This is a genomic window from Pseudomonas sp. 9AZ (assembly GCF_902506525.1).
In the GTDB taxonomy this organism is placed as follows: Bacteria; Pseudomonadota; Gammaproteobacteria; order Pseudomonadales; family Pseudomonadaceae; genus Aquipseudomonas; species Aquipseudomonas peli.
In genome coordinates this window covers 3,163,609-3,219,387 of record NZ_LR733840.1, presented here as the reverse complement: position 1 = coordinate 3,219,387, position 55,779 = coordinate 3,163,609, and the positions used below count along the sequence as shown (strand labels likewise).

Annotated in this window: 52 protein-coding genes and 1 pseudogene (2 of these 53 cut by a window edge); 27 read left to right on the top strand and 26 right to left on the bottom strand. The window is 61.6% G+C overall.

The window, feature by feature from the left end; translation table 11 throughout:
* The 5 genes and pseudogenes from ALTER154_RS15115 to ALTER154_RS15095 form a co-directional block, all read left to right on the top strand.
* Nucleotides 1-776: the 3' portion of a LysR family transcriptional regulator gene (locus ALTER154_RS15115; RefSeq protein ID WP_160088247.1), read on the top strand. Its footprint begins 127 nt before the window's first position; 776 of the gene's 903 nt are visible here — the last part of the coding sequence; the start codon falls outside the window, past its left edge; it ends in the stop codon at nt 774-776.
* 181 nt (nt 777-957) lie between these two features.
* Nucleotides 958-1,587 carry a glutathione S-transferase gene (locus tag ALTER154_RS15110; protein ID WP_160088245.1) on the top strand — a complete coding sequence of 210 codons (630 nt, stop codon included), beginning with the start codon at nt 958-960 and terminating at the stop codon, nt 1,585-1,587.
* 51 nt (nt 1,588-1,638) lie between these two features.
* Nucleotides 1,639-3,699 (top strand): annotated as a pseudogene (locus tag ALTER154_RS15105) (pyridoxamine 5'-phosphate oxidase family protein).
* 14 nt (nt 3,700-3,713) lie between these two features.
* A complete protein-coding gene (locus tag ALTER154_RS15100; protein WP_160088243.1) occupies nt 3,714-3,959 on the top strand; it encodes a hypothetical protein in 246 nt (81 codons plus the stop codon).
* Complete coding sequence (locus ALTER154_RS15095) at nt 3,946-4,422, top strand: nuclear transport factor 2 family protein (protein ID WP_160088241.1); 477 nt, start codon at nt 3,946-3,948, stop codon at nt 4,420-4,422. Before ALTER154_RS15100 ends, ALTER154_RS15095 begins: the two co-directional genes overlap by 14 nt.
* A gap of 181 nt (nt 4,423-4,603) precedes the next feature.
* Here ALTER154_RS15095 and ALTER154_RS15090 read toward each other — a convergent pair whose 3' ends face one another.
* Nucleotides 4,604-5,347 (bottom strand): SDR family oxidoreductase, encoded by a 744-nt coding sequence (locus ALTER154_RS15090; RefSeq protein ID WP_160088239.1) that lies wholly within the window; start codon nt 5,345-5,347, stop codon nt 4,604-4,606.
* A 141-nt stretch (nt 5,348-5,488) separates the two neighbouring features.
* Between ALTER154_RS15090 and ALTER154_RS15085 the strand changes: the two genes are divergently transcribed.
* Nucleotides 5,489-6,394, top strand: a complete 906-nt coding sequence (locus tag ALTER154_RS15085) for a LysR family transcriptional regulator (RefSeq protein WP_160088237.1) — start codon at nt 5,489-5,491, stop codon at nt 6,392-6,394.
* 143 nt (nt 6,395-6,537) lie between these two features.
* On the opposite strand, the gene ALTER154_RS15080 is transcribed toward ALTER154_RS15085, so the two are convergent.
* Nucleotides 6,538-8,247, bottom strand: a complete 1,710-nt coding sequence (locus ALTER154_RS15080) for an amidase (RefSeq protein WP_160088235.1) — start codon at nt 8,245-8,247, stop codon at nt 6,538-6,540.
* An 89-nt stretch (nt 8,248-8,336) separates the two neighbouring features.
* Entirely contained in the window at nt 8,337-9,041 is a 705-nt protein-coding gene (locus ALTER154_RS15075) for a glutathione S-transferase N-terminal domain-containing protein (RefSeq protein WP_160088233.1), read from the bottom strand.
* A 135-nt stretch (nt 9,042-9,176) separates the two neighbouring features.
* On the opposite strand from ALTER154_RS15075, the gene ALTER154_RS15070 reads away from it, so the two are divergent.
* From ALTER154_RS15070 to ALTER154_RS15055, 4 genes are all read left to right on the top strand, one after another.
* A complete protein-coding gene (locus ALTER154_RS15070; protein ID WP_160088231.1) occupies nt 9,177-9,614 on the top strand; it encodes an HIT family protein in 438 nt (145 codons plus the stop codon).
* 118 nt (nt 9,615-9,732) lie between these two features.
* Nucleotides 9,733-10,158 carry a 3-isopropylmalate dehydratase gene (locus ALTER154_RS15065; RefSeq protein WP_160088229.1) on the top strand — a complete coding sequence of 142 codons (426 nt, stop codon included), beginning with the start codon at nt 9,733-9,735 and terminating at the stop codon, nt 10,156-10,158.
* 189 nt (nt 10,159-10,347) lie between these two features.
* Complete coding sequence (locus tag ALTER154_RS15060; RefSeq protein ID WP_160088227.1) at nt 10,348-11,682, top strand: NAD(P)/FAD-dependent oxidoreductase; 1,335 nt, start codon at nt 10,348-10,350, stop codon at nt 11,680-11,682.
* A 77-nt stretch (nt 11,683-11,759) separates the two neighbouring features.
* Nucleotides 11,760-14,102 (top strand): M48 family metallopeptidase, encoded by a 2,343-nt coding sequence (locus tag ALTER154_RS15055; protein ID WP_160088225.1) that lies wholly within the window; start codon nt 11,760-11,762, stop codon nt 14,100-14,102.
* A 139-nt stretch (nt 14,103-14,241) separates the two neighbouring features.
* Here ALTER154_RS15055 and ALTER154_RS15050 read toward each other — a convergent pair whose 3' ends face one another.
* The 5 genes from ALTER154_RS15050 to ALTER154_RS15030 all read right to left on the bottom strand — a co-directional run bounded on the left by ALTER154_RS15050 (nt 14,242) and on the right by ALTER154_RS15030 (nt 18,704).
* Complete coding sequence (locus ALTER154_RS15050; RefSeq protein WP_160088223.1) at nt 14,242-15,573, bottom strand: MATE family efflux transporter; 1,332 nt, start codon at nt 15,571-15,573, stop codon at nt 14,242-14,244.
* 34 nt (nt 15,574-15,607) lie between these two features.
* Nucleotides 15,608-16,033, bottom strand: coding sequence for a MarR family winged helix-turn-helix transcriptional regulator (locus ALTER154_RS15045; RefSeq protein ID WP_169852838.1), 426 nt, complete (start codon nt 16,031-16,033; stop codon nt 15,608-15,610).
* Nucleotides 16,034-16,124: 91 nt separating this feature from the next.
* On the bottom strand, nt 16,125-16,853 hold the full coding sequence (locus ALTER154_RS15040) for an ABC transporter substrate-binding protein (protein ID WP_256665645.1): 729 nt from the start codon (nt 16,851-16,853) through the stop codon (nt 16,125-16,127).
* 29 nt (nt 16,854-16,882) lie between these two features.
* Entirely contained in the window at nt 16,883-17,494 is a 612-nt protein-coding gene (locus ALTER154_RS15035; RefSeq protein WP_090251605.1) for a LysE family translocator, read from the bottom strand.
* Nucleotides 17,495-17,630: 136 nt separating this feature from the next.
* Complete coding sequence (locus ALTER154_RS15030) at nt 17,631-18,704, bottom strand: hypothetical protein (RefSeq protein WP_160088221.1); 1,074 nt, start codon at nt 18,702-18,704, stop codon at nt 17,631-17,633.
* Nucleotides 18,705-19,054: 350 nt separating this feature from the next.
* On the opposite strand from ALTER154_RS15030, the gene ALTER154_RS15025 reads away from it, so the two are divergent.
* From ALTER154_RS15025 to ALTER154_RS15015, 3 genes are read left to right on the top strand one after another with little or no spacing between them, the layout of a single operon-like run.
* Nucleotides 19,055-20,176: a beta-ketoacyl-ACP synthase III gene (locus ALTER154_RS15025; protein WP_160090154.1), complete on the top strand. Its 1,122-nt coding sequence runs from the start codon at nt 19,055-19,057 to the stop codon at nt 20,174-20,176.
* The gene (locus ALTER154_RS15020) at nt 20,176-20,787 is read left to right on the top strand and encodes an RNA polymerase sigma factor (RefSeq protein WP_160088219.1); all 612 of its coding nucleotides are present in this window, start codon (nt 20,176-20,178) and stop codon (nt 20,785-20,787) included. The genes ALTER154_RS15025 and ALTER154_RS15020 overlap by 1 nt, the downstream gene beginning before the upstream one ends.
* Nucleotides 20,781-21,014: an anti-sigma factor gene (locus ALTER154_RS15015; RefSeq protein ID WP_090251613.1), complete on the top strand. Its 234-nt coding sequence runs from the start codon at nt 20,781-20,783 to the stop codon at nt 21,012-21,014. The genes ALTER154_RS15020 and ALTER154_RS15015 overlap by 7 nt, the downstream gene beginning before the upstream one ends.
* 32 nt (nt 21,015-21,046) lie before the next feature.
* Here ALTER154_RS15015 and ALTER154_RS15010 read toward each other — a convergent pair whose 3' ends face one another.
* The gene (locus ALTER154_RS15010; protein ID WP_160088217.1) at nt 21,047-21,580 is read right to left on the bottom strand and encodes a hypothetical protein; all 534 of its coding nucleotides are present in this window, start codon (nt 21,578-21,580) and stop codon (nt 21,047-21,049) included.
* Between the two features lie 249 nt (nt 21,581-21,829).
* Here ALTER154_RS15010 and ALTER154_RS15005 point away from each other — a divergent pair, with 249 nt between their 5' ends.
* Nucleotides 21,830-22,534, top strand: a complete 705-nt coding sequence (locus tag ALTER154_RS15005; RefSeq protein WP_160088215.1) for a Crp/Fnr family transcriptional regulator — start codon at nt 21,830-21,832, stop codon at nt 22,532-22,534.
* A 175-nt stretch (nt 22,535-22,709) separates the two neighbouring features.
* The gene (locus ALTER154_RS15000) at nt 22,710-23,414 is read left to right on the top strand and encodes a Crp/Fnr family transcriptional regulator (RefSeq protein WP_160088213.1); all 705 of its coding nucleotides are present in this window, start codon (nt 22,710-22,712) and stop codon (nt 23,412-23,414) included.
* Here ALTER154_RS15000 and ALTER154_RS14995 read toward each other — a convergent pair.
* Together ALTER154_RS14995 and ALTER154_RS14990 are read right to left on the bottom strand one after the other, a co-directional pair.
* Nucleotides 23,411-25,537, bottom strand: a complete 2,127-nt coding sequence (locus ALTER154_RS14995) for a bifunctional diguanylate cyclase/phosphodiesterase (protein WP_160088211.1) — start codon at nt 25,535-25,537, stop codon at nt 23,411-23,413. The genes ALTER154_RS15000 and ALTER154_RS14995 overlap by 4 nt on opposite strands.
* A 101-nt stretch (nt 25,538-25,638) precedes the next feature.
* Nucleotides 25,639-25,938, bottom strand: coding sequence for a hypothetical protein (locus ALTER154_RS14990; RefSeq protein WP_160088209.1), 300 nt, complete (start codon nt 25,936-25,938; stop codon nt 25,639-25,641).
* A 392-nt stretch (nt 25,939-26,330) separates the two neighbouring features.
* Between ALTER154_RS14990 and pgm the strand changes: the two genes are divergently transcribed.
* From pgm to ALTER154_RS14975, 3 genes are all read left to right on the top strand, one after another.
* Complete coding sequence (pgm, locus tag ALTER154_RS14985; protein ID WP_160088207.1) at nt 26,331-27,983, top strand: phosphoglucomutase (alpha-D-glucose-1,6-bisphosphate-dependent); 1,653 nt, start codon at nt 26,331-26,333, stop codon at nt 27,981-27,983.
* Between the two features lie 125 nt (nt 27,984-28,108).
* Nucleotides 28,109-28,267: a DUF3309 family protein gene (locus ALTER154_RS14980; protein ID WP_090251631.1), complete on the top strand. Its 159-nt coding sequence runs from the start codon at nt 28,109-28,111 to the stop codon at nt 28,265-28,267.
* A 108-nt stretch (nt 28,268-28,375) separates the two neighbouring features.
* The gene (locus ALTER154_RS14975) at nt 28,376-28,741 is read left to right on the top strand and encodes a winged helix-turn-helix domain-containing protein (protein ID WP_090251633.1); all 366 of its coding nucleotides are present in this window, start codon (nt 28,376-28,378) and stop codon (nt 28,739-28,741) included.
* Here the strand turns inward: ALTER154_RS14975 and ALTER154_RS14970 are convergent.
* The 3 genes from ALTER154_RS14970 to dksA all read right to left on the bottom strand — a co-directional run bounded on the left by ALTER154_RS14970 (nt 28,736) and on the right by dksA (nt 38,936).
* On the bottom strand, nt 28,736-37,240 hold the full coding sequence (locus ALTER154_RS14970) for a GH36-type glycosyl hydrolase domain-containing protein (RefSeq protein ID WP_160088205.1): 8,505 nt from the start codon (nt 37,238-37,240) through the stop codon (nt 28,736-28,738). The two genes, ALTER154_RS14975 and ALTER154_RS14970, sit on opposite strands and share 6 nt — an antisense overlap.
* Nucleotides 37,241-37,544: 304 nt before the next feature.
* Nucleotides 37,545-38,432, bottom strand: coding sequence for a tRNA glutamyl-Q(34) synthetase GluQRS (gluQRS, locus tag ALTER154_RS14965; RefSeq protein WP_160088203.1), 888 nt, complete (start codon nt 38,430-38,432; stop codon nt 37,545-37,547).
* A gap of 60 nt (nt 38,433-38,492) precedes the next feature.
* Nucleotides 38,493-38,936 (bottom strand): RNA polymerase-binding protein DksA, encoded by a 444-nt coding sequence (gene dksA / locus ALTER154_RS14960; RefSeq protein WP_090251641.1) that lies wholly within the window; start codon nt 38,934-38,936, stop codon nt 38,493-38,495.
* Between the two features lie 196 nt (nt 38,937-39,132).
* On the opposite strand from dksA, the gene ALTER154_RS14955 reads away from it, so the two are divergent.
* Together ALTER154_RS14955 and sfsA are read left to right on the top strand one after the other, a co-directional pair.
* Entirely contained in the window at nt 39,133-40,314 is a 1,182-nt protein-coding gene (locus tag ALTER154_RS14955) for a pyridoxal phosphate-dependent aminotransferase (protein ID WP_160088201.1), read from the top strand.
* Nucleotides 40,304-41,011, top strand: coding sequence for a DNA/RNA nuclease SfsA (gene sfsA, locus ALTER154_RS14950; RefSeq protein ID WP_160088199.1), 708 nt, complete (start codon nt 40,304-40,306; stop codon nt 41,009-41,011). Before ALTER154_RS14955 ends, sfsA begins: the two co-directional genes overlap by 11 nt.
* Before the next feature lie 22 nt (nt 41,012-41,033).
* Here sfsA and ALTER154_RS14945 read toward each other — a convergent pair whose 3' ends face one another.
* Both ALTER154_RS14945 and ALTER154_RS14940 read right to left on the bottom strand, forming a co-directional pair.
* On the bottom strand, nt 41,034-42,212 hold the full coding sequence (locus tag ALTER154_RS14945) for a glycosyltransferase family 1 protein (protein WP_178126344.1): 1,179 nt from the start codon (nt 42,210-42,212) through the stop codon (nt 41,034-41,036).
* A gap of 58 nt (nt 42,213-42,270) precedes the next feature.
* A complete protein-coding gene (locus ALTER154_RS14940; protein ID WP_160088197.1) occupies nt 42,271-43,173 on the bottom strand; it encodes a LysR family transcriptional regulator in 903 nt (300 codons plus the stop codon).
* Nucleotides 43,174-43,255: 82 nt separating this feature from the next.
* Here ALTER154_RS14940 and ALTER154_RS14935 point away from each other — a divergent pair, with 82 nt between their 5' ends.
* Complete coding sequence (locus ALTER154_RS14935; protein ID WP_160088195.1) at nt 43,256-44,377, top strand: SRPBCC family protein; 1,122 nt, start codon at nt 43,256-43,258, stop codon at nt 44,375-44,377.
* A gap of 4 nt (nt 44,378-44,381) precedes the next feature.
* On the opposite strand, the gene cysZ is transcribed toward ALTER154_RS14935, so the two are convergent.
* Nucleotides 44,382-45,134, bottom strand: coding sequence for a sulfate transporter CysZ (gene cysZ, locus ALTER154_RS14930; protein WP_090251656.1), 753 nt, complete (start codon nt 45,132-45,134; stop codon nt 44,382-44,384).
* A 268-nt stretch (nt 45,135-45,402) separates the two neighbouring features.
* Here cysZ and trxB point away from each other — a divergent pair, with 268 nt between their 5' ends.
* Entirely contained in the window at nt 45,403-46,350 is a 948-nt protein-coding gene (trxB, locus tag ALTER154_RS14925) for a thioredoxin-disulfide reductase (RefSeq protein WP_160088193.1), read from the top strand.
* A gap of 57 nt (nt 46,351-46,407) precedes the next feature.
* On the opposite strand, the gene ALTER154_RS14920 is transcribed toward trxB, so the two are convergent.
* From ALTER154_RS14920 to folM, 6 genes are all read right to left on the bottom strand, one after another.
* Complete coding sequence (locus tag ALTER154_RS14920) at nt 46,408-46,995, bottom strand: putative glycolipid-binding domain-containing protein (protein ID WP_160088191.1); 588 nt, start codon at nt 46,993-46,995, stop codon at nt 46,408-46,410.
* Between the two features lie 184 nt (nt 46,996-47,179).
* Complete coding sequence (locus ALTER154_RS14915) at nt 47,180-47,524, bottom strand: HopJ type III effector protein (protein ID WP_160088189.1); 345 nt, start codon at nt 47,522-47,524, stop codon at nt 47,180-47,182.
* Entirely contained in the window at nt 47,524-47,814 is a 291-nt protein-coding gene (locus ALTER154_RS14910; protein ID WP_090251667.1) for a DUF1244 domain-containing protein, read from the bottom strand. Before ALTER154_RS14910 ends, ALTER154_RS14915 begins: the two co-directional genes overlap by 1 nt.
* Before the next feature lie 123 nt (nt 47,815-47,937).
* A complete protein-coding gene (gene folX, locus ALTER154_RS14905) occupies nt 47,938-48,309 on the bottom strand; it encodes a dihydroneopterin triphosphate 2'-epimerase (RefSeq protein WP_090251669.1) in 372 nt (123 codons plus the stop codon).
* Entirely contained in the window at nt 48,309-48,869 is a 561-nt protein-coding gene (folE, locus tag ALTER154_RS14900; protein WP_090251672.1) for a GTP cyclohydrolase I FolE, read from the bottom strand. The genes folX and folE overlap by 1 nt, the downstream gene beginning before the upstream one ends.
* 22 nt (nt 48,870-48,891) lie before the next feature.
* Nucleotides 48,892-49,602 carry a dihydromonapterin reductase gene (folM, locus tag ALTER154_RS14895; RefSeq protein WP_160088187.1) on the bottom strand — a complete coding sequence of 237 codons (711 nt, stop codon included), beginning with the start codon at nt 49,600-49,602 and terminating at the stop codon, nt 48,892-48,894.
* Nucleotides 49,603-49,866: 264 nt separating this feature from the next.
* Between folM and ALTER154_RS14890 the strand changes: the two genes are divergently transcribed.
* Entirely contained in the window at nt 49,867-50,163 is a 297-nt protein-coding gene (locus tag ALTER154_RS14890; RefSeq protein ID WP_256665644.1) for a hypothetical protein, read from the top strand.
* A 4-nt stretch (nt 50,164-50,167) separates the two neighbouring features.
* Here ALTER154_RS14890 and ALTER154_RS14885 read toward each other — a convergent pair whose 3' ends face one another.
* The gene (locus ALTER154_RS14885; RefSeq protein WP_090251679.1) at nt 50,168-50,593 is read right to left on the bottom strand and encodes a thiol-disulfide oxidoreductase DCC family protein; all 426 of its coding nucleotides are present in this window, start codon (nt 50,591-50,593) and stop codon (nt 50,168-50,170) included.
* A gap of 91 nt (nt 50,594-50,684) precedes the next feature.
* On the opposite strand from ALTER154_RS14885, the gene ALTER154_RS14880 reads away from it, so the two are divergent.
* Nucleotides 50,685-51,638, top strand: coding sequence for a MerR family transcriptional regulator (locus tag ALTER154_RS14880; RefSeq protein WP_160088183.1), 954 nt, complete (start codon nt 50,685-50,687; stop codon nt 51,636-51,638).
* 207 nt (nt 51,639-51,845) lie between these two features.
* Nucleotides 51,846-53,624, top strand: coding sequence for an acyl-CoA dehydrogenase C-terminal domain-containing protein (locus ALTER154_RS14875; protein ID WP_160088181.1), 1,779 nt, complete (start codon nt 51,846-51,848; stop codon nt 53,622-53,624).
* Between the two features lie 140 nt (nt 53,625-53,764).
* Here ALTER154_RS14875 and ALTER154_RS14870 read toward each other — a convergent pair whose 3' ends face one another.
* Nucleotides 53,765-54,376, bottom strand: coding sequence for a hypothetical protein (locus ALTER154_RS14870; protein WP_160088179.1), 612 nt, complete (start codon nt 54,374-54,376; stop codon nt 53,765-53,767).
* A 51-nt stretch (nt 54,377-54,427) separates the two neighbouring features.
* Nucleotides 54,428-54,889, bottom strand: a complete 462-nt coding sequence (locus tag ALTER154_RS14865; protein WP_090251690.1) for a PAS domain-containing protein — start codon at nt 54,887-54,889, stop codon at nt 54,428-54,430.
* 112 nt (nt 54,890-55,001) lie between these two features.
* On the opposite strand from ALTER154_RS14865, the gene ALTER154_RS14860 reads away from it, so the two are divergent.
* Nucleotides 55,002-55,454 carry a flavodoxin gene (locus ALTER154_RS14860; protein WP_160088178.1) on the top strand — a complete coding sequence of 151 codons (453 nt, stop codon included), beginning with the start codon at nt 55,002-55,004 and terminating at the stop codon, nt 55,452-55,454.
* A protein-coding gene (locus tag ALTER154_RS14855; RefSeq protein WP_160088176.1) for a cupin domain-containing protein crosses the window boundary here: on the top strand, nt 55,454-55,779 show its 5' portion. The gene runs 142 nt beyond the window's last position; 326 of the gene's 468 nt are visible here — the first part of the coding sequence; it begins with the start codon at nt 55,454-55,456; the stop codon falls past the right edge of the window. Before ALTER154_RS14860 ends, ALTER154_RS14855 begins: the two co-directional genes overlap by 1 nt.

The following is a 55,779-nucleotide window of genomic DNA, read 5'->3' as shown; positions in this document are numbered from 1 at the left end:
GCCTGAACAATAGGCTGTTGCTACGCGGGCCGCGCGGCGTCGAGCTAAGCCCGGCAGGCGAGCAGTTTGCCGTCAGCTGTCGGCAGATTCTCGAACACACCGCTGTTGCCGAGCGCTCTGCTTCCGGCGTGCATGCGTGCCCCGCTGGTCGGTTGACCTTGTCGTTACCGCTGCTGATGGATCAGCAGGTACTGATGCCAATTGCCCTCGATTATCTGACGGCGTTCCCTGAGGTGCAGTTGGTCACCCAGGCCTGCGAAGGTGTGCCCAAACTGCTTGAGGAGAACATTGATGTTGCCCTGGTGGTGGGCCATCTGCCGAACTCGTCCGGGTTTGCCATGCCGGTGGGCAGGGTGCGGCCGATTGTTTGCGGTTCTCCCGCCTACCTGGCCAAGTGGGGACGCCCGCAAACGCCTGAGGACCTCAAAGCGCACCGTACGGTATTGACCACCGCCAGCGGCCAGCAAAGCGAATGGCGTTTTCATGGTGAGCGCTCCACACGCTTGGTGAAACCCTTGCCGGTACTGACGTGCACCACTCAGCGCGCCGCCATCCATGCCGCGACCCTGGGGCTGGGGTTGATTCGCTGCATGAGCTACGAAGCGCACCATGAATTGCAGAGCGGGTTGCTTGAGCCGGTATTGAACGACTTTGCCAGCCAGGCCTTGCCCGCACAGTTGATCTACCGCGACGGCCGCCGGGCCGAGGCGCGTGTGCGCACCTTTATCGACTTCGCCACGCCAAGGCTGCGGGCTCATCCGGCATTTCTAGACTGACAGGGCGTCGCGACCGTGGCTGTGTGCGATCGTATTCTTTTATAAAACGGAATTATGCATTGCTCTGCATGGCGATTCTGCTTAGCCGCGAGTAGGCGCAGCATAAACCTACCAGCGCAAAAAACGCCCAGCTTGGGTGACGCAGCGCTGATTCATCTGACCCTCTACAAGGAGCCGCACCATGTCTCAGCCAGCCATCAAACTCTATCGCCACCCACTGTCCGGCCACGCGCATCGCGTTGAGCTACTGCTCTCACTGTTAAAGCTGCCCACCGAACTGGTGTTTGTCGACCTGGCCAACGGGGCGCACAAAAAACCTGAATTCCTCGCCATCAACGCCTTTGGCCAAGTGCCGGTGATTGATGACAACGGCACCCTCCTCAGCGACTCCAACGCCATTCTGGTTTATCTGGCGAAAACTTATGGCAAGGGTGCCTGGCTGCCGGAAGAGCCCCTCGCGGCAGCAAGCATTCAGCGTTGGCTGTCGGTGGCAGCGGGCCAGCTGGCTTACGGCCCGGCTTCGGCTCGGCTAATCACCGTGTTCGGTGCACCCTTGAATGCCGAGGATGTGATCGCCCGTTCCCATGCCCTGCTCAAGGTGATGGACGGCGAGCTGGCCAACAGCCTGTTCCTGGCAGGCGCAACCGCCAGCATCGCCGATGTCGCCAACTACACCTATATCGCCCATGCCCCGGAAGGCAATGTCTCGTTGCAGGCCTACCCGAATGTGCGCGCCTGGCTGGAGCGGGTAGAGGCTCTTCCCGGGTTCGTGCCGATGCAGCGTACCGCCGCAGGTCTGCACGCCAACTGAGTCCGTCATAGGCTGCCGGGTACCCGGCAGCTCTCTTGAGGAGCGCATTGCATGGATCATCTGCCCAAACACCGCCGCTCACCCTGGCATGCCGGGGAAAAAACGCTTCAGGACATCTACAGCGTCGCCGAACGCATGGAGGTGATTGGGCAGAAGGTCATTCGCGATTACATGCCCGACCAGCACCGCGAGTTCTACCAGCAACTGCCGTTTATGGTTGTCGGTGCAGTCGATGCACAACAGCGGCCCTGGGCGACCCTGCTGGAGGGGCCGGAAGGTTTTGTCGCATCTCCTGATCCGCGGCAGTTACTCCTGGCCGTACAGCCTGATGCGCAGGACCCCGCTGCCAGCGGCCTGCAAGCGGGGCAGGCGATTGGCTTGCTCGGCATCGAGCTGCACACGCGTCGGCGCAACCGCATCAATGGGGTGATTCAGCAAGTGTCTGCCAGTGGCCTGGCCGTAGCGGTCGAGCATTCCTACGGCAACTGCCCCAAGTACATCCAGGCGCGCTCTTATACCCACTCATCGGGGCCGTTGCAGCAGCGCGCTGAGCGCGAGAACTTCACCGAACTGAATGACCGCACCACCGCGATGATCCGTGCGGCGGACACCTTTTTTATCGCCAGCTACTTCGACCATGACGCGCACAATCGCTCGGTGGACGTGTCGCACCGTGGTGGCCGCGCTGGCTTTGTCAAAGTCGAAGGCAACCGGCTGACCATCCCCGATTACGCCGGCAACCTGTTTTTCAATACCTTGGGTAACCTGCAAGCCAATCCTGTCGCCGGCTTGCTGTTTATCGATTTCGCCACGGGCGACATCCTGCAACTCACTGGCCGCACCGAGCTGATTCTCGACAGCCCGATGATCCACGCCTTCGAAAGTGCCGAGCGCCTGTGGACCTTCGAGGTTGAGCAGGCCGTACTGCGCCCGGCGACAACCTCGCTGCGCTGGACCTTTCATGACTATGCACCGACCAGCCTGGCCACCGGAAACTGGGCGGATGCCGACGCGAAGCTTCGTCAGAGCGAGCAACGCCGACAGTGGCAGCAGTGGCGCGTGACCCAGGTGCATCAGGAAAGTCAGGACATTCGCTCGTTTTATATTCAGCCGCTGGATGGCGCGGCGGTAGCGTTTACTTCGGGCCAGCACGTGCCGGTGCGTCTGCACATTCCAAGTGTTGAGGTGCCACTGATCCGCACGTACAGCGTTTCCAGTGCACCGTCTGACGGTCAGGTGCGCATCAGCGTCAAAGCCCAGGGGCCGGCTTCGCACCACCTGCATAGCCAGGTGCAGGTGGGCGATGTGCTGGAAGTTCGCCCGCCCATGGGTAGCTTTACCCTGATCGAAAAAACCGAGCGTCCGGTGGTATTGATCGCTGCCGGGGTGGGCATTACGCCCTTGCTCTCGATGTTTCGCGAGCTGGCTGCGCAAAATAGTCAGCACCCGCGGCAACGCCCTGTGTATCTGTTTCAGAGCGCCCGAACCCTGGCGGGCCTGCCATTCCAGGCCGAACTCAAGGCGCTGCAACAGTGCGATAGCGAGCACCTGCATATCCATCGTGCACTCAGTAGCCCAGGCACTGAGGCGGTTGTGGGGCGTGATTTTGAAATAACCGGTCGCCTCGACTTCGCCCAGGTCAAGGCGCGGCTGCCGCTGGATGACTACGACTTTTACCTGTGCGGCCCCGGCGGTTTTCTGCAGAGCATGTACGACGGGCTGCGGGCGCTGAATATCCCGGATGAGCGCATCCATGCCGAGGCATTCGGCCCTTCGACACTGCAACGTTTAGCGGTTGAACAGCCTGCTGCACCGGTTTAGTTACCTGCCGCCAGCGCCCCAGTACCGGTCTACTTCTCTTCATCAGTTAAGGAGGCGCGCTGGACGCCAGGCAGTGGCAGCCTGCTGGAGCTGGCCGAGAGCCGTGGTCTGAGCCCTGACTTCAGCTGCCGGGGTGGTTCGTGCGGCACCTGCAAAACGCGCCTGGTCAGCGGCCACGTGCATTACCCCAATCCACCGGCACAACTGCCAGAGGGCGACAGCGTATTGATCTGCTGCGCCGTACCGGCAGCGCTGGACGGCGCTATCCAACCCCTGGTGCTTGATCTCTAGCGAGGTACTGCAATATGAACCGCGAAACAGTGGACCGTTACGACGCGCCCGACGCATCAAGTGAAACGCCAGGGCACTGGGAGGTGAATTATTTACTGCCGCAGTTGCTGTCTGGCACGGAGTACCCGGGCTACGGCGTAAATGCTGCGCTGATGCGCGTGTTGAAGCGGCTGTTTGCCGCCTTACGGGCGCCCGGCGTCGTGCCATCTGTAACTCCATCCCTCACCACGTGCAGGAGCCAGCGCCATGTCTACCGCTGAAATTCGTCAACCGGTTCCGCCCTTTACCCGGGAGTCGGCCATCTTGAAAGTCCGTCTTGCCGAAGATGGCTGGAACAGCCGCGATGCGGCCAAAGTGGCCATGGCCTATACCCTGGACACCCAATGGCGCAACCGCGCCGAATTCGTCACCAGCCGTGCCGAGGCGCAGGCGTTTTTAGAACGTAAGTGGCGCAAGGAGCTGGAGTACCGTTTGATCAAGGAGCTGTGGGCGTTTACCGATAACCGCATCGCCGTGCGTTATGCCTACGAATGGCACGACGACTCGGGCAACTGGTTTCGCTCCTACGGCAACGAGAACTGGGAGTTCACCGAAAACGGTCTGATGGCGCATCGCTTTGCCTGCATCAATGACCTGCCCATTGAAGAGTCCGAACGCAAATTCCGTTGGCCATTGGGGCGGCGCCCTGATGACCATCCGAGGCTTTCGCAATTGGGGCTATAAGTCCAACCGACTCAGAAGGGCTGAGCGCTGCATGGAAGGGGCCGTCATCGAGTACCTACCTGAATAGCCGTCGCAACGTGGTGCCCTTTGCAGATGCTGGTGAACATCCGTTTGCTCACCAGCGCGTGTTCCTGCGCTTGCTGGTTTTCCAGCAGAGGCGCCCACAGGCGCCTTGCTTGGTTTAGAAGTCCTGCACGGTTGGGCGCAGTACGATTTCGTTGATGTCGACATCGGCAGGCTGCTCGATGGCGAAGGCGATGGCGCGTGCCACTGATTCGGCGGGAATGGCCTGCTGGTAGAAGTCGACCACGAAATCACGGCTGGCCTGGTGGGAGCTGCCGAACTTGAGTTCAGAGTCGACGGCGCCCGGCTCGATGGTGGTGGTCCGAATACGACCACCCACTTCATGGCGCAGCCCCTCGGAAATGGCGCGGACCGCAAACTTGGTACCGCTATAAACCGTACCACCCGGGCTGAATACCTTCAGGCCCGCGACCGAGGCGATATTGATAAAATGCCCACTATTCTGCTGTTGGAACACTGGCAGCGCGGCTGCCACCCCGTACAGCAAGCCCTTGATATTGATGTCGATCATGCGGTCCCACTCGTCCACCCGCCCTTCGCTCAGCGGGGCGATGGCCATTAGACCTGCGTTGTTGACCAGCACGTCGAGGCGGCCGAAGGTGTCTATTGCGCCCTGGATCAGCGCCTTGACGTCATCCTGGGAGGTGACATCGGTCTGGTAGGCCACCGCTTGGCTGCCAGCGTTTACCAGCTCTGCAACCAGCGCATCCAGTTTGTCCTTGCGGCGTGCCGCCAGGACTACACGCGCACCTTTTTCTGCCAGATGGCGGGCCGTGGCCTCGCCCAAACCGCTGCTGGCGCCAGTGATGATGACTACTTTTCCGGAAATATTGTTGCTCATGCTCTGAACCTCATTGTGACAGGTTGAACGACGCCGGGAGATGTCCCTGGCTTGCGAGCACAGTAGAGCCACTGCGAATCTCAATAAATGGAAATGTTTGGATTAAGCTATTCCTTATTTTGGAATAAAGGCGGGTAACACATGCTCAATCGCATGGAGATGGTCAGGATCTTCTGCGCCGCTGCCGAGTCCGGCAGCTTCCGTGCAGCCGCAAGCCGCTTGGGTATTTCACCGCAGAGCGTGACGCGCGCCGTTCAGGCGCTGGAAGCCGAGCTGGGTGAGCCGCTCTTCCACCGCAATACCCGTCAGGTGCATATCACCGCCTTTGGCCAAGGCTATGCACAGGAGGCCCGCTCGGCCCTCGAGCACTTCGATGCACTGTTTCGCTCGCATCGCAGTGAACCTGAGCTTTCAGGCCGTATCGGGATTACCGCGCCGCAAACTATTGGCCGGCACTACCTGATTCCGTTTCTGCAGCCGCTGATGGCGGCTCATCCACACTTGCAGTTCCACTTGCGGCTGGAAGACCAGATGACGGACTCGGTGGAGGCGCAGATCGACATTGGCATTCGGGTCGGCTTGATACGCGACCGTCGCTACGTTGCGAAGGCACTGGCATCCGTGCCCATGCATGTGGTTGCCAGCCCGGGGCTGGTCGAGCGGATCGGCTCACCGCGCTCGATTCAGGCGCTTGACGCTTGCCCACTGTCCGCGTTGATCGACCAGCGCAATGGCAGGCCCTGGCCTTGGATGTTCGTCGATGGCCAGAGTTTCACTCCCCGGCAACCCGTGTTGATTTGCGACGATGCTGATACCGAGCTGGAGGCGATTGTGTCCGGCACCTGTTTTGGTCAGATTCCCGCCTACCTTGCCAACCCATTAATCCGCAGCGGCAAACTCATAACCGTGTTGGATGAGCTTGCTCCACCGCCCTGGGACCTGTTCATTTATCGCCCGCAACAGGGCCCAGTTTCACGCCGAGTACGCTTGGTGTTCGATCACTTGACTGAGGCATTTCGCGACCCCCAACGTTTTCCTCGCAGCTGAGTTACCGCCAGGGTTGGGCTGCTCATGCGTGTCTTCGGCTGTGTGAATAACTCTGCAAGTTGTACCAGCCGACCACTGTAGAGGGGCACTCCGGTGTATTCCCCTCAAAGCCGCTCATGTGAGCGGCTTTGTTGTCTGCGGCGTTAACCGCGCGACAGCGGCGGGGTACGTGGCGGCACCAAGCGTTTTGAGCCGGTGGACTCGAACGCGGCGGCAAAGCGCAGCAGAGCCGAGTCGTCATAGGCGCGACCGGCGAAGGTCAGGCCGATGGGCATACCGATGTCGGCCATCACGCCCATCGGCACGGTGACGGTGGGCACGCCCAGATGACGGATGGCCAGGTTGCCGTTGGCTACCCACACACCGTTGCTCCAGGCGATATCGGCAGACGCTGGATTGACGTCGGCATCCGCCGGTCCGACGTCGGCGACGGTGGGGAATAGCACGGCGTCGAGGCCGAGGTTATCCATCCAGTCTTCCAGGTCGAGCTTGCGGGTGTGTTCCAGGCCGCGCAGACCATCGGGCAGGGTTTCGATCTGATCCCAGTTCTTCAGGCCGCGCTTGGCCATGTTGACGTATTCATCCATGCCAGCGGCCAGGTCGCCCTCGCGGTTGGGCAGGGTGCCGGGGTCGTGGGGGAAAATCTGCGGGCCGTCGACGTCGGCCAGCGTGTTCAGCTTGGGATCGCCGTTGGCGCGTAGGAAGTCGTCAAAGGCCCAGCCGCTCAGCTCCCACAGTTCGTCGTGGAGAAATTCCGGGGTGACGATGCCACGGTTGTAAACGGTCGGTGCGCCGGGGCGGTCGCCTTCACAGTTGGACACCAGCGGGAAGTCGACGTCGATGACTTCGGCGCCGGCGGCTTCCAGCGCCTTGCGCGCGGCTTCCCACAGATCGATCACTGAGGCGCGGGTGCGGATGCGCTGGCCGGTTGGGCCGCCGATGCCGGGGTTCTCGCTGGTGCCGGCGGCGTCATCCTTGTTGATAAACATACGTGGCACGCCAAAGCGTTTGCCGGCCAGGGCGTCGGCCTTGGCGGCGAGGTCGGCATAGGCGGCTGGGCGCACCTCGGAGGCTTTCGGGATCGCTACCCAGGGCTGCAGGCGCCAAAGGTCGCCACGGTTGTCCGGGTCGTCGGCGACCACGATATCGAGTATTTCCAGCAGATCGCTCATGGTTCGTGCATAGGGCACCACCACGTCCATGGTCGGCGTCAGCGGCCAGTTGCCGCGAACCGAAATCACTCCGCGCGACGGTGTATACGCACACAGACCGTTGTTCGAGGCTGGGCCGCGACCGCTCGACCAGGTTTCCTCGGCCAAGCCGAAGGCAGCAAAGCTCGCGGCAGTAGCGGTGCCGGCACCATTGGATGAGCCGGAAGCGAAGGGCGCGGTGAGATAGCCGGCGTTGTACGGGCTTTCCGCGCGGCCATAGACGCCGCGCTGCATGCCGCCGTTGGCCATGGGCGGCATATTGGTTTTGCCCAGGCAGATGGCGCCGGCGGCGCGCAGGCGCTCGACGGTAAAGGCATCGCGATAGGCGACCAGGTCCTTGAAGGCTGGGCTGCCGGAGGCGGCGGTCAGGCCCTTGACCAGGTAGCTGTCCTTGGCGGTGTAAGGGATGCCGTCGAGCGGGCCGAGGGCCTCGCCACGGGCGCGGCGTTCATCGGATGCCTGGGCTTCCTTGAGCGCATCGGGGTTGCGCACGACGACTGCGTTAAGTCTGGTCGGGGTGCCGGCAGCGTCGTAGGCATCGATGCGGGCGAGGTAGGCCTGCACCAGTTCGACCGCCTTGGTCTGGCCGGCTTCGAGCGCGGCGCGCAGTGAAGCAATGGAAACCTCGGTTACCTCGATCATGCTGTCACCGCTGGCTGTTGAAGAGGGTTGTTCATATTGGTTCTCGTGGCGCTGTTGTGTACGCGTTGAACAGGTTGCTGGCGATTATTTTAGCCGCGTGCCGGAGTGACCAGGCCCTTGATTACTGCCGGGCGGGTGACAAAGGCTTGTAGCGCCCGCTGCACATTAGTGAAGCGCTCGAACTCCACCAACTCGCCAGCCTCGTAGAAACCCACCAGGTTTCTCACCCAGGGGAACACGGCGATATCGGCGATGCTGTAGTCCTCGCCCATGATCCAGCTGCGGCCTTGTAGGCGTTGTTCGAGCACGCCGAGCAGGCGCTGGGATTCGGCGACATAACGGTCGCGTGGGCGTTTGTCCGGGTAGTCTTTGCCGGCGAATTTATGGAAGAAACCCAGCTGGCCGAACATCGGGCCGATGCCGCCCATCTGCCACATCAGCCACTGCAGGGTTTCATAGCGCGTGGCGGGGTCCTGGGCCAAGAGCTGGCCGGTTTTCTCTGCCAGGTAGATCAGAATCGCCCCGGACTCGAAAAGCGCCAGCGGTTTGCCGCCTGGGCCGTTGGGGTCGAGGATCGCCGGGATCTTGTTGTTGGGGTTGAGCGAGAGGAATTCTTCGCTGAGCTGATCGTGAGTGTCGAAGCTGACCAGGTGCGGCTCATAGGCCAGGCCGACTTCTTCGAGCATGATCGAGGCTTTGACGCCATTGGGCGTGGGCAGCGAATACAGCTGCAGGCGCTCTGGGTGCTGGGCAGGCCATTTTTGCGTAATGGGGTAAGCGGAAAGGGCTGACATGGGCGCTCCGGATTAAGGTGGCGAAAGGCGCAGGATAACGGTGATTGGCCATTTGGTCAGGTTGCAGGTTTTTCCCCGCGCGCAGAAATAGGTATGGTTGGGGCCATCTCAACCCCAGCCCACTGGAGAACCCTGATGAGCCTGCACGGCGAATACGACAACCAGAATATCTTTGCCCAGATCATCCGCGGCGAAGCCCCTTGCTACAAGCTCTACGAAGATGAGGATGTACTGGCTTTTCTCGATGTGTTTCCGCAGTCCTTCGGCCATACCCTGGTGATCCCCAAACGCTCGGCGGCGCGCACTATTCTGGAAATCGACAGCGACAGCCTGAGCAAGGTGATGGCCGTTGTGCAGAAGCTTACGGGTGTGATCGTCGATGAGCTGGAGCCAGCCGGGGTGCAAGTGGCGCAGTTCAATGGCGCGCCAGCCGGGCAGACGGTGTTCCATATTCATATGCATATCGTGCCGCGCTATGCCGGCGAGACGCTCAGCGTGCATGCCGGCGGCAAGGCGACTCCGCAAGAGCTGGCGGCGCTGCAGGCGCGTCTGCTCAAGCGCATCGCCGGTTGATAAAAGCCTGGTTGCGGCGGCGCAAAAGTCTGTACTTGAGGCCGGCCGTGCCAGGGGCAATACTCAAGCCGTTTTGGCTGTTCCCCTTTGCTGTTTTCTGCGCCCATGGAGGGCTCCCATGCGATTGATTTGTGCCGTTTTACCGCTGTTGCTGTTGGCCAGCTGTTCGTCCTGGAAGCCCGCGCCAGAGGATGTCAAACCTGTGCCGGCAGACCGTTTGCTGGGTTATCAGGCGCCGCTGGGGCAGGGCGGACAGTTGCAGGTCAATCGCGACTTCGGCGGCATGGGCGGCGGCTGCTATGTGGCGGTGCTGGTCGACCGTAAGGTGGCCGCACGCATTGGCGTGGGTGAGCAGGTGCGTTTTCAGGTGCCTGTCGGCACACGGGTGTTGAGTATTGGTATCGACGAGATGGACGACACCCTGTGCGGCATGGGCCGCCTGCGTCGTGAACTGGCCGTGAAAGTTGAGCCGGGCTCGCAGCAGAATTTCCGCATCGTCAGCGATAACCGCAAGGGTTTCGACATCCTGCCGGTTACTCAGTAACCCTCAGTTAGCCGGTGCCCTTTCAGGCGCCGGCTACTTCTGCCGTCTGCATCGGCCCGCGCATCGCCCGGATAACCTTCTTTTCTGATGTGCGCTGGCGCTCAGACTGGCGGCAATCTGCTACTGCGTATGGCCGTGCGGGCAAGCGGCAAGGGTAGAATCCGCTCGGTTAATTAACGGAGACGGGTCGTGAAGGGATTGCCGATTGCCATTGTTGGGGCCGGTACGGCGGGGTTGGCCACGGCGCTGTTCCTCGTCCGTCAGGGTTTCAGCGTGCGCCTGCTGGAGCTGGTGCCGCAGCTGCAGCCGGTCGGTGCTGGGGTGTTGTTGCAACCTTCGGGGCTGGCGGTGCTGCAGCAGTTGGGCCTATTTGCCGAGTGCAGCGGCCTGGGCGCTCCTGTCAGTCGCTTGTATGGCACCTCGGCCAATGGCCGGGTGATTCTCGATACCCGTTACGCGCATTGGCAGCCCGGCAGTTTCGGCATGGGCATCCATCGCAGCGTATTGCTCACGGCCTTGCTCAACGCGGCGCAACAAGCCGGTGTGCAGGTTGAAACCGGCGTGCATATCAGCCGTTTCAGTCAGCATGGCAACCATGTGCAGCTGTATCGCCAGGACGAACAGGGCGTGGAGCAGCCCTTCGGCGAGTTCGCCGCGCTGGTGCTGGCTGATGGCGTGCGCTCGGCCTTGCGTGGGCAGATGCAGGTCAAGCAGTGGTTGCAGCCTTACCCTTGGGGCGCGTTGTGGAGCATTGTGCCGACCCCGGCTTTGTCGCCAAACGCACTGGATATCACGGACCTGCGCCAGTGGTACCGCGACTGCGCGCAGATGTTCGGCATCATGCCCACCGGGCGTACTCACCTGAACCGCGAGCAAGCGCTGAGTAGTTTGTTCTGGAGCCTGCCGGTGGCGCAGTTCGGCACCTGGCGTGAAGCCGGCTTGGCTGCCTGGAAAGCCCAGGTGCTGCAACTGGCGGGCAGCGCTGCCGAACCCTTTGTTGAACTGATCGAACGTCCCGAGCAACTGAGCCAGGCGGTGTATGCCGATGTGCGCATGCAGCAGTGGCACGACGGCCGGGTGATCGCCATCGGCGACTGCGCTCACGCCATGAGCCCGCAACTGGGCCAGGGCGCGAATATGGCGCTGGTGGATGCGGCTGCCTTGTCCGCCGCAATCACCACACAACGCCCCCCAAACGACTGCGACTGGTCAGCGGTATTCGCCGCCTATGCCAGTAGCCGGCGTGATCACCTGCGTTATTACCGCCAAGCCAGCCGCTTGCTGACGCCACTGTTCCAATCTCACAGCCGCAGCCTGGCCTGGCTGCGTGACAGCGTGTTGTTGCTGGCTCGGCACAATCCATTTGGCCGTGCGCATGCGGTCAGCACCCTGGTGGGTGGGCGCAGTGGTTGGTTACTGAAGGGTGCCGAGCGGCCGTTGCAGGTCTGGAATGGCCAGCCTGAGGCATGGGGTTTAGATGAACGTGCGACTTCCCCAAATCCTGCGCAGCTGTCGGTGACCTGAGCCCTATGTGACCGGTAGCGAGTGCTGCACGCTTTGTTAATCTGCTGACCTATTTTAATTTGTAGCGAGGGATCGCCGTGTCGTTCCGTGTTGTGCTGAGTGGCCGGGCCTTGCCTGGGTATACGCCTGAGCAGATTGCCCAGCATTTACAGACGCAGCTGAAGTTCTCTGAGACCCAGGTGAAGGCCTTGCTGCCGCCGGCACGGCGGGTGGTCAAAAGTGGTTTGGATCGGCCCAGTGCCGAGCGCTGGTGCAGTCGGTTGCAACAGGCCGGCCTGGCCGTTTCGGTCGAGGAAGTTGCCGCGCCTGCGGCGGTCGACCCTCTGACGGTTCTACAGGAGTTAGCCCAGAAGGGGCTTAAGCGTGCCCGGCCCAGCCCGACGTATGCCTTGCAGCTGTTTCTGGTCACGCTCTGCTGCCTCTTGGTGCCGACGCTTTATGCGGGGTTGGTGATTGGACTGGGTGCGGGGCTTGCCTGGTACTTGCTGCATATCCACGAATACCTCGGCGGTTTGCGCAATATCTGGTTGCTGCTTTGCATCTATGGCGTGCCCGCAATCAGCGGCGGCATTCTGTTGCTGTTTATGGCGCGGCCATTCTTTCTACCCAGCCAGCGTGGTGATGAACCGCTGGAGCTGGACCTGGCCTGCGAGCCGCGTTTGCAGCTGGTGATCAACCAGTTGTGTCAGGCGATTGGCCTGCGCCCGCCGGTGGCGGTGCAGTTGTCCAATGAAGTAAATGCCAGCGTGCATTTCGAGAATGGCTGGAGCGGATTCTTCTCTGGCCGCAAAGTGCTGACCATCGGCATGCCACTGGTTGCCGGGATGAGTGTGCAGCAGTTTGTCGGCGTACTGGGGCACGAGTTTGGCCACTTTGCTCAGCGGCTGGGCATGCGCTGTAACTTCCTTGTCAACTCGGTCAATGCCTGGCTGGAAGTGCGTAGCAATAGCCGCGACCCTTGGGATGATCGCCTGCAGGAATGGCTGGAGAACGATCCCTGGTGGATTCTGCAGCTGGCCATCTGGGTGGCGCAGCAGGGAATCGAGTTGTCGCGGCTGCTGATGCGTGGCTGTTTCTGGCTGAGCTTTCGCCTGTCCCGCTCGTTGTCGCGGCAGATGGAGTTCGACGCCGACCGCTACGAGAGTCTGCTGGCCGGTAGTGCGGCGTTTCGTGGCAGTGCCTTGCAGTTGCGTGCGCTGTCCTGGGCCTGGCGTGAAGTGGATCAGCAGAATGCCCGTACCTGGCGCGAGCGTCGTCTGCTGCGCGATATGCCGCACGCCACTGCCGAGAAGACCTCCAGCATGAGCCAGGCCACTCGGCGGCAGATGGAGCAGAGCCTCGAAGAGGGCAGTACCCGCTATTGGCACACCCACCCTGCCGATCTGGCGCGTATCCAGCACAGTGAAGCCCTGCAGGCGCCTGGCTACTTGCATGACGCTCGCCCGGCAGCCGTTCTGTTCGAGCACTTCGCCGAGCATTGTCAGCGTGTCACCGAGGCTTACTACGCGGAGCTGGGCCTGGAGTATGACGAGCAGCAGTTACAGGACAGCCAACAGATCTTCCAGATCAGCGCCCAGCGTGAAGAGGCGCTTGATCAGCTCTGGGAGTGGACAGGTCGGCAATGGCGCAACTTGCCCTGGCTGGCGCTGCACCAGCCGGTTCAGGCCGCCCATGCCACGCTGGGCTGGCAGGCTGTGATTGATGAGTTGCGCCGCCTGTCTCCGGAAATTACTCAGGCCTGGACTCAGGCTGAAGTGCAGGAAGACCAGCGTGTGGCGCTGGCCTGGTGTGGCGAGTTGCAGCGCAATGGCGTGAATTCGCGGCTTAGTGATGCTGAGGCGTTTGATGCAAGTAAGCACCTGCCGTTGTATCAGCAGATTGATGCTGGTAAGACCCCGGCGCAGCTGCAGTTGCTCCAGGCCGCTTCGTTATACCGGCGTCGCCTGGAACTGAGCCTGGCGAGTGCAACCACGGCGCTGCGTGAAACAGCCCGTCTGGCGCTGCATTTGAGCAAGCTGTATGTCGACTATGCGCGCCTGTTGGAGGCCCGCGAACTGGCCGAACGCTTTCTGGATTGGCATCAGCAGACTCCCGACAGCCTGACTGAGCGCTTGAGCCAGGATGCCTTGTCGCGCTATCAAGATTTGGCCCTGCGCTTGCTCAAAGCGGCGGATCAAACGCCCCAGACCCTGCTTGATGGCAGCACGCTGGGCGGTTATCTGCGCCTGCGCTGCCCACGGCTAAATGCCCAGGCCGGCGAGCCGGTCGAGTTTCTGCGCAATAGCGCGACGCTGATCGACAGCCTGGCCTATGTGCATCGCCGGGCCATGGCTGAGCTGGCCAGCTATGCCTTGCAGCGTGAGCGCGAGCAGGGACTGCGCGGCATCCGGCTGGTGCTCAAGGTTGGCGATCCAGGCTGAGCGAGCGGTGCTTGATAACAACTGCATTCGCTCCCGTGCGCGTTGTGCGCTGTAGTTGGGTTGTTATCTGCAAGGTTTGACGGTTGTAAGTGACGCACTTGCTCGTGCGTCACTTACAGCGGCTGCTTAGGTTTTGCGCTTAGGAAGCGCTATCGAGCGTTTTTAGCTGCTGCAACTGGCGCCGCAACATCCAGATCACCACCAGGCTCAGGCAGACGTTGGACAGCGGCAAGGCCAGCCACACGCCGTTAAGCCCCAGCAGCAGTGGCATCACCGCGAGGAAGGGCAGCTGGATCAGCATATTGCCCACTGTCACCAAGGTAGCGTTACGCGCTTGGCCCATGGCCTGGAAGAAGCTCGCCGCCAGAATGATAAAACCATCAAGGAACATGGCGAACAGATGCAGGCGCAGGCCCAACACGCTGGCGTCCAGCAGGGCTTGGTCGCTGCCGCTGAAAATCCCGGCAAACAGCCTGGGCAGGATTAACAGCGCTGCAGTCATCAGCACGCCGCTGCCCACAGCGGTGAGCAGGCCCAGGCGTAGCACGCGGCGCACTTTGTCTGGCTCGCGGGCACCGTAGAAGTAGCTGACCAAGGGCTGCATGCCGCCGCAGACGCCTTCGGCAAACATGTAATAAAACGCCATCAGGTAACCGGCGATAGCGTAGGCGGCCACCTGCAAGGGGCTGCCGTAGTGCATAAACAGCAGGTTGTGCAGCACCACCACCAGGCTCATGTAGAGGTACATCAGCATGCTGGAGAAACCGGTGGTGAGCACGTCCAGGCTCTTGCCCAGGTTCAGCGTGCAGGCGGCCAGGGGCATCTGCAGCGGGTTATGTCGGCTGCAGATAAAGCCCAGGCAGATCAGCACCGACAGGCTCTCGCCGATCACCGTGGCCAGGGCTGCGCCGTGCAGGCCCCATTGCCAGACGATGATAAACAGGTAGTCGAGTGCCACGTTGGTGAGCGCGCCCATCAGCATGGCCAGGGTCGCCAGGCGCGGTGCGCCTAGGTTGCGTACCAGCAGGGGCAGGGCGATGGAACCGAATACCAGAGGCGCGGCCCAGCCGATCACCCGCAGGTAGTCATTGCCCAGTTGCGCCAGGTCGTTCTCGGCGCCTTGCATGGCCATAAAGGCTGGGCCGATCAGTACTACCAGCACGCCTGTGGGAATGCCCAGCAGAACCAGTAGCCAGATGGCTTGAGCCAGATAGCTGCGTGCCTCCGGCCACTGTGCGGCGCCCTGGGCCAGGGAGCATTGAGCGCCGCCGCCCATGCCGATCATCATGCCGATGGCCAGCATCAGCCCGGACAGCGGCCAGGCCATGTTGATCGCCGACAAGCCGGTGGCACCCATGGCGTGACCGATGAAGATGCCATCGACGACCATGTACAGGCCACTGATCATCAAGGCAGCGATGGCCGGGATGCTGTAGCGCCAGAAGGTGCGGGTGATGCTTTGACTGTTCATAAGGTTTTCACGGGTAAACGATTGCGCGGCTGGGTCAGCCGATTTCGAGGGTCTGGCAGGCTTTGGCCAGTAACTGGCTGAGCTGCTGCATTTCTTCAGGGCTGAGGTTCTGTTCCAGGCTGGCGGCGGTTTGCACGTAGACATCGCGCTCTTCCTGTTCCAGCGCATTGGATTTGGCCGTGGCCAGCAGGCGCATGGCGCGGCCGTCCTCACTGCAGGGCAGGCGCTGCAGGTATCCGCGTGCCTCCAGCTTGCTGGCCATGGCGCTGGCACTGGCCTTGCTGACGTTCATCCGTTCGGCCAGTTCGGTCAGGCGCAGGCCGTTTTCGGCGGACATCAGGGCATACAGGTAGTCCAACTCGCTGTTGCTCAGTTCCATGCTGCCGCTGTGTTGGGCGTACTGCCGCCAGTGGTGCCACATGTGCCATTGCAGGCGTTTAAGGCTGTCGGTGATCGGCATGCTTGCCCTCCGTTATATTTCGTTAGGCTAACTAACTAAATAAAGCGTGGCAAGCCGTGGACGATCGGCGGCGCGTGCGTAGGGGTTGAGGTCAGCGATAGCGGGCGAGTATTTCGTCGAATTCGCCAGCCTGTTTCATCTGCACCATGGCGCGCAGTAGGGCCATGGTCGGGACATCCGGGGCATCACGGACGATGCAGGCGATGGGATCGCTGGCCACTTCGCTCAGGTAGTGCAGTTTCTCCCCGGGCGCCTGGTGGCGGTTGAACCAGTGCAGGGATAGTTCATTGCTGATGGCATAGCGGTTTCGCCGAGCGCTGAGTTTGAGCAGCACCTGATCCTGGGTGCGGGCGTCTTCACGCTGGATCTGGCCGCTGGCGAACAGCGGCTCCAGGCGTGGGTAGGTGAAGCCGAGGACGGTGCCCAGGCGCTCATTGAGCAGTTGCTCGGGCTCCAGTTTCTCGGGCGTAACACCTGCCAGCACATCACGCTGCGTCATAAAGGGCAGGCTCCAGATATAGCGATGGTGGCCACTATTGACCCAGTTCGGGCTGACGTAGCAGCGCACATCAATATCGCCGGTATCCAGCGCGTGCTGCACACGCATACGCGGCATCACCACCATCTCGGCCTTGCGCCCAACCTTGGCGGCCAGACGCTGATGCAAGTCGACCAGGATGCCTTCCACTGCCTTGCCGTCTTCGATACGCACCATGGGCATGGCCCAGCTGTCATTGATCGAGAAGCGCAGCGCGCGCTCGGCGGCGAATGATGTGCCGCTCAGGGTGAGCAACAGCAGGGCAGGTAACAGCTTGGACACCAAGGCAGGTCCTTTGCGCTGTAGGCGCTTCAGCGCGTCATCGGCAGGGCTGCGCCCATCAAGGCAAACAGCCCGCCGCAGCAGCGATTGAAGCCTTTGCCACTGCGTTGCAGCCAGGGCCGCACGCGATGGGCCATGCGTGCCAACAGGTATTCGACGCTGCCTTCGACCACGGCAAAGGTCAGCGCCATGATGGCGAACTGCAGCAAGAGGTCACCGCGTGGGTCGAGAAACTGCGGCAGAAAGGCGCCGAAAAACAGGATCACCTTGGGGTTGGACAATGCCGATAGCAGGCCCTGGCGAAACAGCTTGAAGCCGCTGCTCTCGGCTGCTTTCTCGGCCATCGCGAGGTGCAGCGGCGGTGCGCGCCAGAGCTGAATGCCGAGCCAGATCAGGTAGGCGCCGCCGAGCCATTTGAGGATGGTCAGGGCCTGCGCCGAGGCTTGCAGCAGGGTGCCGATACCGAGCATCGACAAGGCCATCAACAGGGTAAAACCCAACACGCCGCCGCTGACGGTAAACAGGGTTTTGCGGTGGCCATACAAGGCGCCATGGCTCAGCGCGAGCAGGCCATTGGGGCCTGGAGTCAGCGACAGGCCAAACACTGCCGTAAGAAAGATTAGCCAGGTATGCAGGGCCATAAGACAGGTATCCAGAAGCGCAAGAGTGCAGGGCCTGCGCGGCCCTGCGAGCCTCTGTTTTTTCATGCTGTGCCCAGATAGTCAAGCCGGCTTGAGTCGCACGGTCGCATTCATCAGCCTGGGCGGCGCACGGGGATCAGCGATTGGCCTCCTTAAAGTTATCGTCTGAGGGTTCCTTGCTGTAGGCGCCCTGATCCTGAACCAATTTCTTGCTGCCATTCATCAAGGTATTGATGCGGCTGTCGCTGGTTTTCGCCGAGGCGGCCTGGTTGCTGGTGCCGGTAATCAACGGTGGGTTGCTGCTGAACGACCACAGGTAGTGCCACACTGCGGCATTGTGCTTCTCGGTCAGTTGCGTGGCGTTGAAGTACCAGGGCTTCAGCTCGCTGAAGGCGGTCATGTTCATCAGCCCGGTGTTGCTGTCGCCGATAAAGCCGGTGCTGCTGGCCCCGGAGGTGCGGTAGGTCTCGAAGATCACGCCCTTGGTTTTCAGTGCGCTGACATAGGTGCGGCAGACTTCGCCGACCCACTTGTTGCCCAGGTAGCTTTTCGCGTTGTTGGAGTAGAATGGGTCGAGCAGGGCTACGCGTTTGGGCAGCAGCTTGCTGTTCACTGTTCCAGCCGTGACCGCATCGCTGATCTTCTTGGTCAGCACGATGGCCATCTGGTTGCCCAAGGAGTGGCCGGCGATACGGATATTGTTGCCGCTGTAGCCGGCGAGATTGGCTTTGTAGCTGTTGAACAGCAGGTCGCTGGCCGATTGGCTTGGGCCTGTGGCGTAAACCCCGCTGCTGTTGCGCCAGCGCATGGCGCGCGGGCCGCTGGCGGTCCAGATCTTGGCTTCGGCATCTTTGACTTCGCTTTCATCGGCGAACTGATTCCAATACAGCACGCCGACGTTGTAGCCCGCTGCCAGCCAAGCGTTGGCAAGATCCAGATCGGGGCCGCCGGCATCCTTACGGTTGAAGGTTTCGCGGTTCTTCTTTTGCGTCGAGCCGTTCTGCCAGCCGTGGATATAGATCAGTGTTGGTTTACTGGCCACGTAATAGGCATTCGTCTGGCCAGGCACGGCTTTTTGCCAGCTATCGCCGTAGCCAAACCAGTACAGGCCGTGGTCAAGATTCTGGAAGGTGCTGTCGGGGAATACACCCACGGCGGCCTGGCTCAGGGAGGTAAAACTCAGCACCAGCAATAGAAGCAGCTTGCGCATGACGGAAACCTTTCTTGTTATTAGGGAAAGGCGAGCATATAGATTGTCCGACAATCATCTATCCCCCGGACGGGTGAGGTCGCACCGTCTCCGATCAAGGCACTGGGCGGGATGTGTCTTGCGCGACGTTGTGAGCATCTTTGCCTCAATAGTCCGCAGTATGTTGCAGGTCCCAGACGTGCTGAGCGGACGAAGCACCCCAGGCTGTGGCAAACTCCAAGGCTCGTAACAGGACGTTTCATGGATCGAGTTTGCTGAGCCTGTCAGCCGTTTTTTTGCCCATGGCCTAGCCTGCCAGGGTGTATTGCATAACTGGCCGCTGCCTGCGGCGAAGAACAAGAGGAATGACTGTGCATAACGTCGTGATCAGTGGTACCGGCCTCTATACCCCGGCAAACAGTATTTCCAACGATGAGTTGGTCGAGTCGTTCAACGCCTTCGTCCAGCAATTCAATGCCGACAACGCCGCGGCCATTGCCAGCGGTGAAGTCGAAGCGCTGAGCGAGTCGAGCAGCGGCTTCATCGAAAAAGCCTCGGGCATCAAGAGCCGCTTTGTCATGGACAAGGCCGGCATTCTCGATCCCGCGCGCATGGCGCCGCGCCTACCGGAGCGCAGCAATGAAGACTGGGGCATCCTCTGCGAAATGGCCGTAGGCGCCGCCAAGGACGCCATGGCTCGCGCCGGCAAGACTGCCGCCGATATCGACGGGGTGATCGTGGCCTGCTCCAACCTGCAGCGCGCCTACCCGGCGGTGGCGATTGAAGTGCAGGCCGCACTGGGCATCCAGGGTTTCGGTTATGACATGAACGTGGCCTGTTCCTCGGCCACCTTCGGCATCCAGGCTGCAGCCAACAGCGTGCAGCTGGGCCAGGCCCGCGCGATTCTGATGGTCAACCCGGAAATCTGCACCGGCCACCTGAACTTCCGTGACCGCGACAGCCACTTTATCTTCGGTGACGCCGCCACGGCGGTCATCATCGAGCGCGCCGACCAGGCCACCTCGAACTACCAGTTCGATATCGTCGGCACCAAGCTGATCACCCAGTTCAGCAACAACATCCGCAACAACTTCGGCTTCCTCAACCGCTGTGCGGAAGAGGGCGTTGGCGCCCGTGACAAGCTGTTCGTTCAGGAAGGCCGCAAGGTGTTCAAGGATGTCTGCCCGATGGTTGCCGAGCTGATTGCCGCGCACCTGGCCGAGAACAAGCTGAACGTCGGCGACGTGAAGCGCTTCTGGCTGCACCAGGCCAACCTCAACATGAACCTGCTGATCGCACGCAAGCTGCTGGGTCGTGATGCCGAGCCAGGTGAAGCACCGGTGATTCTCGATACCTACGCCAACACCAGTTCGGCCGGTTCGGTGATCGCCCTGCACAAATACCAGGAAGACCTGCCGAGCGGCGCCCTCGGTGTGCTTAGCTCGTTCGGCGCGGGCTATTCGATTGGTAGCGTGATCCTGCGTAAGCATTGATGGATTACCCGGCTGATCAGGCGCTGCTCACGCGTCTGCGTGCAGGCGAGCAGAAGGCCTACCGCGAACTGGTTGCCACCTATCAGGGGGCAATGCGCGCGGTGGCCTTTGCCATTGTCGGCAGCCGTAATGCCGATGAAGTGGTGCAGGACGCTTGGCTGGCCGTGGTGCGCAACCTCGATGGCTTTCAAGCGCGCTCCAGCCTGAAGACTTGGCTGCTGACCATCACCGCCAACACCGCGAAAACCCGTCTCAAGGGCAATCGCCGTGAAGTGCTGCTCGACGACATTCCCTCGCCCCACGGCAGCATTGGTGATGAGCGATTCAGCTCGGATGGCCATTGGCTGCTGGCGCCGCATGCCTGGCATCACGACTCCCCGGAAGCCCTGCTGACCGAGGACGAATTACGCGAATGCCTGGAGAAAACCCTGGCCAGCTTGTCCGAGCTGCAGGGCAGCGTGCTGCACCTGCGTGAGCGTGAAGGGTTGGAATTGGAAGAAATCTGTAATCTTTTGCAGGTCTCGCTCTCCAATGTGCGGGTGCTGCTGCACCGCGCGCGTCTCAAGGTATTCGCTACCCTGGAGCATTTTGAGGAGACTGGCCAATGTTGAGTTGTAAGGAGTTGGTGGCCCACTCCAGTGAATTTATTGATGGCCAGTTGGGCCTGGGTAAACGCATGTCCGTGCGCTTGCACCTGGCGATGTGTCAGCACTGCCGGCGGTTTATCAAACAGATGCGTCTGAGTCAGGCAGTACTGCGCCAACTGCCGCCCGGGCAGAGCGCCGAGCTGGACGCTTTGGCGGCCAAGCTGGCGGAGTTGCGTCGCAACCATTCCTGATCGCCAGGCCGTTGGCCTGGCTAACTTCTCGTTTACTCGGCGTCTTGCGCGGCTTTAAGTGCTTCATAGGCCGGCGCGGCGTAGATGCCGACTTCCACTGCCAGCTCCATCACCCGCGCCAAGTCCGTGCTGTACACCAGTACGGCTTGCAGCTCGTCATCCAGCGGCTCGCTGAAATCCAGCAACACATAACCCTTGGTTTCCGGTGACAGGCTGGCGAGTTGCACCTGAATGCGATTTAGCGCTTTCAGCGGCTCGACCTTGGCCAGTTGCTTGGCTTTGAGCACAAAGCTCACCTCTGGTCCGAACGATTCGGTGATCTGCTGGAACAGTGCGTCATAGCTGTCGGCCTGGAACAGCACAGTCTCCGGTAGGCTGCCGACCACCACCCATTCACCCAGCGGAATGGGGAAGCTGTCGTCGAAATTGATGTCCGGGTTGGCGGCGAGAAACGCCTGCGGATCGGCGTAGGCCTGTGCGGCCTCATCGGCGATGCGCGTGACTTCTTCCGGCAGCATGCAGCCCGAGCTTATTTTGCTGATCAGTTCTTCAAGCTGGGCTTTCATTGGGGTCATCCTGCGGGATCAAAGGGCCGGCAAGGATAGCCGCAAATGGCTGCAAACGCTGCATTTGCGCGTTTTTGTCGACGCGTAAAATGACCATTTTCACCTGCCTTATAACTGCCCGGAATAGAGCCTGTCTGTACGCTACCGTACAGATAAAAAAACAGATTGGATTATGCTGGCGTGTGCAGTTAAGGCTCTGTAGCGAGCGCACATCAATCGCCAGCAGGCCTAAGAAGACCGGAGACAGTGATGTCCATAGCCCCATATCCCCAACAAAACCATCTGCTTGCCACCTTACCCGGTGAGGTGCTGGAGCGTCTGTTGCCGCACCTTGAGTTGGTGGATATGCCGCTGGGCATGGTGCTCTACGAATCAGGCGATACCCTGCGGCATGTGTACTTTCCCACCGATTCGATTGTGTCCCTGCTGTATGTGATGGAAAGCGGTGCGTCGGCGGAAATTTCCGTGGTGGGTAATGACGGGGTGATTGGTGTGGCGCTGTTTATGGGCGGTGAAAGCACCACCAGTCGCGCCCTTGTACAAAGTGCTGGCAGCGCTTACCGGGTACTCGGCAAACGCTTCAAGGAAGAGTTCAACCGGCATGGCGACATGCTGCAGCTGATGCTGCGCTACAGCCAGGCGCTGATTACCCAGATGGCGCAGACGGCGGTGTGCAACCGCCATCACTCGATTGATCAGCAGCTGTGCCGCTGGCTGTTGTTGTCGCTTGATCGGTTGAGGGACAACAAGCTGGCCATGACCCAGGAACTGATCGCCAATATGCTCGGCGTGCGCCGCGAGGGCGTCACCGAGGCCGCCGGCAAACTGCATCGCCAAGGCGTAATTGATTACAGTCGCGGGCTGATCACCGTGCTCGATCGCGCCAAGCTGGAAAGCCTGAGCTGTGAGTGTTACGCCGTGGTCAAGCGCGAAACCGACCGCCTACTGCCTTAAAGCCAGCGCATCCAAAGCCCCAATCTGTTACGCGCGCGGTTAGCCATTTAATGGCTTGGCTTGAGTGCCGCAGCGCACAGAGCTTTGCCAAATGCTCAGGCAGACTGCAGCGGCGATAGCGTCAAGCACCGTTGTCGTGCCATGTTTTGGCAAGCGTCGTGCTCGGGACAAGTGAATGTCTGTTAAAGCACCGCTGCAAATCTTCAGCCGTCTGATCGAAGGGCTGCCCAGCAAACAACGCAAACAACTGCTTAATGGCTGCGAACCGGTGGACCTGGTTTTCGGCAACGTGTTGCATGAAGCCAACCAGCCGATTCGCCATGTGTATTTTCCGCTGAGTGGCTTTGTCTCGCTGGTGACCACCCTCGATGGGCATCAGCCGCTGGAGATGGGCCTGATCGGCAATGAAGGCATGCTGGGCGCAACCCTTGCCCTGGGCATTGGCCAGGCGCCCATGCGCGCGGTGGTGCAGGGTTCGGGCAGTGCCTTGCGTATCAGCAGTCAGTTATTCAAGCAGGAGCTGTTGAGTAGCCCGGCGCTGCTACGTGCGCTCAAGCGCTACCTGTATGTGGTGATGACGCAGCTGTCGCAGAGCGCAGCCTGTACGCATTTCCATGAAATCGAGCCACGCCTGGCGCGTTGGCTGCTGATGACCCACGACCGTGCGCATGCCGATCATTTTCACCTGACCCATGAGTACCTTGCTGACATGCTCGGCGTGCGCCGCAGTGGTGTATCGATTGCCGCCGCAGCCATGCAGGCACGCGGATTGATCAGCTATAGCCGCGGTGAGATTCATATCCTTGACCGCGCCGGGTTGGAGCTGGCCGCCTGCGAGTGTTATGCCGCGCTGCAGGCCGACTACCGCGCGCAGTTTTAACCCAGGGTGCCCGTTGTCTGGTAAAGCGTATTGATCGGCGAGCTGATGCCGCTGCGCAGCAGATTGGCAAACTGCTCCGCGCTGACCGGGTGGCTGAATAGAAAGCCCTGGCCTTCGCTGCAGTGATGGCTGCGCAGGAACTCCAGCTGCGCGGTTTCTTCGATCCCTTCGGCGATTACTCGCTGTTTCAGGCTGTTGCCCATGGCGATCACGGCGCTGACGATAATGCCGTTGCTGTTGTGGATGTCCTGCACAAAGGAACGATCAATTTTCAGCACATCGATGGGGAACTGGTTGAGGTAGCTGAGGCTGGAGTAACCGGTGCCGAAATCGTCCACCGCCAGTTGTACGCCGAGGGTCTTCAGCTGTTGCAGGATCGTGGCGCTGGCCTGGGCGTCGCGCATCAGCACGCTTTCGGTGATCTCCAGCTGCAGGTTGTTGGGTTTAAGGCCGGTGACCCTCAGGGCGCTTTCCACGCTGTCGACAAAGTCCTTGCGGCGAAACTCCAGGGCCGAGATGTTCACTGCCACCGAATCCAGGGCATAGCCGCAGTTCTCCCAGCGTTTGGCCTGGGCGCAGGCTTGCAGCAGCACCCAGCGGCCCAGTGGCACGATCAACCCGCAGGCTTCGGCCACCGGAATAAACCGCGCCGGCAGAATCATGCCCCATGCCGGGTGCTGCCAGCGGATCAGCGCTTCGGCGCTGGTGATTCTGCCGCTGTGCAGGTCGATCTTCGGCTGGTAGTGAAGGATAAATTCGCTGTTTTCCATGGCCGTGCGCAGGTGCGCTTCGATCAACTGGCGTTCAACTGCGTGAACATTCATCTCCTGGCGGAAAAACTGGTAGTTGTTGCGGCCTTCTTCCTTGGCCAGGTACATCGCTGTGTCGGCATTCTTGATCAGGCCTTCGGCATCCGTGGCGTCGTTGGGGTAAGTGCTGATGCCGATGCTGGAGGTAATGTGCAGTTGCTGCTGGCCAATGGTGTGGCTCATGGCCAGGACACTGAGGATTTTTTCGGCGGTGCGCGCGGCATCGTCGGCCGAGTGGCTTTCGCTCAGCAGCACCACAAACTCATCACCGCCCAAACGGCTGACCGTGTCAGAGCTGCGCACGCAGTCGCTCAAGCGCAGCGCTACCGCTTGCAGCAGCTGGTCGCCGACGCCGTGGCCAAGCGAATCATTGATGTGCTTGAAGTTATCCAGGTCGAGAAACAGCACCGCCAGATGGCTGCTGCGGCGCTCGGCCAGAGCGATCGCCTGGTTGATGCGGTCATTGAGCAAGGCGCGGTTGGGCAGGTTGGTCAGGGCGTCATGCTGCGCCAGATGGGCCATCTTTTCGGTCATGGCGTGGGCGGCAGTCATGTCGTGGAAGACCATTACCGCGCCCTTGAGGCGCCCGGCCGAATCATGGATCGGCGCGGCGGAATCTTCGATGGCGGACTCGCTGCCATCGCGGCGGATCAGGATCGTGCCGGCCGCCAGCAGTTTGCTCTCATCGTGCTGCAGCACCTTGACGATGGGGTTGGCCACCGCCTCACGGCTTTTATCGTTGACCAGGTGCATCACGCTGTCGATCGGCAGGCCATGGGCTTCGTCGAGTTGCCAGCCAGTCATATGTTCGGCGGCGCTATTGAGGTAGTCGACGTTGCCCTGCAGATCGGTACTGATCACCGCGTCACTGATCGAGTTGAGGGTCAGTGACGCGCGGGCTTTTTCGACAAACAGCGTTTCTTCCACGGCCTTGCGTTGGATGATATTGCGCAGCGATTGCGGCACCAGATAACTGTTGAAGTGGCCCTTGGACAGGCAACCCTGGGCACCACGCTGAATGGCGTCCCAGGTTTGCTGGTCATCCTCCAGGGTGCTCAGCGTGAGGATTGGAATACTGGAGGCGAGGACGAACAGCTGGTCGAAGGTGGCCAAACCCTGGCTGTCCGGCAGATCGAGATCAACCATGATCGCGTCGATGGGCTCTTTGCGATGGCTTTCCAGGCGCTGCAGGGCCTGCGCCAGGCTGGTCACCCACTCAATCAGGAACGGGCCGTCCTGGGCTCTATCCAGTACATCTTCCAAGGTCGCGGCGTCGTCACTGTTGCCGGTAATGATCAGAACGCGATTAGCCATGATGCCTATTCCTCCGTGAACAACATTACGCGGTGCGGGTGAGGCGCCTGCGTTGCCGATATGGCGTTAAGCATCGTGGGAGGTGCTGTGTGGTTGCGCGCTCAAAAGCGCAGCCGTGGCGGTGGCGGCTGGTCGTACTGCGGCGCGTTTACCGGCAGGCTGATCCAGCGGTCGTATAGACGCGCCTTGCTGCTGGTGCGTTCAGTATTCTCTGGTTCCGGTTGCAGCCTGGCGTTGTGCAGGTTGTTGCGCTGCGCCGGTTCTGTGGTTGTCACGTGCTGTGGCGCGCGGCCGAACACTTCTGGCGCAAATAGCTCGGCAGAGGCGTTGCCAGCCAGCAAGGCCGGCAGGATCAGGGCGATGCTGCCGGCCATCGCGTGGATGTATCCGAGCCCATGCATGTCGTCCCTCCCCGTTTATGGACGTGTCTCACGTGCCTTCTCCAACGCACAACGTCCGGCCGCGAGCTGACCCGCGCTAACGTCGACAACTGCAATAGGTTTACTGCCCGCTAAGCGGGCTTTCGCTCAGGATGCGCAGCATGGCCAATCAGCGGGCCAAGCCGTTCGGGTGTGGGGGCGGGTTGGCGCTGGGCTGGTCTGTCCATGGTCACCTCTGAGCAAATCCCATGCGGGCGCAAATACGGGGGCTGAGTATTAGATACGCTGCTTGCAGGGGGCTTGTCAGTGCGCTATCGCACCTAGCGCGCTTCGGGATAAAGCCTCTCGGGATTACCCGGTCGGGCTGCTAGACTGGCGCACTTTTCACCGTCCGATCATTTTTGGAGCCTGTTGTGAGCCCGCGTATTCACCCTTTGGCCGGTCAGCCGGCACCTGCGTCCCTGTTGACCGATATCTCTGCGCTGCTGGCGGCCTATTACGATCTGCAGCCAGACCTGAGCGTGGCCAGCCAGCGCGTGGCATTCGGCACCTCCGGGCATCGCGGCAGCTCCCTGGCTTACAGCTTCAACGAGGCCCATGTGCTGGCGATCAGCCAGGCGATCTGTGATTACCGGGCGGCCCAGGGCATCAGCGGTCCGCTGTTTATCGGCGCAGATACCCATGCGCTGTCGCAGCCGGCGCTGGACAGCGCGATTGAAGTGCTGGCGGCCAATGGCGTGCAGACCATGATCTCTGCCGGCGGCGAGTTCACCCCGACGCCGGCGATCAGCCAGGCCATCCTGGTGCACAACCAGGGCCGCAGCTCGGGCCTGGCCGATGGCATCGTCATCACCCCCTCGCACAACCCGCCGGACAGCGGCGGTTTCAAGTACAACCCCACCAACGGCGGCCCGGCTGACAGCGATATCACCACTTGGGTGCAGAACCGCGCCAATGCGTTGCTTGAAGGCGGCCTGCGCGAGGTCAAGCGCATGCCCCTGGCGCAGGCGCGGCAGGCGGCCAATGTGCAGGAATACGATTACCTCGCCAGCTATGTGAATGACCTGGGCAACGTCATCGACTTCGCCCCGATCCGCGCGGCGGGCCTGCGCCTGGGTGTCGACCCGTTGGGCGGCGCCGGCGTGCATTACTGGGGCCGCATCGCCGAGCAGTACGGCCTCAATCTGGACGTGGTGAGCGAGATCATCGATCCGCAGTTCGCCTTTATGAGCCTGGACTGGGACGGGCAGATCCGCATGGATCCGTCCTCCAGCCATGCCATGCAACGCCTGATCGGCCTGAAGAACGGCTACGACATCGCCTTTGCTTGCGACACCGACTACGACCGCCACGGCATCGTTGCGCCGAGCGTCGGCCTGTTGCCGGCCAACCACTTCCTCAGTGTGGCCATCGATTACCTGTTCCAGCATCGCCCGCAATGGAGCGCCACAGCAGCGGTGGGCAAAACTCTGGTGAGTAGCGCGATGATTGACCGCGTCGCTGCGCGCTTGGGCCGGCCGATGCAGGAAGTTCCGGTGGGCTTCAAATGGTTTGCCGGCGGTCTGTTCGACGGCTCCCTGGGCTTTGGCGGTGAGGAGAGCGCCGGGGCGACCTTCCTGCGCCGTGATGGCCGGGTCTGGACCACCGACAAGGACGGCATCGCCCTAGCGCTGCTGGCTGCTGAGATGACCGCAGTAACCGGGCGTGACCCTGGCGAGCTGTACCAGGGGCTGAGCGATGAGTTCGGCGCGATTTATGCCGACCGGGTTGATGCGCCGGCCACCCCTGCGCAGAAAAAAGCCTTTGGCAAACTCTCGCCCGCACAGATCAGCAGCCGCGAGCTAGCCGGTGATGCCATTACCCAGGTGCTCGACAAGGCGCCGGGCAATGGCGCGGCGATTGGCGGCATCAAGGTGATCAGCGAGGGCGGCTGGTTCGCCGCGCGGCCGTCGGGCACCGAAGACATCTACAAGATCTACGCCGAGAGCTTCCGCGATGCCGCGCACCTGCAGCGCATCTTCAGCGAGGCGCAGCAGATCGTGGATGGGGCACTGGTCGCCGAATAGCAGGGCCGCCGTCGGTGCGATAGCGCACCGACACCTGCCGCTGTGGCGTACAGGATGAAGCAGCGCTTGGGTGCCGTGCCGGCACCTGTTGTTCCGGCGTGCTGCAACTCATCAAGGAGAACGCCATGAGCCTGGGTACCATTCTATTGATCGTGCTGGTGCTGTTATTGATCGGTGCTATACCGGCCTGGCCACACAGCAGAAGCTGGGGTTACGGGCCTACGGGCGGTTTGGGCGTCGTGGTGGTGGTGCTGTTGGTGCTGCTGTTAATGGGCCGAATTTAACCGCTACCTGACATGTCCCACGGCCGTTGCGCAGCAAGTGGTTTGCCGCTTTCGCCTGAGTGATTCAGGCGTTAGTCTGCGCAGCGTATCCCCCGCTGTGGTCGCCGCATGTACCGTCTTGATCTGAAAATCCGCCTGCATAACGGTTCTGATATTGCCATTGGCCCCGGCAAGGCCGAGCTGTTGGCTGCCATCGCCCAGCACGGTTCGATCAGCGCCGCCGCGCGCGCCATGGGCATGTCCTATCGGCGCGCCTGGTTGTTGGTGGAAACCATGAACCGCAGTTTCAAACAGCCGCTGGTCAGCACCCTGGCCGGCGGCAAGCAGGGTGGTGGCACCCAGCTCACCGCCACCGGTGAGCTGATCCTGCAGCGCTACCGCGCCCTCTGCGCCGCCGCCCTGGCAGCGGTGCAGAGTGGTTGCGACGAGCTGGCCGAACTGCTGGCCGAGCCGCCCACTAACAGCGACCTATAACTCAATCCGCAAGCGATGCGCCGCGCCATCCAAGGCGACTTTTAATGGCCCTTGCGGGCAAGTGATGGGCTGGTCGTCCAGCCAAGCTTGGCGAATGCCCTGGCTGCGTTGCGCCGGGTTGCTCAGCTCAATCTGGTAGTGGCTGCCAGCCAGGGCGATACGTGCGCTAAAGCCCGGCCAGTCGGGAGGGATGCAGGGGTTGAGCAACAGCCAGTCACCCTCGCGGCGAATGCCGAGAATTCCTTCTACGCCGGCGCGGTGCATCCAGCCGGCTGCGCCTGTGTACCAGGTCCAACCGCCGCGCCCATTGTGCGGCGCCACTGCGTACACATCGGCGGCCAGTACATAAGGCTCGACCTTGTAGCGCTGGCAGGCCTCAGGGCTGTTGCCGTGGTTGATCGGGTTGACCAGATCAAACAGGTCGAACGCCTGCTTGGCCGAGCCGAGCTGGCAGTACGCCAGAATCGCCCACATCGCCGCATGGCTGTATTGCCCGCCGTTCTCCCGCAAGCCCGGCGGATAACCTTTGATATAGCCGGGCTCCAGCGGGGTTTTGTCGAACGGCGGGGTGAACAGCAGGGCAATGCCGTCGTCCTCGCAGATCAGCTGGCGTTGCATGGCAGCCATGGCCATGTTCGCCCGCAGCGGATCAGCGCTGGCGGACAGCACCGCCCAGGACTGGGCAATCGAGTCGATCCGGCATTCGCTGCTTTGCACCGAGCCGAGCCAGGTGCCGTCATCGAAGGTCGCGCGGCGGTACCACTGGCCATCCCAAGCATAGGTTTCCAGCGCCAGGCGCAGCTGCTCAGCATGCGCGCGCCAGCGTGCTACGCGGGCGCTGTCATACGCCTCGGCGTAGGGGGTGAACAGCGCAATGGTGCGCAGTAGTAACCAGCCGAGCCAGACACTTTCGCCCTTGCCGTGCTCGCCGACGCGGTTCATGCCGTCGTTCCAGTCGCCGCCGCCAATCAGTGGCAGACCCAGTTCGCCGGTCAGTTGCAGGCACTGGTCGAGGCCGCGGGCGCAGTGCTCGAACAGCGAAGCCGGCGCATCGGCCTGCATCGGCTGGAAGAACGCATCATGTTCGCCAGCGGTCAGCAGTGGGCCTTCGAGAAAGTCCAACTGCTCATCGAGAATTGCCGCATCGCCGCTGCACTGGATGTACTGCGCAGTGGCGTAGGCCAGCCACACCCGGTCATCGGAGATGCGCGTGCGCACGCCCTGGCCGGAATGCGGCAGCCACCAGTGCTGCACATCGCCTTCGATAAACTGGCGGCTGGCGGCGCGCAGGATATGCCCGCGGGTGATCGATGGGCTGGCAAAGGTCAGCGCCATACCGTCTTGCAACTGGTCACGGAAGCCGTAGGCGCCGCTGGCCTGATAGAACGCCGAGCGCGCCCAAACGCGGCAGGCCAGGGTCTGATAGAGCAGCCAGCCGTTGAGCATGATGTCCATGGCGCGGCTTGGCGTCTGCACCTGTACCGCGCCGAGTACGCGCTGCCAGTGCGCTTGCACCTTGAGTAGCACGGCGTCCAGATCGGCCTCGCGGTATTGCGCAATCAACGCGCTGGCCTGCTGCTCGCTGGCGCATTGGCCCAGCAGCCAGAGCACTTCCACGCTTTCCCCGGGTTGCAGTTCCAGCTGACATTGCAGCGCGGTGCAGGGATCGAGCCCCGCACCCAGGCTGCCGCTCAGTGGGGCAAGGCGGGCGAGGGCGGCGGGTTGCGTGAGGTTGCCGTTACGCCCGATAAACTCGCTGCGATCCGCCGTCCAGCTGCTTTGCCGGCCGCCCAGGTCGCTGAATGCGCTGCGCCCGGTAAAGGCGATGCTCCACGGGTTGCGGACCAGAACGGCACCGGTGGCGCTGTCCTGCTGACTGACGATAAACGGCGCGCTGGCTGCCCGCGTGCTGCCCAGCACCCATTCGGCATAGGCGGTCACGCTGAGGCGGCGTGGCCGGCCGGAGAGGTTGCGCAGGGTCAATCGGGAGATTTTGATCGGGTCGTCCAGCGGTACGAACTGCAGCAGCTCCATGGCAATGCCGCTGGCCTGATGGCTGAAGCGGCTGTAACCAAAGCCATGCCGCGCTTCATAGTGGCCGCTGTCGCGCAGCGGTTGGGCGGTGGGGCTGAATAGCGCCAGGCTGTCCTCGTCACGGATATACAGGGCTTCGCCTGGCGGGTCGCTGACGGGGTCGTTGGACCAGGGCGTGAGCTGGTTTTCCCGGCTGTTGTCGGCCCAGGTGTAGCCGCTGCCTTCGGCCGAGACCTGAAAGCCGAACTGCGGATTGGCGATCACGTTGATCCACGGTGCCGGGGTGTTGCTCCAGGCGTCCAGGCGTACCACGTACTCGCGGCCATCCAGATCGAAGCCACCCAGGCCATTGGCACATTCCAGCGGGCTTGGCGGCGCTGCGTGGAATACCGGCAGGGGTTGCGCGCTGTGGTTGCTGGCGCTTGCCGGGACGGGGCTGGGGCAGGCCGGGATACGTGCCAGTTGTTCGGCAATGGGTCCGCGATGCGCCACCAGCAGCACCCTGGCGACGGCCTGCAGGCGTTCGCGGTATTCACCGCTGAGCAGGTCAGCTCGCAGCACGAATACCGCGCCCTGTGCCAGTTCGGCGGTAAAGCGTGGGCGTGATTGGCTGCTGCGCACGGCAGTTTCAATGGCCACCTGCAGGTCCTGCAGGTAGGAGGAGGCATGCTCGTTGACGATCACCAGGTCCACGGCCAAGCGCTTCATCCGCCAGTATTCGTGGGCGCGCAGCAGTTGCCGCACCTGGGCAATGTCTTCGGCGTCACTGATGCGCAGCAGAACGATCGGCAGATCGCCGGAAATCCCTTGGGACCACAGCCCGGACTGGCTGCCGAGGCCGCGCAGCAGGCTGGCCGGCGGTGCGCGAAAACGTGAGTCGGCATACAGGATCGGTGCCGCCAGGCGTTGAAAGTCGGCGGCTTCGGCGGCGAGCATGTCGAGGTGGCGCAATTGCACCTGGACCTGGGTCCAGGCCAGGGTTTTCGCGCGCTCGAAGGCGCTGCGGTCGTGGTGCTTGTCGATCAAATCAAGCAGCGCCTCACGGGTAGGCGCCACCACCGTCCAGAACGCTACACGGGCAATCTTGCCGGGCTCGATCAGCAGACGCTGGCGCAGCGAGAAGATCGGGTCCAGCACCGTGCCGACGGTATTCGATAGGCGCTGGCCCTGGCGGATTACCGCGGCGGCATGCAGCGCACAACTGCGTCCGAGAAACTTCGCGCGGTCGGACTCGTACTGCGGCTCGGCACTCACTTCACCTTCAATCACGGCAAAGTGCGCGGCCCACAGCGACGGTTCGCTGGCACTGCGCGGCCGGCGTGTGGCAATCAACGCACCGAAGGCTGGCAGGTACTCGGTGACCACAAACAGCTTGGAGAACGCTGGGTGGGCGTTGTCGCTGGCGGCGCTGGCCAGTACCAGTTCGGCGTAGGAGGTCAGTTCGATTTCCCGCGCCACGCGGCCGCTGTTGGTCAGCGAGACGCGGCGTACCTCACCGTCGTCCTCGCCGGAGACCAACACTTCTAAGCTGGTGGTGAGGTTGCCGTCGTGGCGGCTGTAGCTGGCGTAGTCCTCGGCGAACACCACTTCGTCATAAGGGTTGCCGCTGCTCGGCTGCGCGCCCAGGGACCAGTGCGTGCCGTTGCGGGTGTCCCAGAGGAAGATGAATGAGCCGTGCTGGTCGCGGGTGCTGTCTTCCTGCCAGCGGGTGACGGCGATGTCGCGCCAGCGGCTGTAACCGGCGCCACTGGTGGTGAGCATCACGCTGTAACGGCCGTTGCTGAGCAGGTGGGTGACCGGCGGGTTGCCGTTGAAGTGGTTCAAGCGGCGTTCGTTGTGCAGCGTGCAGTCGGCTTCTGCGGCGCAGGCGCTGACCTCTTCGGCGCGCGGGTGGGCGACGGCGACATTGCGCGGCATGCGTTCCTGCAACAGCAGCTCGCAGGCCTGGATCATGGGTTCACGGTGAAAGCGCGCACGCATCTGGCCGTCATGCAGGGTGTTGGCAATGGCGACGATGCTCATGCCCTGGTGGTGGGCCATAAAGTTGCGCACGATGGCGAAGGGCTGCTCATCCGGCAGGCGGGTGCGGGTGAAATCCAGCGCTTCATAGAAACCATAACGGCCCAGGGCGCCCATCTCATTCAGGCGGCGGTAGTTAGCCAGGGCGCCTTGCGGGTCGACCATGGTGGCCAGGCCGGTGGCGTAGGGGGCAATCACCCGGTTGGCGGACAAGCCGCGCTTGAGGCCCAGGCCCGGTACGCCGAAGTTGGAATACTGGTAGGTCTGCTCCATGTCGCGGGCGTTGTAGGCCGATTCGGAAATCCCCCAGGGGATGCCCAAATCATTGCCATAGGCGGCCTGGCGCGCGACTACTAGGCGGTTGGTCTGCTCCAGCAGGCTGCCGGCTGGAGCGCGCATCACCAACGAGGGCATCAGGTATTCGAACATCGAGCCGGACCAGGAAATCAGCGCCGAGCCGCTGCCCAGTGGCGTGGCGGTGCGGCCCAGGCGGAACCAGTGACGGGTGCTGACATCGCCCTTGGCGATGGCGAACAGGCTGGCCAGGCGCGCTTCCGAGGCGAGCAGGTCGTAGCAGCTGCTGTCCAGGCTGTTGTCAGCCAGGCAGAAGCCGATCGACAGCAGTTTGCGCTCCGGCTCCAGCAGGAAGGCAAAATCCATGGCCAGGGCCATGCCGCGTGACTGTTCGGCGGTGCTGCGTAGATCGGCATGCAGCTGCATGTGTTGACTGTCGGTCAGTTGCGCATCCTGCAGCTGGTCGCCGATGGCCTGGGCGAGGGCCTGCAGCCAGAACAGCAGGTCATTGGCCTGGCCAGCGTCGTCGAGCTGGGCGATGCCGTTGGCCAGCTGGGCGGCCTTGTCGCTCAGGCGTAGCAGGGTTGGCAGCAGGCTGGGCAGCAGCTGATTGCCATGCAATCCAGCCTTGATCTGTTGCAGCAATTCATCCAGCTGCCTGCCGCGTTCGCTGGCGGCAGCGGGCAGGGCGGCCAGGGTGGCGCATGCCAGCTGCAGATTGTCGTGCAGGCCCAGGCGGGCATCCGCGCTGACCGGCGCCTTGAGCCATTCTTCGCAGGCATTGGCCACCACCAGCAGGTGGCCGGCCAGGTTGCCGCTGTCCACTGATGACACATAGGCCGGCGCCAACGGGCGCAAATCCTCGGTGTCGTACCAGTTGAAGAAGTGCCCGCGATGGCGCTGCAACTGCGCCATGACTGCCAGCGTGGCTTGCAGGCGGGTGACGGTGCGCTCGGTGCCGGCCCAGCCGAAATCACGGGCGGCGATGGCGGAGAGCAGGTACAGGCCCATATTGGTGGGTGAGGTGCGGTGGGCAATAACCGGCTTGGGATCTTCCTGAAAGTTATCCGGTGGCAGCTGGTTGTCGGCTGGGGTGACGAAGGTTTCGAAGAAGCGCCAGGTACGCCGGGCAATCAGGCGTAGCTCGTTGCGTTGCGTCGGGTCGATCAGCAGGCGTTTGGCCATGCGTGGCGAACGACTGACCAGCATGGCAATTGCCGGTGCGCTGAGCCAGAGCAATGCGAAGGGCAGTACCAGCGGCCAGATGGTCGGTGACCAGAACAGGGCCAGAGCGCACAGCAGCAGGCCGAGCGTGGTGCCGCCGGCCATGCCGCAGTAGAAACCCAGCAGTTTCAAGCGTGGGCTGATCGCCGCCTGCGCGGCGGTGGTCCATTCCAGCAGGTTACGCCGGGTGATCAGCAGGCGCGTCAGGGTACGGCTGATCGCATCGAGCATGCGCCAGCTCTGGTCGGCGAGGAATGTCAGGTTCAGCGCGCTTTGCAGCATGGCCAACAGCAGGTCATCACGCAGCTTGCCGAGGTGGCTGCGCCAGCGGATACCGGCACGTGCCGGCAGCAGGCCGAAGCACAGGGGCAGCAAGGCGGGGATCAGCAGGCTGGCAATCAGTAACAGGCTGGCGCTCAGCGCTGCCGGCAACGGCAGCAACCAGCTCAGGCCCAGCGCCGCCAGGGTGACCGGGGCCAGCAGGGAGCGGCGCAGGTTGTCGAGCATCTTCCAGCGGCCGATGCTCGGCAGCGCCGGTTTGCCGTGTAGCGGCCCGAAAATCCATGGCAGCAGCTGCCAGTCGCCCCGCGTCCAGCGGTGCTGACGCTTGCTGGCGACGTCGTAGCGTGAGGGGAATTCCTCGACCACTTCCACATCCGAAGCCAGGCCTGCGCGGGCGAAGACGCCTTCAAACAGGTCATGGCTGAGCAGGCTGTTTTCCCTGACCCGGCCGGCCAGCGCGGCCTCGAAGGCGTCGATGTCGTAGATGCCCTTGCCGGTAAAGGAGCCTTCGCCGAACAGGTCCTGATATACATCGGACACGGCTGCAGCGTAGGGGTCCATGCCGCCGGGACTGGAAAACACCTTCTGGTACAGCGAGCCTTCGCGCTGCAACGGCAGTGATGGGGTCACCCGGGGTTGCAGGATCGCGTAGCCGCCGACCACCCGTTGTAGCTCGGTGTTGAAACGCGGTTGGTTCAGTGGGTGGGCCATCTTGCCGATCAGACGCAGCGCTGCATCGCGGGGCAGGCGGGTGTCGGCGTCCAGGGTGATGACGTAGCGCACCGCGTCCGGCACGCGCTGGCTTAGCCCAGGCACCGGGGTAAAGCTGGTGTCATTGGCACCGCGCAGCAAGCGATTGAGTTCATGCAGCTTGCCGCGCTTGCGTTCCCAGCCCATCCAGACGTTTTCACTGGGGTTGAACTGCCGCCGGCGGTGCAACAGGAGAAAGCGACTGCCGGCGATACCAGGCCCGTAGCGCTGGTTGAGCTGGTCGATGGCGGCGCTGGCCAGTTGCAGCAGGGCGTCGTTGCTGGCCAGGTGCTCCTGGTCGGCATCCAGGCCATCGGTGAGCAGGGCGAAGGTCAGGTCGCCGCCATGCCCGGCCAGGTGATGCACTTCCAGGCGCTCGATCTGCTCCAGCAGATCAGCCTCGCTGCCGAGCAGGGTCGGTACGGCAATCAGCGTGCGCAGGCTGCTGGGCACCCCTTCGCTCAGCTCCAGGCCCGGCAGGCCCATGGCGCCAAAGCTGGAACTGACCGCGCGATTGACCAGCGCGGTGGCCACTTCAGTGGCCGGCAGAAAGCCCAGCACACCCAGCGCCAGCAGCCAGCCGGCAGTCACGCCCTGGCTAGCCAGGCTGTACAGCGCCAGACCCAGTAGCAGGCTGGCCAGGCCAACGATGGCGCCGACGTAGCCGGGCATGCCGAGGTGGATATGGCCACGGCTGATGCGCAGGCGCAGCGGCGGACGAAAATCGATGCGCTGCTCCAGCGCCAGGCGGCCTTCGGCGATCAGGTGGTAGCCGGGGTCGCTTGTGCGCGGATCTGCGTTCTGGGTTGCACTGGCCTGCTGTGTAGCCAGCAGCGCTTGTTCGGCAACTTCCAGTTCGCTGCAGCGACTGCCACGGGCCAGTTGCTCAATGGCGCTGCGGTACTGGTTGCGGGTGGCAAAATCCATCGCGGCAAAATCGCTGCGTGCGCCCAGGCGGGCATCCACCAGGCTGACGTTCTCGAACAGCTGCGCCCAGTCGATGGAGGAAATCAGGCGCATGCTGTTGATGATGTTGCGTACCGTAAGGTTGGACGCGCCCTGGCGCTGCTGCGCATGCTGCACCACTTCATCGATGCTGCTGCCCTGCGCGCCGAGGCGCTCTTCCAACCAGCCCAGTGCCGGGGTGGTGAGCGGGTCATGGTCACGCAGGCGCTTGGCCAGTTGTGCGGCAAACGGCTCGCTTAACGCGGTGCGGGCACGCTCGTGCAGTTCCCTGTCGAGCGCCGCGTGCGGGGCGTCTTTACCCAGCAGGCGGCTGGCCAGGGCGTCGGCGTCGGCCCGTGCGCTGCGCCCGGCGGTCATCTGATCGGCGAGGCGGCGCAGGTTTTCGATCAGCACGATGCGCAGGGTAATCGCCACGGCCCACAGCTCGCCGATGGTCAGCGGTTGCACCTGCTGATAGGCGACGATAAAGCGCTGCAGGATGTCCGGGTCGAAGTGGCTGTCGGTGTGGGCGATAAACGCCCAGGCCATGCCCAGTACCCGTGGATAACCGGCAAAGGGACCGCTGGCGAGTTTCGGCAGTTGGCGGTAATAGCCAGGCGGCAGGTCATCGCGGATCTCGCGAATCTGCTCTTCGACCAGGTGATAGTTGTCCAGCAGCCACTCGGCTGCCGGTACCACGCCACGGCCGTTGGCCAGTTCCGCAGCACTGGCGCGGTAGGCCGCAAGCAATACCTTGGCGTTATCGTTCAGCCGGCGATGCAAGGACAGCACGGCGGGCGGCTTGCTGCTGATCGGTTGGGCAGCGGCCAGGGTGTAGGCGTGTTGTTCGAGGCGTTCGATGCCGAACAGCTCTTCGCGTACCGGGGCGTGATCAAGCCATGGCGAGGGTGCAGCGGCATGGCTGAATAGAGCAGAAAAGACTGAGGTCATAGGGCGCGGTTCCAGCCATCATTGGCATGCGCGATGGGCGTCGAGGTGCGAGACCCATCTGAGAAACCGCGACAGCGGACCTACGAAGTCACGATTGCCGTGCCCCTGTTGCTTCGCCGTGCTGATTTTGCATATTGGCCGCAGACGCTGGTGTGTCCGGTCAACACCCAAGACCCGGGTACCGCGATGGCGAAGTAAACCTGCACCATCGGGAAGAATGCTGTCGCAGCATTGTCGTCACCCTACAGCACGCTGCTGGCTGGCGTCTGTTCGCTAGCGGACATAGGCACAAATGTGTCGACGTTTAGCGAAGTTGGGCTTCGGCGAGGGTCAGGCTGCGCGGAATAAGCGATGCATCCCAGTGCTGGCTGGCCCAGCGCAGCAGTTCGGCAGGCTGACCATGGGGGGCGCCGTCCGGCAACGGTTGGCCAAGCGCACGCAGGGCGCGAATCAGCAGTGGAGTGGCCTGATCGGCCGGTAGCGGTGGCGAGCGGTAGGATTTGCCGAGCTTGTGGCCATCGGGCTGGATGATCAGCGGCACATGCAGATAACGCGGCTGCGATAGGCCAAGCAGCTCCTGCAGGTACAGCTGGCGCGGGGTGGAGTCGAGCAGGTCTGCACCGCGCACTATATCTGTGATGCCCTGCCAGGCATCGTCGAGCACCACGGCCAGTTGGTAGGCATACAGGCCATCGCGGCGGCGAATCACAAAGTCACCGACCTCGCGGCCCAAGTGCTGGCGGTAGTCGCCTTGTACGCGGTCGACAAAGTGGTAGCTCAGCTCCGGCACGCGCAGGCGAATCGCCGCATCGGCAAAGCCGTGGCCGGCATTGCGGCAAGTGCCAGGGTAGATGCCCTGAGTGCCTTCCAGTTGCTTGCGTGAGCAGGTGCAGGCGTAGGCCAGGCCCTGGCTGAGCAGACGTTCGACCAGTGCAGCGTACTCGCCGTGACGATTACTCTGGCGCACCAGTTCGCCATCCCATTCGAAGCCATAGCTTTCCAGAGTGCTGAGAATGCCTTCTTGGGCGCCGGCGACTTCGCGTGGCGGGTCGAGGTCTTCCATACGCAGCAGCCAGCGGCCATTTACCGCGCGCGCGTCTAGATAGGACGCAAGGGCTGCGACCAGTGAGCCGAAGTGCAGGTAACCGCTCGGGGTGGGGGCGAAGCGGCCGATATAAGCAGGTGTGTTCATGTCTGGCACACACAGGGAGGCAGAAACAACAGAGGGTGCCGAAGCACCCTCTGGGTCAGATCAGGAACCGATCTGTTTTTCTTTGATTTCCGCCAGGGTTTTGCAATCGATGCAAAGGGTGGCGGTGGGGCGTGCTTCCAGTCGGCGGATGCCGATTTCTACGCCGCAGGAATCGCACCAACCGTAGTCGTTGTCTTCGATGAGTTGCAGGGTTTCGTCGATCTTCTTGATCAGCTTGCGCTCGCGATCACGGGCACGCAGTTCCAGGCTGAATTCTTCTTCCTGGCTGGCGCGGTCCGCTGGATCGGGGAAGTTGGCTGCTTCGTCCTGCATGTGGTGCACAGTACGATCAACTTCCTGCATCAATTCCAGCTTCCACTTGTTGAGGATGCCGGTGAAGTGGGCGCGCATCGGCTCACCCATGTATTCCTCGCCCTTTGTTTCTTTATAGGGCTCAAAACCACGAGTCAGTTGGCTGCTTTTTGCTTTTGCTTTGGTGGGCATGGATGACCGCCTCTCACTCTCTCTAATCCACTGCGCAGGACGGTGTCCCTTGCCGATCCTACGTCGCGTAGAACTGGCCCTGCGGCTGCAAGCGGGCGAACTTACCAGAACAACTCAGCCTGCGCCACTCCCGGTTGTCGAAGCTGCGTTGGGTATGCTTTAGAATCCGCGGCTTAATCCAGACCAAGGCAGTCCCATGGCTCAGTCCTACAGTGCGCGCAGCCGCGCCATAGAACCTTTTCACGTGATGGCGCTGCTGGCCCGTGCCAATCAGCTGCAGGCCGACGGCCATGATGTGATCCACCTGGAAATCGGTGAGCCGGATTTCACCACCGCCGCGCCGATTGTTGCCGCCGGGCAGGCGGCGCTGGCCGATGGGCACACCCGTTACACCGCCGCGCGCGGCCTGCCGGCCCTGCGCGAGGCAATTTCCAGTTTCTATGGCCAGCGTTACGGTCTGGATATCGATCCGCAGCGCATTCTGATCACCCCGGGCGGCTCGGGCGCCTTGCTGCTGGCCACCAGCCTGCTGGTCGACCCCGGCAAGCACTGGCTGCTGGCTGACCCCGGCTACCCCTGCAACCGCCATTTTCTGCGCCTGGTCGAAGGTGCGGCGCAGCTGGTTCCGGTTGGCCCTGATGTGCGTTATCAGCTAACGCCCGACCTGATCGAGCGTTATTGGGATCAAGATAGCGTCGGCGCGTTGGTGGCTTCCCCAGCTAACCCGACCGGTACTTTGCTCAGTCGCGCCGAGCTGGGCGGGCTGTCTCAGGCGTTGAAAGCGCGCGGCGGGCATCTGGTGGTGGATGAGATCTACCACGGTCTGACCTACGGTGTAGACGCTGCCAGCGTGCTGGAAGTGGACGACGAGGCCTTTGTGCTGAACAGTTTTTCCAAGTATTTCGGCATGACTGGCTGGCGCCTCGGCTGGCTGGTGGCGCCACCGGCCGCCGTGCCGGAACTGGAGAAGCTGGCGCAGAACCTCTATATCAGTGCGCCGAGCATGGCTCAGCATGCTGCCTTGGCGTGTTTCCAGCCGCAGACCCTGGAGATCCTCGAGCAACGCCGTCACGCGTTTCAGCTCCGCCGCGATTTCCTCCTGCCAGCGTTGCGTGAACTGGGCTTCAAGATCGCTGTGGAGCCGGAAGGCGCCTTCTATTTATATGCCGACATCAGTGCCTTCGGCGGTGATGCTTTTGCCTTCTGCCAGCACTTTCTGGAAACCGAGCATGTGGCCTTTACCCCTGGCCTGGATTTCGGCCGCTACCAGGCCGCGCAGCATGTGCGTTTTGCCTACACCCAGGATTTGCCGCGTCTGCAGCAGGCGGTGGATCGCATCAAACGTGGTTTGAACAGCTGGAAGCCCCATGCAGTTTGATCCGCCACTGGAAGAAGGGCGCCTGCTGCGTCGCTACAAGCGCTTTCTCGCTGATATCGAGACCGCCAGCGGTGAGCTGCTGACTATCCACTGCGCCAATACTGGCTCGATGCTCAACTGCATGAGTGAGGGCGCGCGTATCTGGTTCAGTCGCAGCAACGACCCCAAACGCAAGCTGCCGGGCACCTGGGAGATTGGTGAAACGCCGCACGGCCGTCTGGCGGTGATCAACACCGGGCGCGCTAATGCCCTGGTGGAAGAGGCCTTGCGTGCCGGGCTGATCGCCGAGCTGAACGGCTTTACCAGCCTCAAGCGCGAAGTGCCTTACGGTCAGGAACGCAGCCGTATCGACTTTCGTCTGGACTACCCGACAGGTGCGGCGTTCGTCGAAGTTAAGAGCGTCACCCTGGGGTTCGCCGACAGCCGCGTCGCCGCCTTTCCCGATGCGCGCACCGAGCGTGGCAGCAAACACCTGCGTGAATTGGCGGCACTGGCCCGTGAGGGCATTCGCGCGGTGCAGCTGTATTGCGTGAACCTAACGGACATTGATGCGGTGCGCCCGGCCGAGGAAGTCGACCCGGCCTACGCCGCTGCCTTGCGTGAGGCGGTGAGCGCCGGTGTGGAAGTGCTGGCTTACGGCGCGGCGATCAGCGCGCAGGGTGTGCAGCTGATCAAGCGTCTGGATGTGCGGTTGTAGGAACGGGGCTTTCCGTTCCTCTTTAATGCTGCGTTCTGCCGGCCGGTAACGCTTGCACAGGTTGCATGGCGCTGCGCAGATGCTGCTCGAACAGCTCGACAATCGCCGGCCAGCCCTGGCGTGAGGCATGCAGTCGCGCATTCAGGCGCACTCGGCGCAGGCCCTCGTGGTCGGTCAGCAGCCAGCTGGCGGCGTCGATAAAGCCTTGTTCGTCCTCAGCCACCGCAAGCGCGCCGTTGTGGCCGTGGCGGATATGTTGCGCGGCCGCCGCTTGATCAAACGCCACCACGCCAAGTCCGGAGGCCAGGGCTTCGAGCACCACATTGCCGAAGGTTTCTGAGAGGCTGGGAAACACAAATAGATCGCCCGAGGCGTAATGCGCCGCCAGCTCTTCACCGCGCTGCAGGCCGCAGAACACCGCTTCGGGCAGTTGCTGCTGGAGGCTGGCGCGCTGCGGGCCATCCCCGACCAGAATCAGTTTCAGCCGCCGCTGCGGGTGCGCCTGTTGCAGCGCCTGAAAGCTCTTGCTGAGCAGGGCCAGGTTCTTTTCCGCCGCCAGGCGGCCGACATGCAGGATGGCGATGTCCTGTTCCGCCAGGCCCCAGCGCTCGCGCAAGGCCGCGCAGCGTTTGGCTGGGTGGAACAGCTGACTGTCGACGCCTCGCGAGAGCAGTTCCAGGTTGTCGAAGCCGCGCCGCTGCAGCTCAATCTGCTGGCTAACGCTGGGCACCAGGGTCATCTGCGAGCGGTTGTGGAACCAGCGCAGGTAATTGGTCAGCAGGCGGGTTAGCAGGCCGAAGCCGTAATGCCCAGTGTATTGCTGAAAATTGGTGTGAAAACCGCTGACTACTGGGATCTGCAGGCGCCGCGCCGCGCGCAGGGCGGACAACCCGAGCGGCCCTTCGGTGGCGATATACAGCACATCCGGGCGCTGCCGCTGCCAGCTGCGCAGCAGCTTGTGCAGCGACGACTGACCCCACTGCAAACCGGGGTAACCGGGCAGCGGCCAGCCACGGGTCAGCAGCAGATCCGGGTCGGCCGCACCGCGCGGGTCGACGTTCTGCCGCGGACGCACCAGTTGCACACGATGGCCACGGCCACGCAAGCCGTCGACCAGGCGCCCGAGGGTATTGGCCACGCCATTTATTTCCGGCGGGAAGGTTTCGCTGATCAGTGCGATATGCAGGGAAGCTGTGCTCATGGCAGCAGTGTCCGCTGTCGCTATGTAATGACTGTGACGCTTTGGTTGCGTTTGTATTTCAGACGAGCAGTTCGATCAGCTGTTGGCGCAGCCAGGCGTGCGCCGGGTCGAGGTGCTGCTGCTGATGCCAGATCAGGCTGACCTGCACCGGCGGCATATCGAAGGGCAGCGGCGCGATTTCCAGCGCATGCATCGGGGCGAAAGCCTCGGCCAGACGCGCGGGCACGGTGCCGAGCAGATCGGTCTGGGCGACGATGGCTGGGATCGGCAGGTAGTTGGGCAAATGCAACGCCGCCTGCCGCCGCACCCTGGCCGAGCCGAGGACGATCTCCAGCGGCGAGCCACGTCCGGCGCGCGGCGTGACCGTGATATGCCGTGCCTGCTGGTAATCCTCCAGGCTCAGCCCGCCGATAAAGGCCGTGTGTCCGGCGCGGCCGATGGCCACCAGCGGTTCTTCGCGCAGCGGCGCGTAGTGCAGGTCAGGCGAATCGAAGTGCAGGTAGTCGATGGCCAGGTCCAGTGCGCCACTTTCCAGACGTTGTACCAGGCTGTCGGCATCATCGGCTTGCACCAGCAGTTCGACCTGCGCGGCGTGGCGCGCCAGGTGTGCCTGCAACATGGGCAGCAGTGCGGCTTGCGCGTAGTCATTCAGCGACAGGCTGAAGGCGTGCGGGGTTTGCGGGTCAAACGGCTCGGCCGGGCCCAGGCCGGTCTGCAGCAGGCGCAAAGCCTGACGTACCGGCAGATACAACGCCTGGGCGCGGGCGGTGGGCGTTAGGCCCCGGGCCGTGCGCAGAAACAGCTCTTCGCCGAGTTGCTGACGCAGGCGGGAGAGGGCGTTGCTCACCGTCGACTGGCTCAAGTGCAAGCGTTCGGCGGCGCGGGTCAGGTTGCCTTCCTGCATCAGGGCATCGAAAACCAGCAGCAGGTTGAGGTCGAGCTGACGCAAATTCGTTATCAAGAATAATGCTCTTTCTGAATATCCATTATCGGAATGATCTGGCCGCGCCTAGACTGCTGTCAATCTGCACAGGAGTTATGCCGTGGCCTATAACAATGACAATGCCCAGGCTTTCCGCACGCGTTATCGGGATGCCATCCACCCGCTGTACAACCCCTGGCTGCATGCCGCCTTTGTGCTGGCCTATGGCCTGACCTGCATCGTCCTGCTGTGGCGCACGCTGGACGCGGTGGCGCTTTGGCAATGGCTGCTGGTGCCGCTGAGCCTGGTGTTCTTCAGCTGGGGCGAGTACCAGGTGCACAAGCGCCTGGGGCACAACAAGACGCGCTTCGGCCAGCTGTTCTACAAGCGCCACACGGGCGATCACCACAGCTTTTTTGTCGAAGGTCAGATGCGCTACGAGACGCCGCGCGACTGGCGGGTGATCCTCTTTCCCGCTTGGTTGATCGTGCTTTACAGCCTGCCGCTGCTGGGCATTTGGTGGTTGCTGTCCCACATCGACGGCAACCTCGCCGCGCTGTTCGCTGGCAGCATGCTGCTGGGTTATATGAGCTACGAGGTGGTGCACGCCTGCGAGCATCTTCCGGCCGAGCATCCCGTCGCGCGGCTGCCGTGGATTCGCCAGATGCGCCGCCTGCATGCGTTGCACCATCGCCGTGAGCTGATGCATGCGCGCAACTTCGGCATCGTCCATCCGCTGATGGACTGGCTGTACGGCACCCTGCACTGGGAGCCGGAGCCGACGTATCAGCAGAACCGCCAGCAGCATCGCATTAGCCTCACCCGCCCAGCGGACGAGGTGCTGAGTTATGCCGCTGCGCCGGCGCATTGGCCCGAATGGCATCCATCCTCACTGCGCATCTATGGCCGGGTGGGGGCATTGCTCGCCGGTGAGGTATTTGAAGAAGACATTCATGCCGGTGGTCGCGCCGGGCATTTGCGCTGGGATGTGCTCGACTACCAGCCAGGATGCCGCTGGCAAGCCAGCGCTCGTGGTGATCACGGGCTGGCGTTGCTGCTGACCTACGAGTGCATAGAAGTGGAAGGCGGTTGCGAGTTCGTGCGTACCCTGGAATACGGCTTCGACGGCCTGCTGATGCGTTTGGCTAATCGCCTGCTTCTAAGCCGGCGCATTGAGCGCGAATCCCTGGCCTCCATGCAGGCGCTGCGCGCAGTACTTGAGCGCAGCCAGCCTGCAGGGTGATTACCTAGGAAGTGGAGGTGAGCGCCTGCTCCTGGCGTTCACGCACCCAGAACACCGTGGCGCCGGCCACCGCTGCCGGCATCATCAGGATATTCAGCCCCGGTACCAGCAGTGCGGCGTAGGTGATGCCGCCAAAACCCAGGCTCTGCCAGCGCTTCTCCCGCAGCCAGGCGAGCATGTCTTGCCAGCTCATCTTGTTGTTGTCTGCGGGGTAGTCGATGTACTGAATCGCCATCATCCACACGCCAAACAGCAACCACAGCGGCGCGGCGATCAGGTTGACCACCGGGATAAAGCTCAGGATCAGCAGACCAATGGCGCGGGGCAGAAAGTAGCCCAGCTTGCGCATCTCGCGGCTGAGGGTGCGTGGCACCATGGCAGTCAGTTCGGCCAGGCTGAAGGGCGGAAAATCATCCTGCCCGCGCACCACCACTTCGACCTTCTCCGCAAGAAAACCGTTAAACGGTGCGGCAATGATATTGGCCAGCAGGGTGAAGGTGAAAAACACCATCAGCAGTACCAGCACGACAAACAATGGCCACAGCACGTATTCAAGAAAGCTCAGCCAACTCGGCAGGCTGGGCATAAAGGTCTCGACCCAGCCACTGAACTGCTGCATGGAGACCACAATCAGCGCAGTAAACAGGATCAAGTTGATCGTCAGCGGCAGCAGCACAAACAGCCGCAGACCGGGGCTAAGGACCAGTTTCAGGCCTTCGCTGAGGTATTGCGGGCCGGTCAGCACGGGGGCGTGCATGGGAGGAGTCTCCAGGAAGTTGAAGTCGCGCCGACCTTACCGGCTTTGTGTGGCAGGTGAAAGCCTCTGCAACGGACGCTAACGATTGCCGGTGTGCGCTTATAGCGCTTGCCTATGCACAGTATTGGCAAAGCATATTTCCGCAGTGCGTCGGGCAGGCATAGGCTGCGCAGCATCCCTTTGTGGGGCTTTCGACCTTATTACCTTCCCCTAGGTCCTCGCGAAAGTCCCTTTTTATTGCTGCCGGCAATGCCGGGAGGAGCTGTTGATGTCTGCTGATCGTCATGCCCGCGTGATCATTCTGGGCTCCGGCCCTGCCGGCTACAGTGCGGCGGTTTATGCCGCGCGTGCGAATCTCAAGCCCTTGCTGATCACCGGCCTGCAGGCCGGCGGCCAGTTGACCACCACCACTGAGGTGGATAACTGGCCCGGTGATGTACATGGCTTGACGGGGCCGGCGCTGATGCAGCGCATGCAGGAGCATGCAGAGCGTTTCGAGACGGAAATCGTCTACGACCACATCAATGCCGTTGACCTGGCCGGTAAGCCGTTCACCCTGGTGGGTGATAGCGGCACCTACAGCTGTGATGCGTTGATCATCGCCACCGGAGCCAGCGCCCGTTATCTGGGCTTGCCCAGCGAAGAAAGCTTTATGGGTAAGGGCGTTTCGGCGTGTGCCACGTGCGATGGTTTCTTCTACCGCAACCGTGAGGTCGCGGTGGTCGGTGGCGGCAACACGGCGGTGGAAGAGGCGCTTTACCTGGCCAATATTGCCAGTAAGGTGACCCTGGTACACCGCCGGGAAACCTTCCGCGCCGAGAAAATCCTGCAGGACAAGCTGCAGGCGCGGGTCGCCGAAGGCAAGATCGTGCTCAAGCTGAATGCCGAGGTGGATGAAGTGCTCGGCGACAACATGGGCGTGACGGGTGTGCGGGTGAAGAACAACGATGGCAGCTTTGACGAGCTGAGTGTCGATGGCCTGTTCGTCGCCATTGGCCATACGCCGAACACCTCGCTATTCGAAGGCCAGCTGGCGCTCAAGGACGGTTATCTGGTGGTCAACGGTGGCCGCGAAGGCAATGCCACTGCTACCAGCATTTCTGGCGTGTTTGCTGCCGGCGATGTGGCTGACCACGTTTACCGCCAGGCCATCACCTCGGCCGGTGCCGGTTGCATGGCGGCGCTGGATGTGGAGCGTTATCTCGACGGTCAGTAAGTCTGAGAATGCAAAAAGCCTCGATTAAATCGAGGCTTTTTGTTGTCTGCGGTCTGCCTAGACCCAGGTGTTCAGCTTCAAATCCCGCGAACTCATGCGCAGAAACTGATCGCTGGCTTTGACCAGCAGGGCGTGTTCGTCGACGGTCAATTCGCTGCTCTTTTTACCCTGCGCTTCACTGCGGTAGAGGGTTCTTCCACCTTCTTCGCGCAGACGTTGGTAGCGCTGGCTGCGTGCTTCCACTTTGAGGGTCAGCAGGTCAACGTAGGCGACTTGCATCAGTTCACTCTGCCCGGTTTCCAGAGCACAACGCTGCAGGGCAGGGGTGTGGGTGAAGGGCGATTCGGAGAGCATCACCTGCTGGCATTCGCTGAGGTCCGGGCGTGGCTCACCGTTGTGGAACCAGTTGCCACGGATGTCACGCTTGAGGTTAAGGCTGCGTTGGCCGTGGTTGTCGACCTTCAGCCAAAGGCGGCGAAAGCGCCAGCGCGGGTCGCAGTTAATCACGTAGGTCGCGGCGATGCTGTGGCCTTGCAGGCTTTGCATCAGATGGCTGGTGGCGTTGATGCCGTGTTCATCGATGTTCAGGCGCAGGTTTTCCACGCCGGGGTTGTGCCATGGTTTCCATACCAAGGTCTGCTGCATTTACGCGACTCCAAGCCAGGTAGGGGTAAGAAACCGGGAACGCACGGCCATAACGCAGCACGGAGCACCGTCCCTGGTGTTCTCGTTCAAGTAATGGCGCGCAGCATAGGAGGATTAACGTCAGATGTCTGTCAGCCTTTGCCGACAGTTGCGCAAGTTTCTGCGCGCGCATTCGCGCGATTGATTACAAGCTGTTGCGTTGCAGCGATGGCTGTTCGAATCGTACGCCCGCCAGGCCGGTCTCCATCAAGGCGCGAATATTGCCGTGGTCGCTGCCGCTCGGGGTGTTGAGTACGCTGCGGTAATGCTCACCAAAGCACAACAAGGCTTCTTCTACACTCAGGCCTTCAAGCAAGGCCAGGCCTAGGGTCTTGCACGAACCTTCATTTTGCCCGGCTGCGTTGTGCACTGCGCCATTGTCGAAGGCGCTGGGCTGATACTGGTAGTGCTCCGCGATAAACACCAGGGTCTCGGCGAAGGTGAAGTGCTCGCTGCGCAGTTTGGCGCGAAAGTCGTTGAGGAGGCTCATTACTTTTTTCCCTTGCTGAAGGCGGCCTGCTGCTCGGCGCTGGCGTCCTTCTGGTATTTAGCTTTCCACTCTGCATACGGCATGCCGTAGACCTCTTCGCGTGCCTCATCCGGTGTGACGGCAACGCCGATGTCATCGGCAGCGGCTTTAAACCATTTGGACAAGCAGTTACGGCAGAAGCCAGCCAGGTTCATCATGTCGATGTTCTGCACGTCAGGGCGTGAGCGCAGGTGGTGCACCAGGCTGCGGAAGGCGGCGGCTTCAAGTTCGAGGCGTTCTTGCTCGGTCATGGCGATGCTCTCTGAAGGCAAGCGGGAGTACGTTGGCGGCGATGATAAAAGCATGCCCGCCCGGCGGCAACGACCCGGCACAGGACGCACCGGGGATCATATAAGGCCGTTTCAGCGTTTTCTCTAGCGATGTCCAGCGAGGGTGATGGACACCGACTCGGCAAAGCGCAGGGCGTGCAGTTTATCCACTTCAACCTCGGCGTAGCGTACGTCCGGGTTGGCCATCACCAGGTCGAGAATTTCCTGGGTCATGCGCTCGAGCAGGGCGAAGCGATGCTCTTCAACATGGCGGATCACGGCCTTGGTGATAGTGCGGTAATTCAGCGCGTGGTCGATGTCGTTGTCCCGTACCGCCTCTACGGCGGGATAGAGAATGGTCAGGTTGATCAACACATCCTGCTTGTTGTTGATCTCCTCTTCCTTGATGCCAATGTAAGTGCGCAGGCGCAGGTCTTTGACGCGGATGCGGGCCATCCCAGGTTCCAGTCGCGGCATTACTTGCTCCGTCCGATCAGTTGCAGGAATTCATGGCGAGTGTTGCAGGATTCGCGGAAGGCTCCAAGCATCACCGAGGAGGTCATTACTGAGTTCTGCTTCTCCACGCCGCGCATCATCATGCACATATGCTTGGCTTCGACGACCACGGCCACGCCGGCGGCATTGGTGACCTGCTGAATCGCGTCGGCGATCTGCTTGGTAAGGTTTTCTTGGATCTGTAAGCGCCGCGCGAACATGTCGACGATGCGCGCGACCTTCGACAGGCCGAGCACCTTGCCGGTAGGAATGTAGGCGACATGGGCCTTGCCGATAAACGGCAGCATGTGATGCTCGCACAGCGAGTACAGCTCGATGTCGCGAACGATCACCATCTCGTCGTTATCGGACTCGAACAGCGCGCCGTTGACCACCTCTTCCAGGCTTTTGTGGTAGCCATTGCACAGGTATTGCATCGCCTTGGCAGCACGTTTTGGCGTGTCCAAAAGGCCTTCGCGTTCAGGGTTTTCACCGACGCCAAGAAGAATCTCACGGTAGTGATTGGGCAGTTCTGGGGTCATTGCAGGATCCTCGCGGCCGGGTTCATTTGAGATGACGGCCGCCGTTGACAGTAAGGGTTGTGCCGGTGACATAGGGGTTGTCGAGCAGGTAGCGCAAGCTTTGGTAGATCACCTGTGGCCCGGGTTCGATGCCCAGTGCCGATTTGTTGAGGGTTTTGGCGCGGTACTCGGCAGTGTCGTCCGGGTTGAACATGATCAGCGCCGGGGCGATACCGTTCACTTTGATCTGTGGGGCGAAGCGCGCAGCAAATGACAGCGTCAGGCTGTCCAGCCCGGCTTTGCTGGCGCAATAGGCGGACCGGTTGGCGCTGCCCTTGCGTGCCACGTCATCGCTGATGTGCACGATATCGGCCGGTGAGCTGCGTTCCAGCAAGGGTTGGCAATGCAGGTTGATCAAATAGGGGGCGAGCATGTGCACGCTGAATAAACGCTGAAACGCCGCAGCTTCTTCGCCAGGCGTTTCCACCAGCCAATCGGAGGCGTTGTGCACAATGGCGCGCAGGCTGTCAGTGTGTCCTTTGAGTTGTTCGATAAACCCCAGGATGCCCGCCTCATCGGCAAAATCTGCCTGTAGGGCCAGGGCACCGCGTTGCCGGAGTCGATCGATGCCGTCGCGTTCACTGCGGTAGGTCACGATCAGCGCGTGGCCGTCATCCAGCAGGCGCTCGGCACAGTACAGGCCAATACGCTGGCTAGCTCCGGTTATCAGGATAGGTGCGGCGCTGGCGCTCATGGTCGACTCGGCAGAAGGAAAAAGGTGGGTTCAGCGACGCTGCGCCGGGTTACCTGACCAGTAAGACGCGGCCTCGACTGAACCAGGAGTAAAGTTATACCAGCAATGTGCTTTGTACAACCATGCGGCCCGTGCGGGTACTGGGTCTATATGGCTTAATTTGCCTATTTCATTGAGCTGTATCGGTATTTTTTGTGGATGAGGGCTGAATAAAATTGTTTTAATCGTGTACAAGTTTGGTTTTCTTGTACAGGTATGCAGCGTATGAAGCCGTGGCAATTGAGTGTTGCAGTGCTGTTTGGGCGCGTTCTTCGTGTGGAAGTGCTCACGCTGCGCTGCTGCGGCTACAAGGTGCAGGTGATCAGTAGGGCAGGTCGCGTGCGCACGCTGGAATATGCCCCGGGCCGTCAGCTATGGCCTGGGTTGGCAATGCTTAAGGCGCGTCTGCGTGGCTGCGGTATCAGGCAAATGCTGTTGCTGCAGCCCGAGAGTCACGACGAAATTATTGGTCGCCCTGTACTGCTTGAGCCAGACCCTGGTCTGCGGATCACGTTGCGCTGATGCGCTAACGCGATTTTTTGCTGACGTCGCATGTTGCATCCTTGCAGCGACGACTCGCATCCGGGTGGGGAAGCCAGTCAAGGTGTGGCCGTAGCCGGCAAAACAATCGATAACCCAGTTCAAACAGTGGCCGCAATGCCGGCCATGTCAACGGCGTGGCCCAGTGCCCAAGGCCCGCAGCGCGCCAGCTCCATAGCGTGGCATCCAGGCCGGTGACCCACTGGCCATCAGCGAAGCGGGCGTGCAGGAGGTTCTGCAGGGTTTCGCGGCTGTATCCGACGGACTCGGGGTGAAAGTCGTTGACGCTGATATCAACCAGGCACAGCCGTTGTACATCAGCACGCTGGCGCAACAACTTGATCTCGCGGGCGCACAGCGGGCAGTCGCCATCGTAGTAGAGGGTCAGGGGCCAGCTCGGTTGCATATTCATGGTCTAACTCTTTGTATAAGTCTTGTACAAAGTATGCTGGAAATAGCTGGGTTACAATGCGGCCAACATTTTTTCTGTGATACCTGCGCCTATGTCCGATCACGTTGGTAGTGCGTCCCTCGTTTCGAGTGCTCTCAAGCAGGAAGAGTTATTTCCCATTCGTGAAGTGGCGCGCCTGACTGGTGTCAATCCGGTCACCCTGCGGGCTTGGGAGCGGCGATATGGGTTGATCCAGCCGACGCGCACCGACAGCGGTCATCGTCTGTATTCACAGGTCGATATCGAGTCGGTGCGCAGCATCCTGGCGTGGATCGAGCGCGGCGTTGCAGTTAGCAAGGTCGGTAAGATTCTGGCCAAAAGCAGTTCGATCAAATCAGCCAGCTCGCCAGTTTATGAAGAAGTCAGTGCCAGCGAGTGGGGCGAGTGGCAAGCTCAGCTCCGCCGCGCCATCAGTGCCTTTGATGAAGTGCGCCTGGATCGACTGTACGGCCAGATTTTCTCCAGCTATCCACTGCCCGTGGTGTTTCAGGACATCCTGATGCCGCTGTGGCAGGAGCTGTTGCTGCGCCAGGAGGAATACGGCCAGACCAGCGAATGGCTGTTTTTCGACACCTTCCTGCGTGCACGTACGTTGCAGCGCCTGCAGGTGTTGCGCGCTCAGGTTGAGGAACGTGTGCTGCTGGCGGCCTTGCCGGGCCACTGCCGCGAGTTGGAGCTGCTGGTGGCTGGGTTGCTGTTGAGCAGCGCCGAAACGGCGGTCAGCGTGTTGGGCCTGGGCCAGCCGTTGGAAGAGCTGACGCTGATCTGTGAAAAGATGCAGCCCCAGGCGCTCGTGCTGTTCTCCAACCAGCCGCCCACTGATGATCTACCTAAAGTGCTCTCGCGCCTTGCGCTGGCGCTGGATTGTCCGCTGGTGATGGCCGGTGACGGTGCTGACCTCGCCGAGGAAAGTCTCAGCGGCTCACCGATTGCCTGCTTGGGCAATGAAGGTCGCCTGATGCAGCGCCGCCTGCAGCAGTTTCTGGCGGGCCACCTCGATACCTGATTTCTCCACCAAGTACCCCTGAATTTGGGCGGCCTCCCGGCGGGTGGTCGCGCTTTGGCGTGCCCAGAAATTACTGTCGGTTTTAATTAGTTGTACAGCTTGTACAGAAAATTGCTTGCTATCTGGGTCTTTAGGCTATACAAAAGCTATACATTGTTTGTTTGTGTATAGCTTGTATCCATTCGTACAGCTTGAGGACTCAGCAACATGACCCAATACCGCGCACCCCTTCGTGACATGCGTTTCGTTTTTGACGAGGTGCTCGACGCTTATGCCACCTTGCAGTCGCTGCCTAGTCAGCGCGAGTTCGGAAACGATCTCGGTGGCGCCATTCTGGAAGAAGCCGCCAAATTGGCGGAGAACGTACTGGCCCCACTCAATGGCTCTGGTGATAAGCAGGGCTGTCAGTACGATCCGGAAAGTAAATCGGTTAAAGCACCGGACGGTTTCCGCGCTGCTTACCAACAGTTCGCCGAAGGCGGCTGGACCGCACTGGCCTGTACCCCCGAGTTCGGCGGTCAGGGCTTGCCCCATGTGCTGAACATGATGGTTGAGGAGATGGTTTGCTCGGCCAACCTGTCGCTTGGCATGTACCCAGGTCTGACTCATGGCGCGATCAATGCGCTGACCGCTCACGGCGCCCGTGAATTGCAGGAACGCTACCTGCCAAAACTGATCAGCGGTGAGTGGACAGGCACCATGTGCCTGACCGAGCCACAGTGCGGCACCGACCTGGGCTTGATTCGTACCCGTGCTGTTCCGCAGGCGGACGGCAGCTATGCCATCAGCGGTACCAAGATCTGGATCACCGGCGGTGAGCACGATCTGGCCGACAACATCCTGCACCTTGTATTGGCCAAGCTGCCCGATGCACCGGATAGCGTAAAAGGTATTTCACTGTTCCTGGTGCCCAAGTTCTTGGAAGACGGCAGCCGTAACCCGGCATTCTGTGGTGGCCTGGAACACAAAATGGGCATCAAGGGTTCAGCTACCTGCGTGATGAACTTCGAAGGGGCTCAGGGCTGGCTGATCGGTGAGCCGAACAAGGGCCTCAAGTGCATGTTCACTATGATGAACTCGGCGCGCTTAATGGTGGGTATGCAGGGGCTTGGCATTGCTGAAAGTGCTTACCAAATTAGCCTTGGTTTCGCCAAAGAGCGCCTGCAAAGCCGTTCGCTGTCGGGCCCGAAAGCCGCTGATAAACCTGCCGATCCAATCATTGTGCATCCGGACGTACGCCGCATGTTGCTGCGCCAGAAGGTGACCATCGAAGGGTGCCGCGCTCTGGCCTACTTCACCGGTCTGCACGAGGATGTGGCTCATGACCATGAAGACCCAGCTGTGCGTGAACAAGCCGATGATCTGGTGCAGCTGCTGACGCCGGTGGTTAAAGCCTTCCTCACCGACGAAGGCTTCAACAGTGCCAACGAAGGGTTGCAGGTACTTGGCGGCTCCGGGTTTACCGAGGACTGGGGTATTGAGCAGCTGGTGCGTGATTCACGCATCACACGAATTTATGAAGGCACCAACGGCATTCAGGCGCTTGACCTCGTGGGTCGTAAGCTAGCGCTGGGTGGAGGGCGTGCTGTGCGCAATTACTTCGCCCTTATCGAGGGTTGGCTCAAGGCGCATGCCGAGGCTGATCACGCAATGGCCGTGGGTGGTGCACTCAAGCAACTGCAGCAAGCCACGATGTGGATTGCCACCGAAGGCATGAAAGATCCTGAGCAAGCGGGTGCTGCAGCGACACCTTACTTACGTCTGTTCGCCCTCACCAGCCTGGCCTGGATGTGGGCACGCATGGCCGCGGTGGCCAAAGCCAAGCTTGCCGAAGGCAGCACAGAAACAGCCTTTTATGGCGCCAAGCTGAAGTCTGCAGACTTCTTTATGGCGCGCATCCTGACGGAAACCCACAGCCTGCTGGCCGAGGTTAAAGCTGGTAAAGCCACCTTGATGGCCTTCAGCGATGAGGAATTTGCTGCCTAAAACGACTGCGCAATCCGATAGCCACAAGTTCCGCCCATTTTCGGTTATCGGATTTTTTTATCCCTGCTGCAGGCTTTTAGCCTGCACTTTAGGCCCGCCTGATTGCGGGTCTTTTTTTGTCTGTTAGTTGCGGGTGTTGTTCAGCCGTGGCGTGCCTGTGGTTGTTGTTCGCGTAGCAGGTGTTGCTGGTAAATGTAGTGGCGCAGCTGCTCATCGCCTTGCGGGTCAAGGGTATGCAGCTGATAGGCCAGCAGACCGTCTGCGGTTTCGCGGACAAAGACCCCCGATACGGCAATCGGTGCGTGTTCATCCATGGGCAACACCAGGTGAAAGCTCTTGGGTGCCTTGCGCTGTGCGCGATGTTCGATCAGTGCACCGTTCGCAGACAACTGATGAATCCACAGGTCACTCGGCTGTGTGTTGGGCTTATACAGCGGTAACGGCTCGGGCAGGGGTGAGCGCCATGCACGGTTGATCTCGCCTTCATCGATGATCTGCGGCGCACCCAGCTGCAGGCAGGGTGCGTTGCGTTCATCCTGGCTAAGGTGCAGGTTGAAGGTGAGGTGCTGGTTGGCGATGTGCGCATGCAGGCTCAGCTGTTCATTGGCCGCACACTGCGACAGCAGTTCGCTGAGCTGTTTGCCCAGGTCAACCGGCACGCCCGTTTGTCTGGGCGGCACGCTGTTCGTGGGCTGATGCAGCTGGCGGATAAAGGCCAGTTCGGCCTGAGTCAGAAGTGCTTGTTCTTGCATGGGAGCGGTCTATATCAAGCTCTGGAGCTGTTGTGACCGCTGATCTGGGGATTAGTTAGTGCCGGTCGTCGCCTGCAAACGTGCCAGCTCGGCTTTGAGGACGGCCATCTCGGCTTCCAGCTCTTTGACCCGTTCCTGGGCTAGCACTTGTTCGGTGACGTTTTTCTGGATGCCGATGTAGTAGGTCAGCTGGTCGGCGTCATTAACCACCGGGGTGATTGATAGCTCGTTCCAGAATGGGCTGCCGTCCTTGCGGTAATTGCGGATGATCTGCCGGCATGGACGGTGGGCTTTGACCGCCTCGCGGATGGCATCCAGGCCTGCTTGATCACGGTCGCCAGCCTGCAGAAAGCGACAATCCTGATAAAGGATGTCTTCGCTGGCGTAACCCGTGAGTTTTTCAAAGGCGGGGTTGGCATAGATCAGGATGTTGTCGTCACCTTCCTGTTCGGCCACCACGATGCCGTCGTTGGAGGCGTTGATCACCAGTTGCAGCAGTTTGGCGTTGATCATGAGGCGATTTCCCAGTCTATGTCGGCTGCATTCTAAAACATCCGGGCGGTCTGTCTACTTGCGGCATAATGCCGTGCTTATCGATTTGGTTCTGACTGTTTCGGAGTTCTGCATGAAAATCGCCATCCTTTCCGGCTCGGTGTACGGCACCGCTGAGGAAGTTGCCCGCCACGCCGAGCGTCTGCTCAAGGCCGCCGGCCATGAGGCCTGGCACAACCCGCGCGCCAGTCTGGCGGACATTCAGGCGTTTGCTCCTGAAGCTTTTCTGGCGGTGACGTCGACCACCGGCATGGGCGAATTGCCGGATAACCTGCAGCCCTTGTACTACGCCATTCGTGATCATCTGCCGGCCTGGAGTGGTCTGCCGGGCGGGGTAATTGCCCTGGGCGACTCCAGCTATGGCGACACCTTCTGCGGTGGTGGCGAGCTGGTGCGCGAGCTGTATGCCGAACTGGGCATCCGTGAGGTGCAGCCGATGCTGCGCCTGGACAGCAGCGAAAGCGTGACTCCGGAAACCGACGCCGAGCCCTGGCTGGCGGACTTTATTGCGGCGCTGCACGGCTGATGCACCCGCGCGCGCAAGAGCTGATCACGGCGCTGCAACTTCAGGCGCATCCGGAAGGTGGCTATTACCGCCGCCTGTATGAATCGTCTGCGCAGCTTGACGGTGGCCGTCTGTGCGGCACGGCGATCATCTTTCTGCTTCCTGCCGGCGCGGTCAGCCGTTGGCACCGGGTGGATGCCGACGAGCTCTGGCACTTTTATGAAGGCGCGCCGCTGGAGCTGCTGGTCGCCGAGCAGCCCGATGCCTTGCGCTGTGCGCGCTTGGGCCCGGTGGCCATCGGTCAGCTGCCGCAGCGTTTAGTGCCAGCACATGCCTGGCAGGCGGC

Bases quoted from the DNA above. Each gene is read 5' to 3' on its own strand.
- ALTER154_RS14975 (WP_090251633.1), top strand. From the start codon at position 28,376: ATGTACCGTCTTGATCTGAAAATCCGCCTGCATAACGGTTCTGATATT.
- trxB (WP_160088193.1), top strand. From the start codon at position 45,403: ATGTCTGCTGATCGTCATGCCCGCGTGATCATTCTGGGCTCCGGCCCT.
- ALTER154_RS14890 (WP_256665644.1), top strand. From the start codon at position 49,867: ATGAAGCCGTGGCAATTGAGTGTTGCAGTGCTGTTTGGGCGCGTTCTT.
- ALTER154_RS14870 (WP_160088179.1), bottom strand. From the start codon at position 54,376: ATGCAAGAACAAGCACTTCTGACTCAGGCCGAACTGGCCTTTATCCGC.
- ALTER154_RS15100 (WP_160088243.1), top strand. From the start codon at position 3,714: ATGAACCGCGAAACAGTGGACCGTTACGACGCGCCCGACGCATCAAGT.
- ALTER154_RS14995 (WP_160088211.1), bottom strand. From the start codon at position 25,537: ATGGCTAATCGCGTTCTGATCATTACCGGCAACAGTGACGACGCCGCG.
- ALTER154_RS14945 (WP_178126344.1), bottom strand. From the start codon at position 42,212: ATGAGCACAGCTTCCCTGCATATCGCACTGATCAGCGAAACCTTCCCG.
- ALTER154_RS14915 (WP_160088189.1), bottom strand. From the start codon at position 47,524: ATGAGCCTCCTCAACGACTTTCGCGCCAAACTGCGCAGCGAGCACTTC.
- ALTER154_RS14860 (WP_160088178.1), top strand. From the start codon at position 55,002: ATGAAAATCGCCATCCTTTCCGGCTCGGTGTACGGCACCGCTGAGGAA.
- ALTER154_RS15070 (WP_160088231.1), top strand. From the start codon at position 9,177: ATGAGCCTGCACGGCGAATACGACAACCAGAATATCTTTGCCCAGATC.
- ALTER154_RS14885 (WP_090251679.1), bottom strand. From the start codon at position 50,593: ATGAATATGCAACCGAGCTGGCCCCTGACCCTCTACTACGATGGCGAC.
- gluQRS (WP_160088203.1), bottom strand. From the start codon at position 38,432: ATGAACACACCTGCTTATATCGGCCGCTTCGCCCCCACCCCGAGCGGT.
- ALTER154_RS15010 (WP_160088217.1), bottom strand. From the start codon at position 21,580: ATGAAAGCCCAGCTTGAAGAACTGATCAGCAAAATAAGCTCGGGCTGC.
- ALTER154_RS15015 (WP_090251613.1), top strand. From the start codon at position 20,781: ATGTTGAGTTGTAAGGAGTTGGTGGCCCACTCCAGTGAATTTATTGAT.
- ALTER154_RS15075 (WP_160088233.1), bottom strand. From the start codon at position 9,041: ATGTCAGCCCTTTCCGCTTACCCCATTACGCAAAAATGGCCTGCCCAG.
- ALTER154_RS14865 (WP_090251690.1), bottom strand. From the start codon at position 54,889: ATGATCAACGCCAAACTGCTGCAACTGGTGATCAACGCCTCCAACGAC.
- ALTER154_RS14910 (WP_090251667.1), bottom strand. From the start codon at position 47,814: ATGACCGAGCAAGAACGCCTCGAACTTGAAGCCGCCGCCTTCCGCAGC.
- ALTER154_RS15030 (WP_160088221.1), bottom strand. From the start codon at position 18,704: ATGCGCAAGCTGCTTCTATTGCTGGTGCTGAGTTTTACCTCCCTGAGC.
- ALTER154_RS15045 (WP_169852838.1), bottom strand. From the start codon at position 16,033: ATGCCGATCACCGACAGCCTTAAACGCCTGCAATGGCACATGTGGCAC.
- folX (WP_090251669.1), bottom strand. From the start codon at position 48,309: ATGCCGCGACTGGAACCTGGGATGGCCCGCATCCGCGTCAAAGACCTG.
- ALTER154_RS14880 (WP_160088183.1), top strand. From the start codon at position 50,685: ATGTCCGATCACGTTGGTAGTGCGTCCCTCGTTTCGAGTGCTCTCAAG.
- ALTER154_RS15035 (WP_090251605.1), bottom strand. From the start codon at position 17,494: ATGGCCCTGCATACCTGGCTAATCTTTCTTACGGCAGTGTTTGGCCTG.
- sfsA (WP_160088199.1), top strand. From the start codon at position 40,304: ATGCAGTTTGATCCGCCACTGGAAGAAGGGCGCCTGCTGCGTCGCTAC.
- ALTER154_RS14955 (WP_160088201.1), top strand. From the start codon at position 39,133: ATGGCTCAGTCCTACAGTGCGCGCAGCCGCGCCATAGAACCTTTTCAC.
- ALTER154_RS14920 (WP_160088191.1), bottom strand. From the start codon at position 46,995: ATGCAGCAGACCTTGGTATGGAAACCATGGCACAACCCCGGCGTGGAA.
- ALTER154_RS14990 (WP_160088209.1), bottom strand. From the start codon at position 25,938: ATGCATGGGCTCGGATACATCCACGCGATGGCCGGCAGCATCGCCCTG.
- folM (WP_160088187.1), bottom strand. From the start codon at position 49,602: ATGAGCGCCAGCGCCGCACCTATCCTGATAACCGGAGCTAGCCAGCGT.
- ALTER154_RS15085 (WP_160088237.1), top strand. From the start codon at position 5,489: ATGCTCAATCGCATGGAGATGGTCAGGATCTTCTGCGCCGCTGCCGAG.
- ALTER154_RS15095 (WP_160088241.1), top strand. From the start codon at position 3,946: ATGTCTACCGCTGAAATTCGTCAACCGGTTCCGCCCTTTACCCGGGAG.
- ALTER154_RS15020 (WP_160088219.1), top strand. From the start codon at position 20,176: ATGGATTACCCGGCTGATCAGGCGCTGCTCACGCGTCTGCGTGCAGGC.
- ALTER154_RS15080 (WP_160088235.1), bottom strand. From the start codon at position 8,247: ATGATCGAGGTAACCGAGGTTTCCATTGCTTCACTGCGCGCCGCGCTC.
- ALTER154_RS15065 (WP_160088229.1), top strand. From the start codon at position 9,733: ATGCGATTGATTTGTGCCGTTTTACCGCTGTTGCTGTTGGCCAGCTGT.
- dksA (WP_090251641.1), bottom strand. From the start codon at position 38,936: ATGCCCACCAAAGCAAAAGCAAAAAGCAGCCAACTGACTCGTGGTTTT.
- cysZ (WP_090251656.1), bottom strand. From the start codon at position 45,134: ATGCACGCCCCCGTGCTGACCGGCCCGCAATACCTCAGCGAAGGCCTG.
- ALTER154_RS14875 (WP_160088181.1), top strand. From the start codon at position 51,846: ATGACCCAATACCGCGCACCCCTTCGTGACATGCGTTTCGTTTTTGAC.
- ALTER154_RS14980 (WP_090251631.1), top strand. From the start codon at position 28,109: ATGAGCCTGGGTACCATTCTATTGATCGTGCTGGTGCTGTTATTGATC.
- ALTER154_RS15090 (WP_160088239.1), bottom strand. From the start codon at position 5,347: ATGAGCAACAATATTTCCGGAAAAGTAGTCATCATCACTGGCGCCAGC.
- folE (WP_090251672.1), bottom strand. From the start codon at position 48,869: ATGACCCCAGAACTGCCCAATCACTACCGTGAGATTCTTCTTGGCGTC.
- ALTER154_RS15005 (WP_160088215.1), top strand. From the start codon at position 21,830: ATGTCCATAGCCCCATATCCCCAACAAAACCATCTGCTTGCCACCTTA.
- ALTER154_RS15000 (WP_160088213.1), top strand. From the start codon at position 22,710: ATGTCTGTTAAAGCACCGCTGCAAATCTTCAGCCGTCTGATCGAAGGG.
- ALTER154_RS14970 (WP_160088205.1), bottom strand. From the start codon at position 37,240: ATGACCTCAGTCTTTTCTGCTCTATTCAGCCATGCCGCTGCACCCTCG.
- ALTER154_RS15110 (WP_160088245.1), top strand. From the start codon at position 958: ATGTCTCAGCCAGCCATCAAACTCTATCGCCACCCACTGTCCGGCCAC.
- ALTER154_RS15050 (WP_160088223.1), bottom strand. From the start codon at position 15,573: ATGAACAGTCAAAGCATCACCCGCACCTTCTGGCGCTACAGCATCCCG.